We start from the raw sequence: 51885 nt of genomic DNA on the forward strand, positions 1-51885 counted from the left end.
TCGGTGATGCGGGTGATGAGCGTCCGGCCGATGCCGCGGTTCTGGTAGGCGGGGTGCACATGCAGCTCGGTGATGACGAAGGAGTCGTCGAGCCAGTGGTCGAGGCTTTCGCCGCGCAGGTAGGGCTCGACGACGGTGGACCACCAGTGGCCGCGGTCGTTGGGCATGCCGTAGACGAAGGCGATGAGTCGGCCGGCGGCGGTGGTGGCGCCGAGGGCGCGGGCGCCGCGGCAGCCGAGGTGGCGCAGCACGATGTGCCGTCGGACGGTGATCTCGTCGTCGGTCAGACCGAACGCCAGGGCCTGCACGGCGAGTGCGTCGTCCACCCGGGCAGCGAGATCGAGGGGGCCGACCGCGACGTCATCCATGGTCGGGAGCGTACAAGGCGGCGGGTCAGAACAGTACGCTCATGAACGCGCCGACTTCCTCGAAGCCCACCCTGCGGTAGGAGGCGCGGGCGGCGGCGTTGAAGTCGTTGACGTAGAGGCTGACGACGGGGGCGACGTCGCTGAGGGCGTAGCGCAGTACGGCGGCCATGCCGGTCTCGGAGAGTCCTTTGCCGCGGTGGGCGGGGTCGACCCAGACGCCTTGGATCTGGCATGCCTTGGGGGTCGCTGCGCCGATCTCGGCCTTGAAGACGACCTTGCCGTCCTCGATGCGCGCGAAGGACCGGCCGGCGGCGACGAGTTCGGCGACCCGGGCCTGGTAGAGGAGCCCGCCGTCGCCGGCCATCGGGGAGATGCCGACCTCTTCGGTGAACATGGCCACGCACGCGGGCATGATCACGTCCATCTCGTTCTTGTGGATGCGGCGAACGCCGGGGTCGGGTGTGACCTCGGTGGCGGGTGCGCTGGTGACCATGAGGGGCTGGTGGCGGCGTACCTCACGGGCGGCGCCCCAGTAGGGCTCCAGGAGGGACCACAGCTCGGCGGTGGGGCCTGCCGGGCCGACGATGGAGGAGCAGCGGCGGCCTTGGCGGCGGGCGCGTTCGGCGAAGCCGCGGACGGCTTCCGGGGTGGCGCAGACGGGGACGAGGTTGGCGCCGGCGTAGCAGAGGGACTCCAGCCGGCCGTCGACGTACCAGCCCCACATCTCTCCGCCGAGCCGCCAGGGGTCGAGCCCCGCGACCTGTACGCGAGCGGCGACGAAGGCGTTGGCGACCGGATCGCGGTCCAGGACCACGAGGGCGTCGTCGAGCTCCCCGGGCTCAAGCACCTTGATGGTGGTGGTCGTCAGCACGTGTCGGAATGCCTCACCGTTGCGGGCCTGGGAGGCCAGGCAGGAGCAGGTCCTGGCACTTTACCTCTCCGTGCGCGACAGCACCCGGGCTCGCGACGGTCCGGCGACGGGGCGCGGTATGCGTGAGCCCCGCGGCCCGGGAGGGCGGCGGGGCTCGGACGCGGTGGGGCGCAGGCGTGGGGCGTCAGCCGACGGCGCCGGCCGGCTCGCCGGCGGCGGTGACGACGGGGGCACCGGAGGCGACGCCGTCCTTCTCCATCTGCTCCGCGATCTTCATGGCCTCTTCGATGAGCGTCTCGACGATCTTCGACTCGGGGACGGTCTTGATGACCTCGCCCTTGACGAAGATCTGGCCCTTGCCGTTGCCGGAGGCGACGCCGAGGTCGGCCTCGCGGGCCTCGCCGGGGCCGTTGACGACGCAGCCCATGACGGCGACGCGCAGCGGCACCTCCATGCCCTCCAGGCCGGCCGTGACCTCGTCGGCGAGCTTGTAGACGTCGACCTGGGCGCGGCCGCAGGACGGGCAGGAGACGATCTCCAGGCGACGCTGCTTGAGGTTGAGGGACTCCAGGATCTGCAGGCCGACCTTGACCTCTTCGGCGGGCGGCGCGGAGAGCGAGACGCGGATGGTGTCGCCGATGCCCTCGGAGAGCAGTGCGCCGAAGGCGACCGCGGACTTGATGGTGCCCTGGAAGGCGGGGCCGGCCTCGGTGACGCCGAGGTGCAGCGGGTAGTCGCTCTGTGCGGCGAGCTGGCGGTAGGCGTTGACCATCACGACCGGGTCGTTGTGCTTGACCGAGATCTTGATGTCGCGGAAGCCGTGCTCCTCGAAGAGGGACGCCTCCCAGAGGGCGGACTCGACGAGCGCCTCGGGGGTGGCCTTGCCGTACTTCGCGAGCAGCCGGGCGTCCAGCGATCCGGCGTTGACGCCGATGCGGATGGGGGTGCCCGCGTCGGAGGCCGCCTTGGCGATCTCCTTGACCTTGTCGTCGAACTGCTTGATGTTGCCGGGGTTGACGCGGACCGCGGCGCAGCCGGCGTCGATGGCGGCGAAGACGTACTTGGGCTGGAAGTGGATGTCCGCGATGACCGGGATCTGGGACTTCCGGGCGATGACGGACAGTGCGTCGGCGTCGTCCTGCGTCGGGCAGGCGACGCGGACGATCTGGCAGCCGGAGGCCGTCAGCTCGGCGATCTGCTGCAGCGTGGCGCCGATGTCGGACGTCCGGGTGGTCGTCATCGACTGCACCGAGACCGGTGCGTCTCCGCCCACGGCGACCGTACCGACCTGGATCTTGCGGCTGACCCGGCGGTCGGCGAGCTTGGTCGGTACGTCCGGCATTCCGAGTGAAATGGCAGTCATCTGGCGAGCAACCCCAAGGTGTGGATCTAGGTCCCGAATTCGGCGGGCTCCGGTCATCGAGATTACGGCACCAGGGTTACGGGAGGCACATCCCTACCCCTGGGAAACGCTCGAAAGGGGGCCGCCGAGCACACCCATACGCCATGGGAGCACTGGGCCACCGTACCGCCCGCCGGTGGCCGGCCCGCCCCCGCCCGGCACCCCGCCCGCGTCTGGCGGGAGGTGCCGGGCCGGGGCCCCGGCTCAGGTCAGCTTCACCGGATTGACCACGTCGGCGACGAGCACCAGCAGGGTGAAGCAGACGAAGACACCTGCGACGACGTAGGCGACCGGCATCAGCTTGGCGACGTCGAACGGGCCGGGGTCGGGGCGCCGGAAGACCTTGGCGAGGGCCCGCCGGACGGACTCCCACAGGGCGCCGGCGATGTGCCCGCCGTCCAGCGGCAGCAGCGGCAGCATGTTGAACAGGAACAGCGAGAGGTTGAAGCCGGCGACCAGGAAGAGCATGGTCGCCACCCGCTGCTCCGGCGGGATGTCGAGGGAGAAGACCTCGCCGCCCACCCGGGCCGCGCCGACCACGCCCATCGGGGAGTCCTGCTTGCGCTCGCCTCCGTTGAAGGCGGCGTCCCACAGGTCCGGAACCTTGGTGGGCAGGTGGACCAGCGAGTCGACGCCCTGCTCGACCATGCTGCCCATGCGGTCCACGGACTGCCCGAAGGACTGCGGGACGACACCGCTGGCCGGGGTGAAGCCGAGGAATCCGGCGGTGACGAATTCGCCGGCGACGTAGCCGCCGTGGCCGTCGGTCTTGGCGACCTTGTTCTCGATCAGGTCGGCGTGCAGGGTCCGCTGCGCGCCGCCGCGCTCCACGACGAGCGTCGCGGGCCCGGTGGTGTCGCGGATCTGCTCCTGGAGGGCGCCCCAGTCGGGGACGGCCCGGCCGTTGAACGAGACGATCTTGTCGCCGGCCCGCAGGCCGGCGGCCTTGGCCGGGGAGTCCTTGGCCGCGGTGGGGCACTTGTCGGTCTTGGCCGAGGCCGAGATGACGCAGTCCGAGACGGAGCCGACCTGGGTGGTCTGGGTGTTGATGCCGAAGCCCATCAGGACGCTCATGAAGATCACGACCGCGAGGATCAGGTTCATGAACGGTCCGGCGAACATCACGATGACGCGCTTCCACGGCTTGCGGGTGTAGAACAGCCGCTTCTCGTCACCGGGCTGCAGCTCCTCGAAGGCCGCCGAGCGGGCGTCCTCGATCATGCCGCGCCACGGTGAGGTGGAGCGGGCCTGGAGCTTTCCGTCATCGCCGGGCGGGAACATGCCGATCATGCGGATGTAGCCGCCGAGCGGGATGGCCTTGACGCCGTACTCGGTGTCGCCCCTCCTGCGGGAGAAGAGCGTCGGGCCGAAGCCGACCATGTACTGCGGCACCCGGATGCCGAACAGCTTGGCCGTGGAGAGGTGGCCGAGTTCGTGCCAGGCGATGGAGAACAGCAGGCCGACGACGAAGACGACTATGCCGAGGATGGTCATCCAGGTCGTCATGCGCGAGCCTCCGAAGGTGTGCGTGCCGCGCGTGCGGCGAGTTCGCGGGCGCGGGCGCGCGCCCAGGTCTCCGCCTCCAGGACGTCCGCGACGGTCAGGGAAGTTCCCTGCGCGGGCGTGCCGTGCTCGGCGACCACTTCGGCGACCGTATCCACAATCCCTGTGAACGGCAGCCCGCCCCGGAGGAACGCGTCCACGCATTCCTCGTTCGCCGCGTTGAAGACGGCGGGTGCCGTGCCGCCGAGACCGCCGACGTGGCAGGCCAGCGGGACGGATGGGAAGGCGGCCTCGTCGAGCGGGAAGAACTCCCAGTTCTGCGCCTTCGTCCAGTCCACGCCGGGCGCGGCGTCCGGGACCCGCTGCGGCCAGCCCAGGCCCAGCGCGATCGGCATGCGCATGTCGGGCGGGCTGGCCTGGGCGAGGGTGGAGCCGTCCGTGAACTCCACCATCGAGTGGATGTAGGACTGCGGATGGACCACAACCTCGATGCGGTCGAAGGGGACGTCGAAGAGCAGATGCGCCTCGATGACCTCCAGGCCCTTGTTGACCAGGGTCGCGGAGTTGATCGTGACGACCGGGCCCATCGACCAGGTGGGGTGGGCGAGTGCCTGCTCGGGGGTGACGCCGGCCAGCTCCCGCTTGCTGCGTCCGCGGAACGGGCCGCCGGAAGCGGTGACGACGAGCTTGCGGACCTCTTCGCGGGCGCCGCCGGCCAGCGCCTGGAACAGCGCGGAGTGCTCGGAGTCGACGGGGATGATCTGGCCCGCCGCGGCGGCGGCCTTGACCAGCGGGCCGCCGACGATCAGCGACTCCTTGTTGGCCAGGGCGAGGGCCCGGCCGGCGGTGAGAGCGGCCAGGGTGGGGGCGAGACCGATGGAGCCGGTGATGCCGTTGAGGACGGTGTGGCACGGCGAGGCGGCAAGTTCGGTGGCCGCGTCGGGGCCCGCCAGCACCTCCGGCAGCGGCTCCCCGGCCCCGTACCGCGCCGCGAGCGCCTCCCGCAGGGCGGGTACCGCGTCCTCACGGGCGACCGCGACGGTGCCGGCCCGCAGCCGGTGCGCCTGCTCGGCGAGCAGCTCCACCCGGCCGCCGGCCGCGGAGAGCGCGGTGACCCGGAAGCGGTCGGGGTTGCGCAGCACGATGTCGATCGCCTGGGTGCCGATCGAACCGGTCGACCCGAGAATTACCAGGGAGCGGGGGTCCCGCGGTGCTCCCGGGTCGGTGGGAGCCGGCTCGAAACGCAGATGCGGGTGGGCGAGGGAGTCCGTCATGCGGTCCATTGTGGCCGGTCGGTGCGGCGTCGCGGGCACCGAGTCGGCAAGCTGGTGATCAAGGGGGGCCGGCGGGGGCCGCGCAGGCAGCCCCGGCCGGGCCCGGACGCCTCGTACGGGCGACCCGTGGGCCGCCCGTACGAGCCGTCGAGGCGCCCCTTCAGGGGCGCTGCGCCGGTGTCGTCCCGGTCAGCGGATCGGCCGGTGGACGTTGTCCTTGGTGCTCGGGCCGGGTGTGGCGTCGGCGATCCAGGGGCCGTCGCCGCTGGGGTCGATGACGCCTTCCTCCAGCCAGGTGTACCGGCCGTCGAGGACCCCGGAGACGACCTTGCGGTCGAGGTCGTCGGTGTTGTGCCAGAGCCTGGCGAAGAGCTCCTCGACGCGGATCCGGGACTGCCGGCAGAAGACGTCGGCCAGCTGGTGGGCCTCGCGGCCGCTGTCGCCGGTGACGCGCAGGTGCTCCGCCCGTACGCAGGCCGCGCTCATCGCGAAGAGCTCGGCGCCGATGTCGACGATCCGGCCGAGGAAGCCCTGCTTGGTCTCCATCCGGCCCTGCCAGCGGGACATCGCGTAGAAGGTGGCGCGGGCGAGCTTGCGGGCGGCTCGCTCGACGTACCGCAGATGGACCGCGAGCTCACCGAACTCCTGGTAGGTGCGCGGGAGTTGACCCGGTCCGGCGACGAGCTTGGGCAGCCAGCGGGCGTAGAAGCCGCCGGCCTTCGCGGCGGCCCGGCCCTTGTCGGCGAGGGACTTGTCGGGGTCGATGAGGTCGCCGGCGACCGAAAGGTGGGCGTCCACCGCCTCCCGGGCGATCAGCAGATGCATGATCTCCGTCGAGCCCTCGAAGATGCGGTTGATCCGCATGTCGCGGAGCATCTGCTCCGCGGGGACGGCCCGCTCGCCGCGGGCGGCGAGCGAGGCGGCGGTCTCGAAGCCGCGGCCGCCGCGGATCTGCACCAGTTCGTCGGCCATCAGCCAGCCCATCTCGGAGCCGTAGAGCTTGGCCAGGGCCGCCTCGATGCGGATGTCGTTGCGATTCTCGTCGGCCATCTGCGAGGAGAGGTCGACGACGGCTTCCAGGGCGAAGGTGGTGGCGGCGATGAAGGAGATCTTGGCGCCGACGGCTTCGTGCCGGGCGACCGGCTTGCCCCACTGCTCGCGGGCCGCCGACCACTCACGGGCGATCTTCAGACACCACTTGCCGGCGCCCACGCACATCGCGGGCAGCGAGAGCCGGCCGGTGTTGAGCGTGGTCAGCGCGATCTTCAGGCCGGCGCCCTCGGGTCCGATGCGGTGCTTGGCGGGGACCCGCACCTGGTGGAAACGGGTCACGCCGTTCTCCAGGCCGCGCAGGCCCATGAAGGCGTTGCGGTTCTCGACGGTGATGCCGGGCGAGTCCGCCTCGACGACGAAGGCGGTGATCCCGCCCTTGTGGCCGGTGGAGGCGGGCACCCGCGCCATCACCACGAGCAGGTCGGCGACCACGCCGTTGGTGGTCCACAGCTTCACGCCGTCCAGCACGTAGTCCTCGCCGTCCGGTACCGCGGTGGTCGCCAGACGGGCGGGGTCCGAGCCGACGTCCGGCTCGGTCAGCAGGAACGCCGAGATGTCCGTACGGGCGCAGCGCGGCAGGAAGGTGTCCTTCTGCTCCTGGGTGCCGAAGGTCTTCAGCGGCTGGGGAACGCCGATCGACTGGTGTGCGGAGAGCAGCGCGCCGATGGCCGGGCTCGCCGAGCCGATCAGGGAGAGGGCTCTGTTGTAGTAGACCTGGGTGAGGCCGAGGCCGCCGTACTTGGTGTCGATCTTCATGCCGAGCGCGCCGAGTTCCTTGAGCGCCTGGACCGTCTCGTCCGGGATCCGGCCCTCGCGCTCGATGCGGGCGCTGTCGATCTTCGTCTCGCAGAACTCGCGCAGGGTGGCGAGGAACTTCTCACCGCGCCGTACGTCGTCCGCGGCCGGGGTGGGGTGCGGATGGATGAGGTCGAGCCGGAAGCGCCCCAGGAACAGTTCCTTGGCGAAGCTGGGCTTACGCCAGTCCTGTTCACGGGCCGCCTCGGCGACCTGGCGTGCTTCGCGCTCGGAAACGTTACGGATGGACGGAGCGGTCATCAGGAACTCACCTCGCCGCGGATCGGGAGATTGCACCGGCGCGCCGGTCGGCTACCGGTCCGTGCTACTTGTGAGCGTTCCCGATTCGCGGGGGTTGCACCACTGCTGGCGCGGGTTGTACCGGACCGGCCGGGCGGAAATCCGTCATCGGTGGTATGCGGCGAGTGCCCGTCCCGACCGGTGCGGCGGCCCCCGGGAGCCTGCCGTCGGGACGGGCGCACGAGGCGTACCGGCGGATTCCGGGGGTGAAACGGGGCCGCGGCGCGCTCCGAACGTGATGTCGGAGCGCGCCGCGGAGGGGCCGGCGCCGGGGGGTGCGCCGGCCGGGCCTGGACGGCGGGTGGCCTCGGGGAAGGCCGCCGCTGTCCACCGGTCCAGGCCGGTCGGGTGCTTTTCTGTTACAGATCCAGTCCGGTGAGGACCATGACCCGCTCGTAGGTGTAGTCGTCCATGGCGAACCGCACGCCCTCACGGCCGACACCGGACTGCTTGACACCGCCGTAGGGCATCTGGTCGGCGCGGTAGGACGGCACATCGCCGACGATCACGCCGCCGACCTCCAACGCGCGGTGGGCGCGGAAGGCGGTCTGCACGTCGTGCGTGAACACGCCCGCCTGGAGGCCGTACTTGGAGTCGTTGACGGCGTCGAACGCCTCGGCCTCGCCGTCGACCTTCTTGAGGGTGAGGACCGGGCCGAAGACCTCTTCGCAGGAGAGCGTCGCGTCGGCGGGCACGTCCGCGAGCACGGTCGGCGCGTACGAGGCACCGTCCCGCTTGCCGCCGGCCAGCAGCTTCGCGCCGCGCTGCACCGCCTCGTCGACCCACGCCTCGACGCGCTTGGCGGCGTCCTCGCTCACCAGCGGGCCGACCTCGGTGGCGTCGTCCGACGGGTCGCCGGTGACCTGCGCCTCGACGGCCGCCACGATCTTGGGCACCAGGCGGTCGTAGACGGTGGCGTCGGCGATCACCCGCTGCACCGAGATGCAGGACTGGCCGCCCTGGTAGTTGGAGAAGGTGGCGATGCGCTGCGCCGCCCAGTCCAGGTCCGCCTCGGAGGAGAAGTCCGGCAGGACGACGGCCGCGCCGTTGCCGCCGAGCTCCAGGGTGCAGTGCTTGCGCGGGACCGAGTCCAGGATCGCGTAGCCGACCGTCTCCGAACCGGTGAAGGAGACGACGGGCAGCCGCTCGTCCTGGACCAGCGCCTCCATCCGCTCGTTGGGCACCGGCAGGATCGACCAGGAACCGGCCGGCAGCTCGGTCTCGGCCAGCAGGTCACCGAGGATCAGGCCGGAGAGCGGGGTGGCGGGGGCCGGCTTGAGGAGGATCGGGGCGCCGGCCGCGATGGCCGGGGCGATCTTGTGGGCGCAGAGGTTGAGCGGGAAGTTGAACGGCGCGATGCCCAGGACGGTGCCGCGCGGGAACCGGCGGGTCAGCGCGAGACGGCCGGCGCCGCCCGCGTCGGTGTCCAGGCGCTGCGCCTCGCCGCCGTTGAAGCGGCGGGCCTCCTCGGCCGCGAAGCGGAACACCGAGATGGCACGGCCGACCTCGCCGCGCGCCCACTTCATGGGCTTGCCGTTCTCGGCGGAGATCAGCTGAGCGATCTCCTCCGTACGCTCCACCAGGCGGCGCTGTACGTGGTCCAGGGCGGCGGCCCGCACATGCGCGGGGGTCGCGGCGAACTCGGCCTGGACGGCGACGGAGGCGGCGATGGCCTCCTCGACCTGGGCCTCGGTGGGGACGCTCACCGTACCGACGAGACGTCCGTCCCAGGGGGAGGTGACATCGAAGGTGGCCTCGCCGGTGGCCTGGCGGCCGGCGAGCCAAAAGGCGGTGGGGGCTGCATCAGTGTGGATCGGCACAGTGGTTCCCGGCCCTTCCGAAGTGGTGGGTGGTGCGCATGGCTCTGGGAGCGGCTCTGCGTATCGGCGTGTTCAGCTCTGCCCCCACCGTAGGGGCGCGGCGCCGCCGTGGCGTTTGTCCGAAGCGGCGTAATCCGTCCACGGGTCTCTCCGCGGTGGAAGAGGCGTAAAGACGGTTCACGGGTGGCGTCGCGGGGGCGCGGGAACCCGTCGCTCCGCGCGCCGGTCTCCCGTGGCGAATCCGCCCCGGCTCACTCCCCCGGGGGCGTCGACGTCGCCTTGAGGGCCAGCCACAGCTCCATCCGGACGTCCGCGTCGTCGAGGGAGCGGCCCAGGATCTCCTCCACCCGTCGCATGCGGTAGCGCAGGGTGTGCCGGTGGACGCCCAGGTCGGCGGCGGCGGCATCCCACTGGCCGTGCCGGGACAGCCAGGCGCGCAGCGATTCCACCAGGTCGCCCCGGCCGGTCGCGTCGTGGTCGCGCAGGGCGCGCAGCAGCCCGTCGGCGAAGGCGCGTACGGCGTCGTCGGCGAGCAGCGGCAACACGGATCCGGCGGCGACGTCCTCGTGCTCGACCAGCGCGCGGCCGCGGCGGCGGGCCACGGACAGCGCCTGCTGGGCCTGGCGGTGGGCGTGCGCGGCGGCCGCGGGGCCGGTGGGTGCGGACAGTCCGACGGCCAGACCCTCGACGCCGGCCGCGGCCTCGGTCCGCGCGGACCGGCCGCGGCCTCGCTGCTGCGCCCCCGAGCGGGCCTCGACGACCGCGGCGTACGCGGAGCAGGCGTCCTCGGCGGCGCCGCCGGCCGCGACCAGCACGGTCAGCCGGCCGATGTCGGGGACTGCGAGCACCGCCTCGCCGGTCCTGGCGGCGGCGGAGTCCATGGCGTCGGCGAGTGTGTCCAGCACGGCCGGAGCCTCCGCGGCCTTGCGCGGCGCGGGCGCGTCGTCGTCGGGGGCGACGGGCTCGGCGATGACCACCCGGAACGGGGCGTCCAGCAGCCCGCCGTAGAGCCGGCCGGCCACCGCGCGGGCGTGCTCGGGCTCGCCCGCCAGCAGCATCTTCAGCACCGCCGCGCCCAGCCGCTGCTCGGCGTCCTGCAGGGCACGGGAGCGTTCGGTGGTGAGGGTGAGCAGCGCGACGGCGGAGTGCACGGCGTAGCGCTCGGCGGTGCCGAGCGGGGCTCCGGTGCCGACCGCGAGGACGCCGCGGGCGCGGCGGCCGGTGCCCAGCGACTGCAGTTCGACGCGGTCGTCGCCGTCGGTGTCGCTGACGACGGAGCTGGCCGGGGCGGGCCGTTCGCGCAGCCGGCCGACGTCGTCGGAGAGCCGGGCGGCGCGGCGGGCTGCCCAGTCGGGGGCGGCGGCCACCACGGCGCCCGAGGCGTCGTAGAGGGCGGCCCAGCCGTCGAGGTGGGCGGCGAGCCGGGCGAGCAGTTCGGCCGGGCCGTCGGGGCCGAGGGCGGCGCGGGTCAGTTCCCGCTGGGCCTCGAAGCCGGCGGTCACCGCGCGGTACTGGTCGGCGGCGACGGCGGCCGAGACGGCCTTGCTGATCGCGATGAAGGGGGTCTTGCGGGGCACCCCGAGCAGCGGGAGGTTCTCCTGCCGGGCGGCTTCGACGAGCGCGTCGGGCACGCCTTCGTAGTTGACGCCGACCGCGAAGCCCAGGCCGACGACGCCGGCCTCGGCCACCCGCCGGACGTACGTGCGGGTCGCCTCCGCGTCCTCGGCGTCCAGCTTCAGGGCGGTGATGAGCAGCAGCTCACCGCCCTCCATGTAGGGCACCGGGTCGATCAGCTCGCTGGCGTGCGCCCAGCGCACCGGGGCGTTCAGCCGCTCCTCGCCCGCGAGCACGGTCAGCTTGAGCGCGGTGTGGTTGACCAGGGAAGCGAGGGTGTGCGGCATGGGACCTTCGATGACGGCGTGGATGCGAGGGGCGGGGAGTCGGCGGGGCGGATACCGAGCGAGGTTTTCGCCGTCCCGTACGAACGGCCTCTTCCGATTCTGCCTCAGTGTCGGAATCCGGGGGGACGTACCGGAAGGCGCGCGTCCCCCGGAGGGGCCCACCGCCCGCGGGCCGGGCCTGCCGGCCGCCACCGGGCGCGGCGGCCCCGTCCCACGGATGAGCCGGCCGGCTCACCCTCGTAGGTCCACCAGCACCGGTGGCGCGTGCTCCCCCTTGACCGACGTCACCGACAGGACCGCGTGCCCGGCCGGCACCGAGTTGGCGAGGTCGGAGGCGGACCAGCGTTCACGTTCGACGGTGCGGACGGTGACCGCCTTGGCCGTGGCGGCCTTGCCGGTGACGAGCTGGCGGAACATGTGGAACGCCTTGCCCGCGGCGCTCTCCGCGATGATCTGGCGGTCCGTCACATCCCGGGTCTCCACCCACTCCTTGCCCCACACCTCGGCGAACCGCGCCCCGTCCCAGGTCGTCACGCCCGCGAACGCCATCCGGCAGCCGACCGCGCCCAGCAGCGCGCTGCGCAGCGCGTCGGGGACGTCGTCCAGCGAGCGCAGTGTCAGCACCGCTCCGGCGTTGGCCGACCGCAGACGCTGCAGCCCGCGAAGTGCCTCGGCGGTGATCGTCTGAGCCGCCTCGTCGAGCACGAGGCACGCGAACAGCGAACGGTCGCTGCGCGCCACCGCGCAAGCGGTGAACTGGGCGAGTACCAGCCGCGCCAGGATCCGTGAGGCTTCCGCGTGGCCGCGCTCGGGCAGCTCGATACGGACCCGCAGCGGGTGGTCCAGGGCCCGCAGCGAGACCTGCCGGGTGCCCCCCACGGGGTCGAAGAAGCCGGCGAAGGCGGGGCGGTCGAGCAGAGCGATGCGGTCGGCGAGCAGGAGGCCGACATCACCGGCGCGCTCCGCCTGGCGTGCGCGGGCGTCCAGTTCACGCACCAGGGTGTGCGCGTCGGCGCCCTCCAGCGCGGTGCGCAGCGCAGCCACCGCCGACGGCGCGCCGTCCAGCAGCTCGCGCAGCTCCGGCACGGTGGGGAAGCGGTCGCGGGCCGCCCGGAAGGGGCCGAGCAGCTGGGCGAGTGCGGTCGCGGCGCGCCGGCTGTCGCCGCCCGGCAACTGCTCGCTGAGGTCGCCCACCAGCGCCTCGGCGAGGATCCCGGCCGCCTCGTCCGGGTCGGTGGTGCCGCCGTAGAGGTCGAGGTCACACTCCGCGTCCGGACGGCCGATCTTGACCACCACGTCGAACGCGTCGTCCGGTCCGAAGTCGGAGCCGGCCGGACCGACGGCGATGACCGCGCTGTGCCCGGCGAGCGCCTGCAGGCACATCGCTTCCACCACCGGCCTGACCAGGCGGGTGGTCTTGCCGCTCCCGGAGGGGCCGACTGCCAACAGCGAGGTCCCCAACACTCCCGGCTCCAGGGCACATCCGGCACCTCGGTGCTGGTACGGGTTGCGCGGGTGGTCGGCGGCTGTGCCGATCCTGACCTGGTGGGCGAGCAGATCGTGGTGGGCGGTCCTGCGAGGCAGGTCGCGCCCTCCGGAGGGGTGCGCACAGGCCGCGGCGCCATGCCGCAGCACGGTGTCGGTGAAGGAGGCGAGGGAGTTCTTGCCGGACCGCACCGAACGCCAGGCGCGTTCGATCCGGGCCGCGTCCACGTCGTTCATCCGGCCGGCGCGGGCTTCCGCGGCGAGCTTGTCGGCGGCGTCCGGGGCGCCCTGGGCACGCAGCTCGGGCCACTGGGCGCGGTCCTCGGCGGGCGCGGGGGCGGCGGTGGGAGCGCGGTGGCGGAAGCGCCGGAGGACGGGCGCCAGGCAGCGGCGGGCGAGTTCGGGCCAGCGGCCAAGGCGGCCGAAGACGACGGCCAGCAGAACGAGGAACAGCCCGTAGTAGAAGTAGGTCGCCCAGACGTAGACCATCTTGTCGCCGCCGGCCTCGCGCCAGGAGTCCGGCGTGAGCAGCAGCAGCGGCCACAGCCAGTAGCTGCCCAGGTAGCCGTTCCACAGCAGCGACCACAGCAGCCAGCCGCACAGGAACGAGATCACCGCGCCGCTGATCAGCTGGCGCAGCGGTACCCGGTCGGGTTCCTCGGCGGGCCGGGGCCGGTGTCCGTACGTCCAGATTCCCGGCGCCGCGGCCGGGCGCGGGGTGCGCAGCCAGCCGAGCACCGGCGGCTCCGCGGCGGCGGCCTTGGCGGCAGACGGGGCGGGCGGTCCCGCCGGCATCGCAGGTGGCGCGGCGGGCGGTGGCGGGGTGGCCGGTGTGGCGGGCGGTGCCGCGGGGCGCGGCACGGTGGGGTCGGGTCGGTACGTCCCGCCGGGTGGCGGAGTGGCGGTGTGCTGTGCGTCCTGCGTGCCCTCGGTGTCCATCCGGTGCCCTTGTCCCCCTTGAGCCGGGTCCTGCTGGTCCGTCGTCGTTCCGCCGGTGCGTCGGTGAACTGCGTGTTCGCCGTGGCGGTGGTGTGCCCGTGCCCGCAGCCGCCTGCGGCCACGCCGCCGCTCAATCTACTGGCCGTGGCCCATCGCTATGTCCGGCGCGGACAACGCAACACGCGCACTTCTCCCGAACGGAACATGCCAGACCCGGCCGCCCGCCCCTAGCCTGCGAGAACAACCTTCTGCACGTCCTCGTTCCACCCCAGGAGACTGCCATGACCGAACTGTCCGGAGGCCCTTCCCTCCCCCAGGAGCGTCGCGTCGTCACCGCGATCCCCGGCCCGAAGTCCCAGGAGCTGTGGGCGCGTAAGCAGGCCACGGTCGCCGCCGGTGTCGGGGCCGTGCTGCCGATCTTCGCCAAGCGGGCCGGCGGCGGTGTCCTGGAGGACGTGGACGGCAACTCCCTGATCGACTTCGGCTCCGGCATCGCGGTGACGTCGGTGGGCAACAGCGCCGAGGCAGTGGTGCGGCGCGCCACCGCGCAGCTCAACGACTTCACCCACACCTGTGCGATGGTCACGCCGTACGAGCCGTACATCGAGGTCTGTGAGCAGCTCGCCGACCTGACCCCGGGCGACCACGCCAAGAAGTCCGCGCTGTTCAACTCCGGCGCGGAGGCCGTGGAGAACGCCGTCAAGGTGGCCCGCGCCTACACCAAGCGCCAGGCGGTCGTCGTCTTCGACCACGGCTACCACGGCCGCACGAACCTGACGATGGCGCTCACCTCGAAGAACATGCCGTACAAGAACGGCTTCGGCCCGTTCGCGCCCGAGGTCTACCGCGTACCGGTCGCCTACCCCTACCGCTGGCTGACCGGCCCGGAGAACTGCGCGCAGGAGGCCGCCGACCAGGCCATCTCGCAGATCACCAAGCAGATCGGCGCGGACAACGTCGCGGCGATCATCATCGAGCCGGTGCTCGGTGAGGGCGGCTTCATCGAGCCGGCCAAGGGCTTCCTGCCCGCCATCGCGAACTTCGCGAAGGAGAACGGCATCGTCTTCGTCGCGGACGAGATCCAGTCCGGCTTCTGCCGCACCGGCCAGTGGTTCGCCTGCGAGGACGAGAACATCGTCCCGGACCTGATCACCACCGCCAAGGGCATCGCCGGCGGTCTGCCGCTGGCCGCCGTCACCGGCCGCGCCGAGATGATGGACGCCGCGCACGCGGGCGGCCTGGGCGGCACCTACGGCGGTAACCCCGTGGCCTGCGCCGCGGCACTGGGCTCGATCGAGACCATGCGCGAGCAGGACCTGAACGCCAAGGCCCGCCGGATCGGCGAGGTCATGAAGCCGCGCCTGGAGGCGATGGCGGAGAAGTTCGACATCGTCGGCGAGGTCCGCGGCCGCGGCGCGATGATCGCGATCGAGCTGGTCCGGTCCGGTTCCAAGGACCCGAACCCGGAGGCCACCGCCGCGCTCGCCAAGGCCTGCCACCAGGAGGGCCTGCTCGTGCTGACCACCGGCACGTACGGCAACGTGCTGCGCTTCCTGCCCCCGCTGGTCATCGGCGAGGACCTGCTCAACGAGGGCCTGGACATCATCGAGGCGGCGTTCGCCACGCTCTGAGCGGCGATCCGCAGACATCCCGGGCGCGGCCCGGGGCCCGGCGCGCGCCGTGCCCCGGGCCGCGGCCTTTCCGGCGGACCCCGCGACCGCGCGGTCGGACGGATCGCGAAAGTCCTTACGGGGTGGGCGAGTTCGGAACGCGCGTAGCTGGTGGCACGGAGTGAAGAAGATGTGGGGGGCCCATGGTGGCCAGGTGATCCCGCTGTCGGGTGCGCTCCGGGTGCCGTACGGTTTTCCCAGATGAGAGAAACACCCCGCCCGCAGGGGACTGCGGGCGACGCCCGGTCGGCGCTTCCCCGGCTTCGACCAGGCTGTGCCCTCGCGCACAACACCGGAACCCCTGGAAACACGGGCTCCGGGAATCCTCACCGATCGGATGTCCGCCCGCCCCATACCCCCCGGGGCGCGCGGAACACCGGTCAGCGCGGCCGCCTCGGAACCACCCCCCCCTGTTCCGAGGCGGCCGACTTCTCTTTCCGGCCGCGGCCCGCTCCAACCCGCCGCCCTGGCCAGTCTCCTCTGCGCACTGCTCTTCGCCCTGATCACCTGGCAGGTGGCCGGCCACGGCCCGTTGCGCGCTCTCGACGAACGGATCGGCCGCGGCGTCGCCGCGAGCGCGGTCCCCGCCCGGCTCGCCGAGTTCCTCGCCGATCTCGGCAACACCACTGTCGCGCTGCCGGTGTTGCTCGTGGCCGTCGTGGGGACGCTGTGGGCTTCCCGCCGGCGTCCGGCGGAGCGGGAGGACGCGCCCGGCGAGACAGCCCACGGCGGGCCCGAGCGCCGGTGGCTGCCGCCGCTCGGCGCGCTGGTCGTGTTGGCCGCGGTGCCCGCGCTGGTCGTCCCGTTCAAACTGTGGCTCGCGCGGCCGGGCCCGCCGCGGATGGCGGGCGGCGCGCACGACGGCTTCTACCCCTCGGGCCATGGCGCCACGGCTGCCGTCGCGTACGGCGTGGCCGCCCTTCTTCTGGCCCGCTGCCACCGGCGGGCCGGCCGCGGGGCCGGGGCCCGGTGGGGTCTCGCGGCGGGCGTCGTACTGCTCAACGCCGGCGTCGGCACCGGCTTGGTGCGTCAGGGCTACCACTGGCCGCTGGACGTGCTGGGCAGCTGGTGTCTGGCCGGGGTGCTGCTGGCGTCCTGGTCCGGGATGTGCGGCCGGTGGTCAGGCGGGCGGCCCGCGTAGCTCGCGCTCAGCTCTCCCCGGCCAGGGAGGCCGCCGCCTCGTGCATCGCCAGTTCCAGCACGCCGGGGTCGGTGAGCGTGCCCGTACCGTCCGGCGGGACCAGCCAGCGCACGCCGCCGGTGACCCGGCCCGGGTAGGGCACCACTATCCATGTGCCGCGCCCGGCGGCCCGGACGCCGGTGCCCAGCCAGCGGGTGGCCGTGCCGGGCGGCACGAAGAATCCCATCCGCGCCTCCCCGAAGTCGGACAGGACGGGGCCGGGGCGGCGGACGACGCGGGTGAGGACGTCGAGCGTCGGATAGCCGAGCATGCCGTCGAGGATCAGGACGTCCCAGAGCAGGCCGGCGGGCAGGAGCGCGACCCCGAGCGGGTTGCGCTCCCATTCCCACCGGCAGGCGTCCGGGTCCGGTGCCGCCGACACCAGCCAGTCCACTGCCTTCTTGGCTCCCGCGGCGCTCATCTCGCTCCTCGCTCTCCCGGCCCGGTCGGGCCGCGGTTCCCCAGGGAGAGGGCGCGCGGGCGGCATCCTTACACGGGTTGGCGAGGGTTTTTTGCGCGGGAGGCAGGGGCGGCGGCGCATCTCGCCGGCAGTCGGGATGCGGGGCCGCCCGCCCCGCTCAGCTGTCGAAGCCCAGGCCCGCCTTGTCCATGGCCTTCAGCCACAGATTGCGGCGCCCACCATGCCTGTCTGCGCGCGTCATCGACCACTGCGTGATGCCGATCCCCGCCCAGCGCAGCGGCTCCGGCGGGAACGGCAGCGGCTTGCTGCGCACCATCTCCAGCTCGGTGCGTTCGGTGCGCTCACCGCTGAGCAGGTCGAGCATCACGTCGGCGCCGAAGCGGGTCGCGCCCACGCCCAAGCCGGTGTAACCCGTGGCGTACGCGACCCGCCCGGCGTGCGCGGTGCCGAAGAACGCCGAGAAGCGTGCGCAGGTGTCGATGGCGCCGCCCCAGGTGTGGCTGAACCGCAGGCCCTCCAGCTGCGGGAAGCAGCGGAAGAAGTGCCGGGCGAGCTTCTCGTAGGTGGCCGGGTGCTGGTCGTATTCGGATCGGACCCCGCCGCCGTAGCGGTAGACGATGTCGTAGCCGCCCCACAGGATGCGGTGGTCGGCGGTGATGCGGAAGTAGTGGAAGTGGTTGTTGCTGTCGGACAGGCCCTGGCGGTTCTTCCAGCCGATGGCGGCGAGCTGTTCGTCGGAGAGCGGCTCGGTCATCAGGGCGTGGTCGTAGACCGGGACGACGTACGGACGCACCCGCTTGACGAGCGAGGGGAAGGCGTTGGTGCCGAGCGCGACATGGCGGGCGAAGACCCGGCCGTAGGGGGTGCGTACGGCCATGCCCATGCCTTCGGAGGCGAGGGCGGTGGCGCGGGTGCGTTCGTAAATGCGGACCCCGAGGTCGAGGCATGCCCTCTTCAGGCCCCAGGCGAGCCGTGCCGGGTTGAGCATGGCGACGCCGTCGCGGTCCCAGAGACCGGCCAGGAACGTCGGTGAGTCGACCTCGGCGCGCAGTGCGTCCTGGTCGAGGAAGCGGTGCCGGTCCAGGCCCAGCCGGGCGGCGTCCTCGGCCGCCTCCTCGAGTTCGGCGACCTGGTGGGGCTCGGTGGCGATGTCGATCTCGCCGGTGCGCTCGAAGTCGCAGTCGATGGCGTAGCGGGCGACGGCGTCCTCGATGGCGTCGAGGTTGCGGATGCCGAGCTCTTCGAGCCGGGCGAGTTCGTCCGGCCAGCGGGCCATGCCGTTGCCGAGGCCATGGGTGAGGGAGGCGGCGCAGAAGCCGCCGTTGCGCCCGGAGGCGGCCCAGCCGATCTCGGCGCCCTCGACGAGGACGACGTCGCGCTGCGGGTCGCGTTCCTTGGCCAGGAGCGCGGTCCACAGTCCGGAGTAGCCGCCGCCGACGACCAGCAGATCGCAGGTCTCGTCGCCGACGAGGGCGGGCAGGGCGTCCGGGCGTGCCGGGTCGTCAAGCCAGAAGGGGGTGGGGGCGGCGTCCGCGAGCGCCTGGACGGCGCTCGACAGGTGGGCCTTGGACGTCATGGCATCTCGTGCCATGTTTCTCAGCTCCTCTTGCTCCTCTTGCGACGGCTGCCGGCCAGTTGGCCGACGAGAACGCACACCACGGCGACCAGGAACATCGCCGTCCCGATGACGTTGATCTGCACGGGGGTACCCCGCTGTGCCGAGCCCCAGACGAACATGGGGAAGGTCACGGTGGAGCCCGCGTTGAAGTTGGTGATGATGAAGTCGTCGAAGGACAGCGCGAAGGAGAGCAGGGCGCCGGCCGCGATGCCGGGTGCGGCGATCGGCAGCGTCACCCGCAGGAAGGTCTGTACGGGCGAGGCGTAGAGGTCCTGGGCGGCCTGTTCCAGTCGCGGGTCCATGCTCATCACGCGTGCCTTGACGGCGGTGACGACGAAGCTCAGGCAGAACATGATGTGTGCGATGAGGATCGTCCAGAAGCCGAACTGGATGCCCATGTTGAGGAACAGGGTCGCCAGGGAGGCGGCCATGACGACCTCGGGCATCGCCATCGGCAGGAAGATCAGGGTGTTGACGGAGGACCGGGCGCGGAAGCGGTAGCGGGCCAGCGCGAACGCGATCATGGTGCCGAGGGCGGTCGCGCCGAGGGTCGCCCACAGGGCGATCTGCAGGCTCAGGCCCAGCGACCCGCACAGGTCCGCGACGCCGCACGGATCGGTCCAGCCATCCGTGGAGAAGCGCTGCCACTGGTAGTTGAAGCGGCCGTTGGGCTTGTTGAAGGAGAACAGCATCACGACGACGTTGGGCAGGATGAGGTAGCCCAGCGTGCACAGGCCCGCTATCGCGATGATGTTGCGGCGCAGCCAGCGCAGCCCCCGGTTCCGGGCGCGCTGGGGCGTGGGGCGTGCTGTGGTCTCGCGTACGGCCATCAGACCAGATCCTCCGTCCCGGACTTGCGGATATAGATCGTGACCATGGCGAGGATGGCCGCCATGAGGATGAAGGAGAGGGCGGCCGCGGTCGGGTAGTCCAGGACCCGCAGGAACTGCGACTGGATGACGTTGCCGATCATCTTCTGGTCGGTGGAGCCCAGCAGTTCGGCGTTGATGTAGTCGCCGGCGGCGGGGATGAAGGTGAGCAGGGTGCCGGCGACGACGCCCGGCATGGACAGCGGGAAGGTCACCCGGCGGAAGGTGGTGGACGGGCGGGCGTAGAGGTCACCCGCCGCCTCGTGCAGCCGGGGGTCGATGCGCTCCAGGGAGCTGTAGAGCGGCAGGACCATGAACGGCAGGAAGTTGTAGGTCAGACCGCAGACCACCGCGAGCGGCGTGGCCAGCACGCGTTGGCCTTCGGTGAGGCCAAGCCAGCTGGTGACGTCCAGGACGTGCAGCGAGTTGAGCAGGCCGACGACCGGTCCGCCGTCCGCGAGGATCGTCTTCCAGGCGAGGGTGCGGATCAGGAAGCTGGTGAAGAACGGGGCGATGACCAGGATCATCACGAGGTTGCGCCAGCGGCCGGCCTTGAAGGCGATGAGGTAGGCCAGGGGGTAGCCGAGGAGCAGGCAGAGCGCGGTGGCGGTGGCCGCGAACAGCACGGACCGCAGGAACTGCGGCCAGTACTCGCCCAGCGCGTCCCAGTAGGTCGCGATGTGCCAGGTGACCTTGAAGCCCTCTTCGAGGGAGCCGGTCTGGAGGGATGTCGACGCCTGGTAGACGAGCGGGGCGGCGAAGAAGACGACCAGCCACAGGATGCCGGGGAGCAGCAGCCAGTAGGGGACGAGCCGCTTGCGGGTGGGGGGCTTGCGTATCGGCAGCGGCGTTTCGGGGTCGGTCTGCGGCGCGGGCGCCTCGACGGTGCTCACGCGGCCTCCTCGGCGAGCTCCGCGCCGGGTGCGGCCGTGGTCCCGGCGAGCACCGACTGGGCCGCGTCGAGTCCGAAGGTGTGCGCGGGGCTCCAGTGCAGGACGACGTCGGCGCCGGGGACGAGGCGGCCGTCGCGTTCGATGTTCTGCTCGTAGACGGCGAGTTCACCGAAGCCGGGGACGTCGATGACGTACTGGGTGGAGACGCCGATGAAGCTGGCGTCCTTGATGCGGCCCGGGAGGCGGTTGCGGCTGTCGGTGAGGGTCCCGGCGTCGTCGGCGTGCGCCAGGGTCACCTTCTCCGGCCGTACGCCCGCGAGCACCTTCTCGCCCGTGGTGGCCGTCGCGCTGCACCGGGAGGCGGGCAGCCGCAGGGTGGCGTCACCGGCCTTGAGGAGCAGCTGCTCGCCGCCGGCTTCGACGACCTCGGCCTCGATGAGGTTGGAGGTGCCGAGGAAGTTGGCGACGAAGGTGGAGGCGGGGTTCTCGTAGAGGTCGGCGGGGGCGCCGAGCTGTTCGACCCGGCCGCCGCTCATCACGGCCACGGTGTCGGCCATCGTCATGGCCTCCTCCTGGTCGTGGGTGACGTGCACGAAGGTGATGCCGACCTCGGTCTGGATGCGCTTGAGTTCCAGCTGCATCTGCCGGCGGAGCTTGAGGTCGAGGGCACCCAGCGGCTCGTCGAGCAGCAGCACCTGGGGGTGGTTGATCAGCGCGCGGGCGACGGCGACGCGCTGCTGCTGGCCGCCGGAGAGCTGCTGCGGTTTGCGGTGCGCCATCGGGCCGAGCTGGACGAGGTCGAGCATCTCCTCGACCTGCTTCTTGACGGACTTGATGCCGCGGCGGCGCAGCCCGAAGGCGACGTTCTCGTAGATGTCGAGGTGGGGGAAGAGCGCGTAGTTCTGGAAGACGGTGTTGACCTGGCGCTTGTAGGGCGGCAGGGCGGTGACGTCCTCGCCGGAGAGTTCGACGGTCCCGGTGGTGGGGTCCTCCAGTCCGGCGATCATGCGCAGGGTGGTGGTCTTGCCGCAGCCGGAGGCGCCCAGGAGGGCGAAGAACGAGCCCGCGGGGATGGTGAGGTCGAGGGGCCGGACGGCGGTGAAGGTGCCGTAGGTCTTGCTGATCCCGGTGAGGCGGACGTCGCCGCCACTGCTGCTGTGGGCGTTCTTGGTCATGTCGGTCGTCCCGTGTGTCGGAGGTCGGAACAGCTCAGGCGGGCCTGGCAGGGGGTCAGGCACCGGTGAGGTCGGAGAACTTCTGCGCGAACTCCTTGCTCTCCTTGGCGCTCAGGGCGCGGAAGGAGTGGGACCTTGCGGCCATCTCCTCGTCCGGCAGGATCAGCGGGTTGTCCGCCGCCGCCTTGTCGATCTTGGCGAGCTCCTCGCGTACGCCGTCGACGGGGCAGACGTAGTTGATGTAGGCCGCGACGCGCGCCGCCACCTTCGGCTCGTAGAAGTAGTCGATGAGCCGCTCGGCGTTCTGCTTGTGGCGCGCCTTGTTCGGCACCATGAAGTTGTCCGTGGACGTCATGTAGCCGGCCTTGGGGACGGCGAAGGCGATGTCGGGGTTGTCGCTCTGGAGCTGGACGACGTCGCCGGCCCACGCGACACAGGCGGCCAGGTCGCCCTTGTCGAGGTCGGTGGTGTAGTCGTTGCCGGTGAAGCGGCGGATCTGCTTGGTGTCGACGCCCTTCTGGATCCGGGCGATGGCGGCGTCGAAGTCGTCCGCGGTGCACTTCTCGGGCTGCTTGCCCATGTCCAGGAGGGTCAGGCCGACGCTGTCGCGCATCTCGGAGAGGAAGCCGACCCGGCCCTTGAGCTCGGGGTCCTCCAGCAGCTGGCTGATGGAGTCGACCTTCCGGCCGCCGGTCGCCTTCTTGTTGTACGCGATGATCGCCGGGATGCCCTGCCAGGGGTAGGAGTGGGCGCGGCCCGGGTCCCAGGCGACGTCGCGGAACTCCGGCACGAGGTTGGTGTAGGCGTGCGGCAGTTTGGCCGGGTCCAGGGACTGGATCCAGCCGAGGGAGATCATCCGCGCGCACATCCAGTCGGTGAGCACGATCAGATCGCGGCCGGTGTCCTGGCCCGCCGCGAGCTGCGCCTGGATCTTGCCGAAGAACTCGTCGTTGTCGTTGATGTCCTCGGTGTACTTGACGGCGAGCCCGGTGCGCTTGGTGAAGGCCTCCAGCGTCGGCCGGTGCTTGCCGTCGTCGCTGACGTCCATGTACTCGGTCCAGTTGGAGAAGTTGATGCGCTTCTCCTTCGAGGAGTGGTCCTCGGAATTGCCGGCGTCGGTACGGCCGGCCGGCGGGATGCCGCAGCCGGCGAGGGCGCCCAGGCCCCCCATCGCGGCCGCCGCAGCACCGGAGGCACGCAGCAGTGAGCGCCTGGTCATGGCCAGCCGGCCATCGGTCATGCTGTGACGCATCGCGGATATCTCGGCCAGGGACAGGGGTTCGTGCTGCTCGTGATGCTCCATGCGCGGTGCCCTTTCAGGGGTGAGCCCGGCGCTCGGCCGGTGGTGACGATGCCGCGCGGCACTGGCCGCTGAGGGGCGTAGCACGCCGTTGTGGTGGAACTGCCGTGTCGTGGACGCCCCCAGGGATGGGCCGTCCCATGACCGTGGATCCCGATCCGGGCGGGCACCCTGCTCGGTGGGCGCCCGCCGCCGGCGGGTCCGCTGCCGGTGGGCCTCCCTTACGGGCGGTCCCCGAAGACCGTGCGGTGCCAGTCCTTCCTGGCGACCGCGGTGTTGTCGTACATCACGTGCTTGACCTGGGTGTACTCCTCGAAGGAGTAGGCCGACATGTCCTTGCCGAAGCCGGACGCCTTGGCGCCGCCGTGCGGCATCTCGCTGATGATCGGGATGTGGTCGTTGATCCACACGCAGCCCGCCTTGATCTCGCGGGTGGCGCGACCGGTCCGGTAGACGTCCCGGCTCCAGGCGGAGGCGGCCAGCCCGTAGGGGGTGTCGTTGGCGAGGGCGATGCCCTCGTCGTCGGTGTCGAAGGGCAGCACGACCAGGACCGGCCCGAAGATCTCGGCCTGCACGATCTCACTGTCCTGGGCGGCGCCGGCGATCAGCGTGGGCCGGTAGTACGCGCCCTTGGCCAGCGACCCCTGGGGCGCCTCGCCGCCGGTGACGACGGTGGCGTAGCCCCGCGCCCGGTCGACGAACCCGGCCACCCGGTCGCGCTGGGCGTGCGAGATCAGCGGACCGAGGTCGGTGGACGGGTCGAAGGGGTCGCCGAGCCGTACGGTCGCCATCAGGTCGGCGACGCCGCTGACGAAGGCATCGTAGAGCGGGCGCTGGACGTAGGCGCGGGTGGCGGCGGTGCAGTCCTGGCCGGTGTTGATCAGCGAGCCGGCCACCGCTCCGTGCACGGCGGCCTCCAGGTCCGCGTCGTCGAAGACGACGAACGGGGCCTTGCCGCCGAGTTCGAGGTGCAGCCGCTTGACGGTGCCGGTGGCGATCTCGGCGACCCGCTTGCCGACACCGGTCGAGCCGGTGAAGGAGGTCATCGCGACGCCGGGGTGGCCGACAAGGCGCTCGCCCGCGTCCCGGCCCGCCCCGGAGACGATGTTGATCACACCGTCCGGGAGGCCCGCGCGCTGTGCGGCCTGCGCGAAGAGCAGCGAGGTGAGCGGGGTGATCTCGGCGGGCTTGAGGACGATGGTGTTGCCCGCGGCGATGGCCGGCAGCACCTTCCACGCGGCCATCTGCAACGGGTAGTTCCAGGGCGCGATGGAGCCGACGACACCGATCGGCTCGCGCCGGATGTGGGAGGTGTGATCGGGGCTGTATTCACCGGTCGCCTTGCCCTCCAGGTGACGGGCGGCGCCGGCGAAGAAGGCGGCGTTGTCTACGGAGCCCGGCACATCGAACTCGTTGCTGAGCTTGATCGGCTTTCCGCAGTTCAGGGACTCCGCGTAGGCGAGGTCGTCGGCGTCCTCGGCGAGCGCGGCGGCGAAGCGGTGCATGGCATCGGAGCGCTCACCGGGCGTCGCGCCGCCCCATTCGGTGAACGCCCGCTCCGCGGCCTCGACGGCGGCGTCCACATCCGCCGTACCGGCGAGTTCGTAGGAGTACACCTCCTGGCCGGTCGCCGGGTCCACGACGCTCTGGCTGCGGCCGGAGGTGCCGCTGCGGAGGCCGCCCGCGATGAATTGGGCGCCCTCGGCAAATCGCTCGGTGACATCGAATCGCTGGTCCATGGTGCTCTCCTCCGCCGGGCGCCGGGGCCGCTCAGCGGCGCTGCCAGGCGTAGCTATTTCCGGAATCGATGGCTGATCTTGACAGAGTAGGAGGTGTGCAACAAGGGATTCCGTTGTTGCCTTTTGGTTACGCGACGGATTCTGCGCTTTCCGCAGTCAAATCCCCCGACACGTTGTCAGTGCCCGCTGACAGAATCCCGGCATGCTGCACGACACCACGGGGATGATCACAGGAAGCACCTCCCGGCGCGCCACCGGCGAGCCGCGGACGGTCGAGGAACTGCGCAGGGCCACCGCGGGCCGCAAACGCGTCAAATATCTCCACTTCTGGGGCCATCGTCCCCAGCGGGACGGCTCGCTCGGCGCCGGCTGCCTCAGCCAGTGGTGGCCCGCGCCCTTCACCGTCGACGGCGTCCGCTACGCCACCGCCGAGCACTGGATGATGGCCGGCAAAGCCCGGCTGTTCGGGGACGCGGAGGCGGAGCGGCGCGCAATAGCGGCGCGGCACCCCAAGCAGGCAAAGGACGTCGGGCGCACGGTCCGCGGTTTCGACGAGGAGGTCTGGCGGCAGCACCGCTTCGAGCTGGTGGTGGAGGGCAGTGTGCACAAATTCGGCCAGGACGCCGGACTGCGGGAATTCTTGCTGGGGACGAATTCCCGGGTGCTGGTGGAGGCAAGCCCGGTGGACCGCGTCTGGGGCATAGGTCTGGCCGTCGACGACGAGCGTGCCGAGGACCCCGCGCGCTGGCGGGGGCTGAATCTGCTGGGCTTCGCGCTGATGGAGGCCCGCGGGCGCCTGACCGAGGAACCGTCCGGCACCGAGTAGTCGTCCGGTACCGCGTAGTCGTCCAGCGCCGCGTAACCGTCCGACACCCTCGCCGAGGGGCGTCTCCGGGCTAGACGGCGGACGCCTCCGGGGCCCGCGGGGCGGCCTCGTAGGTGTCCGAGTAGCCGCCGTCCTGACCTCCGCTGCCGCCCCGGCGCTCGTCCTGCGGATGGCTTGCGCCGATCATGGCGAGGGTGATCACCACGGCACTGATCAGCAGGGCGATCCCTCCGAGAATCAGCCCGGCGAGCGCCATCCCGCCGTTGGTCGCCTCACCACGGGTCGCCTTGGCCCGGCCCAGGGCTCCGAAGACGATCGCCAGTACCCCGAGGACGATGCCGAAGATGATGCTGATCCCGAGGAGCACTCCGACGATCCCGACGACGAGCGCGGCGGTGCCGAACCCGTTGCTCGGCCGGGCGGGCTGCCAGGTCGAGTAACCCATCACCGAGGGGTAGGCGGCGTAAGAGGGGTGAGCGGCGTAACCGGAGGGGCCCACGGCACCGCCCTGCCCCCACTGACCGCCGTACACGTCCTGACCACCGTGCCCGGCAGCGGGCGCCCCGTACGCGGGCCCGCCGTATGCCGACGTCCCGTAGTCAGGCGCACCGTACGCAGGGGCTCCGTCAGCAGGTGCCGCGTGTGCGGGCACTCCGTAGGCAGGCGCCCCCTGCGTCCGCTCTCCGTAACCCCCCATGGACGACGGGAACGCCGGGGCGGACGCGGCCTGCACAGTCTGCGCGGCCTGCGGGGCCGCCCAATCCACCGACGGCTCGGCCTCGTTGGCGAGCGGGCCGCGGTCCGTCGGCGGCGCCCACGGGTCCCCCGGCTCGGACTGCCTGCTGTCGGCCATCGCACTCCCCTTTGGTTGTCCGGCTCATGCTAAGACCTCCCCCGGACTCGTACCCCCGGCCCCGCATACGATGACCATCCGTTCCGCATCGTCGCGCGCACCCTTGACCAGGAGGACCCGTTGTCCGATATCGATGCATTCACCGCGGGCCTGCCCAAGGCGGAGCTGCATGTCCACCACGTCGGCTCGGCATCACCGCGGATCGTCTCCGAACTCGCCGGCCGGCACCCGGACTCGGCCGTCCCCACCGACCCCGAAGCGCTCGCCGACTACTTCACCTTCCGCGACTTCGGGCACTTCATCGACGTCTATCTCTCCGTCGTCGACCTGATCCGCGACGCCGAGGACGTCCGGCTGCTGACCTACGAGGTCGCCCGGGACATGGCGCGCCAGAACATCCGCTACGCCGAGCTGACCATGACTCCCTTCAGCTCCACCCGCCGCGGCATCCCCGACGCCGCGTTCGTCGAAGCCATCGAGGACGCCCGCAAGTCCGCCGAGTCCGAACTGGGAGTTGTGCTGCGCTGGTGCTTCGACATCCCCGGTGAAGCGGGTCTTGAGGCCGCGGAGGAGACCGCCAGGATCGCCTGCGACCTGCAGCCCGAGGGCCTGGTCTCGTTCGGTCTCGGCGGACCGGAGGTCGGTGTGCCCCGCCCGCAGTTCGCACCGTACTTCGAGCGGGCGATCGCCGCCGGCCTGCATTCCGTGCCGCACGCCGGGGAGACCACCGGCCCCGGCACCATCTGGGACGCGCTCACCTCGCTCCGCGCCGAACGCATCGGCCACGGCACCAGCGCCACCCAGGACCGCGAGCTGCTGGCCCACCTCGCCGAGCACCGCATCCCCCTGGAGGTCTGCCCCACCTCCAACATCGCGACCCGGGCCGTGCGGACGCTGGAGGAGCACCCGGTCAAGGAGATGGTCGACGCGGGCGTGCTGGTCACGATCAACAGCGACGACCCGCCGATGTTCGGTACCGACCTCAACACCGAATACGGCGTCGCCGCACGCCTGTTGGGCCTGGACACCGACGGACTGGCTGCCCTCGCCAAGAACGCTGTCACGGCCTCCTTCATGGACGCGCCCGCCAAGGCGAAGCTGGCCGCCGAGATCGACGCGTACGCGAAGTCCTGGACCGTGTGACATCCACGGCCGGGGGCGGCGGGGCGGCGGGCCCGCCCCGCCGCCCGCCGCCCGTGCGGTCCCGGCGAGCGACGCGGAGCGCGAGGATCAACTCCTCCGCTCCGCGGGCCGCGCGCCCCTACTCCACCCGCCAGGGCGCTCCGAGCCCTCCGGGAAACCCCGCGGCGAACTGCCGGACCGCCCATCGCGCGGCCGCTGCGTCGACAAGCTCCTCCGGCGGGAAGTACGCGCCCTGGCCGCCGCAGACGAGCCAGATCGCCTCTTCCTCGGGGAGCCGGGGGTCCTCCTCCAGGCGGCGGGCGGCGCCTCTGCCGAGGTACGCCCGGCCCCACTCCCGGTCCGTGGTGGTCCGCTCCTGCGTCGCCCGGCACAGCTGAAGCAGCGTGCCGTCGTCACACTCACCGGTGACCAGGAAGACCGTCGGGCCGCCGCTGACCGTCAGACATCCCCCGCCTTCTTCCCAGCGGTCGAGCGAGAGTTCCGTGCAGACCTCTCCGTCCAGCTCCGCCAGGGCCGCCTCCAGCGCGGCCCGGTCCGGCTGCCTCAGCATCCGCGACCGGCAGACTCCCGCCTCCCAGCGGCTGACGGCGGCCTTCATCCCGTGCACCGAGGTTCGTGGCCGCGCGCACCGCGGGAATCGGCGGATCGGCTGCCGTGGACGGTATGGCGGGCGGTCCGGCCGGGCGCCGTACTGATCGGGGGGCGGCTCATGGGGGGAGCATACGGTCGCCCCGCCCTGACCTGCTCCCTTCCAGCCACCCGGCCACTTTTGATCGGACGAGGCACCCACCTCGGAACGCCCGCCCGACACCTCACCGTGCCGACCGCCCACCGCTCAGGCCGGCCCCGTCACCGTCGTCACGCGCCGGGCCACCGCGTGCGAGACCACCGTGGCCGCCCCGGCGACCGCGAGCCCGCCCAGCGTTCGCCGCACGGTCACGGGGTTGCGGATGCCGGCCCGCCGCAGCCGTCCGCGTGCCCACAGGGCGAACGGGATCACGATGACCGGGGAGGTCGCGGACCCCGGGGTGTAGCCGCGGGCGGCCGCCGCCTGCGCGAGGTGCACAAGGCCGTGCAACCCGAAGCCGTCCAGGGCGCCCTGGAAGAACGCGGACCGGCCGCCGGTGCGGTGGCCCTCGGCCGACGCGGCCGCGACGATCACCCCCATCACGCCCACCGCGACGGCGAACTCCCGCTCGTCGACACTCTCCATGGCCTGCCAGACCCGCTCCGGGACCCGCGGGAAGCGGGTCCGCAGGACGGGGACGTTCTCCCGGACCCAGCGTGGCCCGAAGGCCACCTCCTCGGCGTCGTGCAACGCCCAGGCGGCGAACAACCCGAGGGTGACCAGAGGCGATATCTCATGCGACGGCTTCGACATGAACAGCGATTCTGGCACGGCCGCTTGACGCCCCTTCAGGGGCGTCCTACAGCCCCACGAGCGCGTTCCACTCCTTCGCGAAGGTGATCCGCTCCTCCGAGGTGATGTCACGGGCGATGGCCAGCCGCTTGCGCATCGCGTCGTCGGGAAAGATCAGCGGGTCCTCGGCGAGGGCAGCGCGTTCCTTGTCCTTGGCGGAGGCGAGGATCTCGCGCGCGGCCGGGACGGGACAGACGTAGTTGACCCAGGCCGCGAGGTCCGCGGCGACCTCCGGCCGGTAGTAGTGGTCGATCAGCTGCTCGGCGTTGCGCTTGTGGTCGGCGAGGTCGGGAATCATCAGGCTCTCCGACCACAGCTCGGCGCCCTCCTGGGGCACCACGAACTCGATGTCCGGGTTGTCCGCCTGGAGTTGGATGACATCGCCCGAGTATGCCTGGGCGGCGAGCACATCGCCGGAGTCCAGGTCCTTGATGTAGTCGTTGCCGGTGAAGCGACGTATGTGGCCCTTGTCGACTAGGCGGCGCACGCGGTCGGTCATCCGGTGGAAGTCGTCGGCCGTCCAGCGGGTGATGTCCACGCCGTCGCCCTGCATGAGCATCGCGAAGGCCTCGTCGAGCCCGGAGAGCAGGGTGACCCGGCCGCGCAGGTCGTCCTTCCACAGGTCGGCGGTGTGCCGGATCTCCCGGCCGAGCTTCCTGCGGTCGTAGGCGATGCCGGTGATCCCGGACTGCCAGGGCACCGAGTGCGTCCGGCCGGGGTCGAAGTGCGGGGACCGCAGGAGCGGGTCGAGGTGCGCGGCGACGTTCGGCTGGGCGGCCCGGTCCATTTCCTGGACCCATCCCAGGCGGACGAACCGGGCGCACATCCAGTCGCTGATGACGATCAGATCGCGCCCGGTGCGCTGGTGGTTCATCAGCGCCGGGCTGATCTTCCCGAAGAACTCGTCGTTGTCGTTGATCTCCTCGGTGTACGTGACGGAGATCCCGGTGCGCCGGCGGAAGGTCTCCAGGGTCGGCCGGAGCTGTGTGTCGTGGTCGTCGACATCGATGTACAGCGGCCAGTTGGCGAAGACGACCTGCCGGTCCCGGGCCGAGCGGTCCCGGCCCGCGCGCTCCCCCGCCTCGATGTACGCGGCCGGCACCCCGCATCCGGCCACGGCGCCCAGCGCCCCGATCGCGCCGATGGTGCCCATGCCTCTTAGCAGCGAACGCCGCGAAAGATCAGCCATGGTGAGCACTCTCACGCGACGCGGGCGGAGGCGGCAAGAGACAGATCGTCAACTGCCGGGCCTCCGCCCGCGACGGTGTGTCGAGCGGTCCGTGCCGCTCGACGGTGTGGATCCCCCTGGATCCTGCCGGATCAGCCGTCCAGCGAGGTCATCACGTGCTTGATGCGGGTGTAGTCGTCGAAGCCGTAGGCCGAAAGGTCCTTGCCGTAACCGGACTTCTTGAATCCGCCGTGCGGCATCTCGGCGACCAGCGGGATGTGGGTGTTGATCCACACACAGCCGAAGTCGAGGCTCTTGGACATCCGCATCGCGCGCGCGTGGTCCTTGGTCCACACCGAGGAGGCCAGGGCGTACTCGATGTCGTTGGCCCAGGTCAGCGCCTGCGCCTCGTCCGAGAACGACTGGACGGTGATGACCGGGCCGAAGACCTCGTGCTGGATGATCTCGTCGTCCTGCTTGAGGCCCGAGACCACGGTCGGGGCGAAGAAGTAGCCCTTGTCGCCGACCTGATGGCCACCGGCCTCGATCTTGGCGTGCGCGGGCAGCCGGTCGATGAAGCCCTTGACCTGCTTCAGCTGGTTGGCGTTGTTGAGCGGGCCGAAGAGCACGTCCTCGTCGTCGACCGCGCCGGTCTTGGTCTCCGCGGCGGCCTTGGCAAGCGCGGCGACGAACTCGTCGTGGATGGAAGCCTGGACGAGCACGCGGGTCGCGGCCGTACAGTCCTGGCCGGCGTTGAAGTAGCCGGCGACGGAGATGTCCTCGACGGCCTTGGCGATGTCGGTGTCCTCGAAGACCACGACCGGCGCCTTGCCGCCCAGCTCCAGGTGGACCCGCTTGAGGTCCTTGGACGCCGACTCGGCGACCTGCATACCGGCGCGCACCGAGCCGGTGATCGAGGCCATGGCCGGGACGTGGTGCTCGACCATCAGGCGGCCGGTCTCACGGTCGCCGCAGACGACGTTGAACACACCGCGGGAGTGGCCCAGTTCGTCCAGCACGCTGCCGATGATCTCGCCGATCAGCACCGTCGAGGCCGGGGTGGTGTCGGACGGCTTGATGACGACGGTGTTGCCCGCCGCCAGCGCCGGCGCGAACTTCCACACGGCCATCATCATCGGGTAGTTCCACGGCGCGACCTGTGCGCAGACGCCGATCGGCTCGCGCCGGATGATGGACGTGAAGCCGTCCATGTACTCGCCGGACGAGCGGCCCTCCAGCATCCGGGCGGCACCCGCGAAGAAGCGGATCTGGTCCACCATCGGCGGGATTTCCTCGGAGCGTACGAGCGCGACCGGCTTGCCGCAGTTCTCGGACTCGGCGGCGATGAGCTCCTCCGCCCGCTCCTCGAAGCGGTCGGCGATCTTCAGCAGCACCTTCTGGCGGTCGGCCGGGATCAGGTCGCGCCAGGCGGGGAAGGCGGCCTCGGCGGCGGCCATGGCGGCGTCGACGTCCACGGCTGCCGAGAGAGGCGCGGTGGCGTACGCGTCACCCGTCGCCGGGTTGACCACCTCGGTGGTCCGCCCGTCGGCGGCGTCCCGGAACTCCCCGTCGATGTAGTTGCGCAGACGACGCAGTGAGGTGGTCACTGTGCGCCCCCTTCAGTCAGATGTCCGGTGGTTGAGACACCCACCCTAGCCATGGATCCGACGTTTTCAACACACCCGCCACCCCCGAACAACGGAATCAGTGCAATTTCAATCGCTGGACAACTGATTTCATCGGTTTGGGGTTGCCATACAGACGAGGCTCGTGCACAGTGAGGGCCGTGGCCACTCGTGACAGAAACGGCACCCCGTCGATCGACTCCGTCTCCCTGGCGATCATCGAGCAGCTCCAGGAGGACGGGCGCCGTCCGTACGCCGCAATCGGCAAGGCCGTCGGCCTCTCCGAGGCGGCGGTACGCCAACGCGTACAGAAACTGCTCGACCAAGGCGTGATGCAGATCGTCGCCGTCACCGACCCCCTCACGGTCGGATTCCGACGGCAGGCAATGGTCGGCATCAACGTCGAGGGCGACCTCGATCCCGTGGCCGACGCCCTGACGACCATGGAGGAGGTGGAATACGTCGTCATGACCGCAGGCTCCTTCGATCTCCTCATCGAGATCGTCTGCGAGGACGACGACCACCTCCTGGAAATGATCAACAAGCGAATCCGCACGCTGCCCGGCGTCCGGACCACCGAGAGCTTCGTTTACCTCAAGCTCCGGAAGCAGACCTACACCTGGGGAACGAGATAGACATGAGCGGCGACCTCTCCAAGACGGCATACGACCACCTGTGGATGCACTTCACCCGCATGTCGTCGTACGAGAATGCCCCCGTGCCCACCATCGTGCGTGGTGAGGGCACCAACATCTACGACGACAAGGGCAAGCGCTACATCGACGGCCTCGCGGGCCTCTTCGTGGTCAACGCCGGCCACGGACGGGTGGAGCTCGCCGAGACCGCCTACAAGCAGGCGCAGGAACTGGCCTTCTTCCCCATCTGGTCCTACGCGCACCCCAAGGCCGTGGAGCTCGCCGAGCGCCTGGCGGGCGAGGCCCCCGGCGACCTGAACAAGGTCTTCTTCACCACCGGTGGCGGCGAGGCCGTGGAGACCGCCTGGAAGCTGGCCAAGCAGTACTTCAAGCTCACCGGCAAGCCGATGAAGCACAAGGTGATTTCCCGCGCGGTGGCCTACCACGGCACCCCGCAGGGCGCCCTGTCCATCACCGGGCTGCCGGCCCTGAAGGCACCCTTCGAGCCGCTGGTCCCCGGCGCGCACAAGGTGCCGAACACCAACATCTACCGCGCCCCGATCCACGGCGACGACCCCGAGGCCTTCGGCCGCTGGGCCGCCGACCAGATCGAGCAGCAGATCCTCTTCGAGGGCCCCGAGACCGTGGCCGCGGTCTTCCTGGAGCCGGTGCAGAACGCCGGTGGCTGCTTCCCGCCGCCGCCCGGCTACTTCCAGCGGGTCCGCGAGATCTGCGACCAGTACGACGTGCTCCTCGTCTCCGACGAGACGATCTGCGCCTTCGGCCGTCTCGGCACGACGTTCGCCTGTGACAAGTTCGGCTACGTGCCCGACATGATCACCTGCGCCAAGGGCATGACCTCGGGCTACTCCCCGATCGGTGCCTGCATCGTCTCCGACCGCCTGGCCGAGCCGTTCTACAAGGGTGACAACACCTTCCTGCACGGCTACACCTTCGGCGGCCACCCGGTCTCCGCGGCGGTCGGTGTCGCCAACCTCGACATCTTCGAGCGCGAGGGCCTCAACAAGCACGTCCTCGACAACGAAGGCGCCTTCAAGAGCACCCTGGAGAAGCTGCACGATCTCCCGATCGTCGGCGACGTCCGCGGCAACGGCTTCTTCTACGGCATCGAGCTCGTCAAGGACAAGGTCACCAAGGAGTCCTTCAGCGACGAGGAGACCGAGCGCGTCCTGTACGGCTTCCTCTCCAAGGCGCTGTACGACAACGGTCTGTACTGCCGCGCCGACGACCGTGGCGACCCGGTCATCCAGCTCGCCCCGCCGCTGATCGCCGACCAGACGGTCTTCGACGAGATCGAGCAGATCCTGCGTTCCGTCCTCACCGAGGCGTGGACCAAGCTCTGACCGTCGCACCGGCTCCCAGTTCGATAGCGCACAACTGAATAAGCACGGCTCGGATTCACTCAATTGAAGCCATACGAGTGAATTCGAGCCGTTCTGCGTGCCCAGGGGCGATTGCGAGGGGTCACCACTACTTACCGTGCCAGTGACCGATACCCTCCATGGTCGTTCACCCGGACAGGGGAACGAGTCGACGCGAACAAGCAAGAGGTGCGCAGATGGTGGCCCCGCCTGACAACGACGTTCTCTGGGCCCGCGGCCTGCACCACGCCTACCGCGGCACCACCGCTCTCGCCGGAGTCTCCCTCGGCGTCCAGGAGGGCGAGATCCTCGCCGTGACCGGTCCGCGGGGGTGCGGCAAGACCACGCTCCTGAAGTGCCTCTCCGGCCAACTCCGCCCGACCGAGGGCGAGGTGTGGTTCAACGGCTCCCCCGTCCACTCGCTCTCCTCGCTCAGCCGCGAACGGCTCCGCCTGGACCGGTTCGGCTGGATCGACACCGAACCGCATCTCGTCCCCGAGCTCACCGCCTGGGAGAACGCCGCCCTGCCGCTGCTGCTCCGCGGAGCGGGCCACCGCAGCGCCAAGCACGCCGCCGTCGAATGGCTGGACCGCCTCGACGTCGGCATGTGCGCCCGCCGCCGCCCCTCCCAGCTCGACCAGTCACAGCGCCAGCGCGTCGCCATCGCCCGTGCCCTGACCACCACGCCCCAGGTGCTGTTCGCCGACGAGCCGACCGCCCCGTTGCACCACTCGGACGGCACCCAGGTCCTGCGCACCCTCACCACCGCCGCCCGCTCGCACCAGATCACCGTGCTGCTGGCCACGCACGACCCCGACACCGCCACGCTCGCCGACCGGTCCATCGCCCTCCTCGACGGCTGCCGGTCGGACGCCTCGCCCGCCACCGCTGGCTCCTCCGACGAGGAAAGCAGGGCAGCGTGCTCGCTCTCCGTCTAGCTCGCGGCTCCCGCCCGCTCGTCCAGCTGCGCCGTCTCTTCGTGGCCGCCGCGGCGGCCGGTACGGGTTTCCTGCTGCTGGCCACCGTCGGCCACGCCGCCGGCCACCCGACGACCGCCGGCGATTCTCTGGTGCGGCTGCTGTGGTGCGCGGCCCCGCTCGCCGCCACCGCGCAGCTCGCCATGTCGGTGGCCCGCTCGGACCCCGCCGCCCGGCTCCAGCGCGGCATGGCCGCCGCCGGGCTGGGACCGATCCGGCTCGCCCTGATCGCCGCGTCCTCCACCGCGCTCACCGGCCTGCTCGGCGTCCTGGTCTCCCTGGCCGTCTTCTTCCGGCTCCGCGGCGACCTCGGCGGCCCGCCCACCACCGCCCTCGACGCCGACCTGCTGGGCGCCGGACACTCGGTGCCACTCGTCGGCGCGCTGATGCTGCTGGCGGTCGTACCGCTGACCGCGGCCGGCGCGACCGCCTTCTCGCTGCGCCCCCGCGCCGGGGGCGACTCCCGCCACGGCGACCACCGCACCCGGGTGGACACCCCGACCGCGCTGCCGTGGGGCATCGCGCTGACGGCGGCAGGCCTGGCGATCGAGGCGTATGCCAGCCGCGGCACCGTCTCGTCCGGCGGGCTGCTGCCGCTCCCCGGCCGGCTGATCGGCAGCCCCCCGGGCGTGCTGGCCGGCTGGGCGCTGTCGGCCTGTGGCCTGGTGCTGTCGGGCCCCGGCCTGGTGCATGTCTGCGGCCGGCTGCTGTGCGCGGGCCGGCCCGGAAGCCTGCGTCTGCTGTCCGGCCGGGTGCTCCAGCAGGAGTCGCAGCGCATCGGTCGCCCCCTCGGCGTGGTGTGCGCCGTCGGCTCCGGCACGTACGCGGCGGCGAAGGTGTACGACGCCTCCCCGACCTCGCCCTTCGGGCCGCTGACCGCCATCGGGGCGGTCGTCGTCCTCGCCTGTGTCGCGGCCAGCGCGCTCACCGCGGCGGTGGAATCCCGCGCGGCCCGCGCGCACACCACGGCCGCCCTGCGCCGGCTCGGCGCCCCGGCCTCCGTGCTCTACCGTGCCGCGGCGCTGCGCACCTCGGCTCTGGTGATCGTGCTCGGCCCGCTGACCTGGGTCGTCGCCGAGACCGCCACGCTTCCGCTGGTGCACTGAGCCGGGCCTCGCCCGGGGCCCGGCCGCGGGCCGCCGGCGGGGTGCGATCCGCTCTCGGCCCGTGAGAGGGGTCTCGGCCCGCCGCCACGGGGCGCCCCGGGGCCCTCTCCGCCGACGCGATCACCGCCCGCCTACGATGACGGGCGTGCCGTCGAATGCAGAGTCCCCAGCGCCCCGCAGTGCCCACGACCACGACACCGAGATCGAGTCCCTCGCGGAGTTCGACCGGGTCGTCGCCTCGGGAAGTCTCGCGGGATACCGCCTCCAGTCACTGGATCTGACGGACCGTGGCTTCGCGCTGCTCAGCACGGACACCACCGACGCGGTGTTCCTCGGCTGCGTCATGGAGCCGGACGCCGCCGCGAAGGTGCGCGCCGGCGGAGCCCTGGTCTTCCCGCCCATACCGGGCCTGCCGTTCGATCCGTACCGCGGCACGCTGTACGGCGCGGACGAGCTCTTCGAGGGCCTGGCGAACGAGGGCTACGAAGCCACTCCCGACGCCCGCGCCTACGACTGGTACCGGCGGACCAGGTCGGACGGCGACGTCTTCGCCTCGATGCTGCGCAGCGTCCACGACGACGCCATTTCCGACGCCCTGCACGAACAGCTCGCCGGTGCCCGCGTGGTGGGCATCATGGGCGGCCACGCGCTGGAGCGGGACTCCGCCGCCTACGCCGGCGCGGCCCGCCTCGCCCGCGAACTCTCCCGCGGCGGCCTGACGGTGGCGACGGGCGGCGGCCCCGGCGCGATGGAGGCCGCGAACCTCGGTGCGTACGCCGCTCCCTTCGAGGACGGCATGCTCGACTCGGCGCTGGAACTGCTGAGCGCGGTCCCACACTTCACGCCTTCGGTCACCGACTGGGCGCGGGCCGCCTTCGCGGTGCGCCGGAGCCGGCCGGGCGGCGGCACCTCGATCGGCATCCCCACCTGGTTCTACGGCCACGAGCCGCCGAACGCCTTCGCCTCGCACATCGCGAAGTACTTCGTCAACGCGGTGCGCGAGGACGGGCTGTTGGCGCATTCCAACGCGGGTGTGGTGTTCCTGCCGGGAGCCGCCGGCACCGTGCAGGAGATCTTCGACAACGCCACCCCCAACTTCTACGGTTCGCGGGGCGAGCCGACCCCCATGGTGCTGGTCAACCGCGAGCACTGGACCGAGAGGCTGCCGACCTGGCCGTTGCTCCAGGCGCTCGCGGAGGGCCGCCCGATGGCCTCCCGGATCGCCCTGGTGGACTCCGTGGACGAGGCTCCGGAGGCGCTGGCCAGGCTGACGGCGGCGGAGGCCTGAGCGCCCGGCCGGGACCGGCGACGCCCCACCGGCTTTCGTCACCCGTCCGGCGGATCTTTGCCCGCTGAGGCAACGCACGTCCCGGAATGCGCGTCTGCCTGACCAGGTGCGGAAAAGGTCGTGCAGGCAGCGGCCCTGCGGGCAGCGCGCGAACGGAGTTCTTGGTGATCATCGGCCTTCTGACGGCCGTGGCGGCGTCTGCCTGCTACGGCACGGGTTCGGTCCTGCAGGCGGTGGGTTCGCGGCGGTCCGCCCGCCAGGAGGCCGCTGCCGCGTCCGGCAGCGGCGTCACGCAGCACGGCGGCCCCAGCCTGTCGTCCACCGCAAAAGCTGCTGTGACCTGGGAATTCATGGTGGGCACGGTGCTGGACTTCCTCGGCTTCGCGCTGGGGGCGCTGGCCGCCCGGCTGCTGCCGTTGTTCCTGTCCCAGACCGTGATCAGCGCCAACCTGGTGATCACGGCGGTGCTCGGCATCAAGCTCCTCGGTATCCGGCTCAGCCGGGCCGAGTGGACCTCCATCGCCGTGGTCTGCTCCGCTCTGGTGCTGCTGGCTACCGCCGCGGGCTCCGAAGGCGGCGGCGACGCCTCGCTCGCCACCCACTGGTGGCTGCTGGTCGCCTCCGTCGTGCTCATCGGCGGCGGCACGCTGCTGGTGCGCCTGCTCGGCAGCCGGGCCGCGATCCTCGCCGGCCTCCTCTCCGGCCTGGGCTTCGGCGCCCTCGGCGTCGGCGTCCGGGTGCTGAACGGCGTGGATCCCTTCGAGCTGTCCTCGCTCCTCGCGGATCCGGCCCTCTACACGATCCTCGTCGCGGGCATCGGCGGGATGTATCTGCACACCGTCGCCCTGCAGATCGGTTCGGTCAACGGCGCCACCGCCGCGCTGGTGGTCGGCGAAACCGTGGTGCCGGGCATCCTGGGTGTGCTGTGGCTGGGGGACTCCTCCCGCCCGGGCTTCGCCTGGGTCGCCGTCCTCGGCTTCCTGGTGGCGGTGGCCGGTGCCGTCGCGGTCGCCTGGTTCGGGGAGCCGGAGGCCGATCCCGGTGCGGTGAGCGGGGACGAATCGGCGGGGCAGGCCGCGGGGACAGCTGGGAGCGATTCGTCGCAGGACGACGGGCCGGCACCGGCAGCGGTGGCCGGCGACGGCGCGGAGGCGAGGTCCGGGCAGGAGGGTCGCCCCGCCCCCTCATTGGCCGGCGACCGGACCGGCTCCGCGTAAGGAACGCACCGAGGAGGAGCCGGGCCCGAGCCGGCGCGAACCGGCTCCCTCCCGCTCCGCTCCCCTACTCCGCCGAGGCGTCCAGCACCACGACATCCTCCGCGGCGAAGGCGACGCCCACCCGCTCCCCGCTCTCCGGCGCGTCCCGGAGCGCGCACGCCGCCTCCAGCGAGGGCGCGCCGGCCGGCTGGAGCAGCAGGGCGACATGGGTGCCGCGGAATGTACGGGCCGTGACCGTGCAGGTCAGGCCCTCCTCGGCGGGAGTCAGCCGCACCCCGGCCGGGCGGACGAGAAGGCGGCACGGGCCGTCCGGGGTACCGTCCGGGACCGGCACCTTGCCCCAGGGTGTGGCGGCGGCCTCGCCCTGCACCGTCGCATCGACCACGTTGTCGAAGCCGAGGAAGCGGGCGACGAAGGCGGTTGCGGGCCGCTGCCAGACCTCCAGCGGGGTGCCGGTCTGCGCGATGCGCCCGTCCTGCATCACCACGACCCGGTCGGCGAGCGCGAACGCCTCGCCCTGGTCGTGCGTGACGGCGAGCACGGTCGTCCCCAACTCCTTGAAGAGCCGCCGCAGTTCGACGACCAGGCGCTCACGCAGCCCGCGGTCGAGCTGCCCGAGCGGCTCGTCGAGCATCAGCAGCCGGGGGCGCGGGGCGAGCGCGCGGGCCAAAGCGACGCGCTGCTGTTCACCGCCGGACAGCGAGGCCACGGCGCGCCGCTGGGCGCCCGGCAGCCCGACGAGGTCGAGCAGTTCGGCGACCGTACGCTCCTGGTCGGCCCGCGAGGCACGCCGCATCCGCAGCCCGAAGGCGACATTGCCGGCGACGTCACGCTGCGGGAAGAGCTGGTGGTCCTGGAACATCATGCCGACCCCGCGCCGGTGCGTGGGCACTCCCGCCTGGTCCCGCCCCTCCAGCAACACCCGCCCCGCGTCGGCCTGTTGCAGTCCCGCGACGACCCGCAGCAGAGTGGACTTCCCGCTGCCGCTCGGCCCCAGGACACACACGATCTCGTGGGCGGAGACGTCCAGATCCACCGCGTTCAGCGCGGGCCGCTCACCGGAGGTGTCGAACCGGACGGTCACCCCGCCCAGTTGCAGCAACTCCCGACCTGCGGCCAGGTCCTGTGCGGTCATCTAGAACTCCCCGGTGTGGTCGATGGGGGTTCCCCCGGCCGGGCCCGTGCGGGGCCGGGGGCGGAGGCGGAGGCGCTCCAGGGCCAGCAGGGCGCAGGCGCACACCACCATCAAGATGGTCGACAGGGCCATCGCCTGCCCGTAGTTCTGCTCGCCGGCCCGCCCCAGCAGCCGGGCGACGGCCACCGGCAGGGTCGGCTGGTCCGGCCGCGCGATGAAGACCGTGGCCCCGAACTCGCCGAGCGATACGGCGAAGGCGAAGCCGGCGGCGATCAGCAGCGCCCGCCGCACCATCGGCAGGTCCACCTCGCGCCACACCCGCCAGGGTGAGGCGCCGAGCACCGCGGCCGCCTCCCGCAGCCGGCCGTCCACCGCCCGCAGTACGGGCAGCATCGTCCGGACCACGAACGGCACCCCGACCAGCGCCTGGGCGAGCGGCACCAGCCACCACGAGGAGCGCAGGTCGAGCGGCGGCCTGTCGAGCGTGATCAGGAATCCGAAGCCGACGGTCACCGCCGAGACCCCTAGCGGCAGCATCAGCAGCGCGTCGAACCCGCGGACGAGCCGGCCGGCCGTGGGGACCTTGCCCGCCGCACGGCCGCGCGATGCGGGGAGGGTGAGTGCGGCCGCCGCCAGACCGCCGACCACCAGCGCGATCAACGTCGCGACGGCCGCGTAGGCGAGGGAGTTCCAGAGCGCTTCGAGGGGGGGGACAGCGAAGGTGCTGTCGGCGGTCGCGGCCGATCCCAGCGTCTCGTAGAAGACCGCGCTGTAGCCGTCCGGCCCGGCGAACGAGCGCTCCGCGAGGACCAGCAGCGGAGCGATGAGCAGGACGGCGATGACGGCGAGCGTGCTCCACAGCAGCGCCCACTGGCCGGCGCCGCGCGGCCGGCGCGCGGTCTGCGACGCGTCGACGAGCCGCAGGGCGGACTCCCGGCGGCGCACCGTCCAGGCGTGCAGCGACAGCAGGCCCAGGACCGCGGTGAACTGGATCATGGTGAGGACCGCGGCGGTCGGCAGGTCCAGGAAGTCGGCGGTCTGCCGGTAGATCTCCACCTCCAGCGTGGAGAAGGTGGGCCCGCCCAGGATCTGCACCACCCCGAAGGAGGTGAAGGTGAAGAGGAAGACCATCAGCGCGGCGGCCGCGACGGCCGGCCCCAGCGCGGGCAGCGTCACCCGCCGCCAGGCCGCGAACCGTCCGGCGCCCAGCACCCGGGCGGCCTCTTCCTGACGGGGGTCGAGCTGCCCCCACAGGCCGCCGACGGTCCGTACGACCACCGCGTAGTTGAAGAAGACGTGCGCCAGCAGGATCGCCCACACCGAGGTGTCCAGCCGTACGCCCCACAGGTCGTCCAGCAGGCCGCCGCGCCCGACCAGGGCGAGGAAGGCCGAGCCGACGACCACGGTCGGCAGCACGAACGGCACCATCACGACGGCCCGCAGCAGCTGTTTGCCGGGGAAGTCGAAGCGCGCGAAGACATACGCGCCGGGCAGCGCGATCAGCAGCGTCAGCGCGGTGGAGGCGGCCGCCTGCCAGACGGTGAACCACAGGACGTGCAGCAGGTCCGGATCGCCGAGCACCTCACCGATCCGGGAGAGCTGCCACTGCCCGCCGTCCTTCAGCCCCCGTCCGACGATCGAGACGACGGGGTAGGCGAAGAACAGCGCGAAGAAGGCGAGCGGCAGGGCCATCAGGCCGAGCCGCACCGCCGTTCCCCGCGCGGTGTTCCCGCGCCGGCCACGGGCTACTTCAGTACGAGCGAGGACCACTGCTTGATCCACTGTTCGCGGTTCTCGGTGATCTTCTCCGGGGCGAGCGTCGCCGGCTTGTCGATCGTCGCGCCGTACTTGGTGAACAGCTCCGGCAGCTCGGCGTCCTTGCGGGCCGGGTTGACGAACATCTGCAGCGGCACGTCCTCCTGGAACTGCTTGCTCAGCAGGAAGTCCAGCAGCGCCTTGCCGCCCTTCTCGTTCTTCGCACCCTTGAGCAGGCCGCCGAATTCGACCTGGCGGAAGCAGGTGCCGGTCGCGACGCCGGTCGGCGCCTGCTCGGGCTGCGGCTTCTTGCCGAGGACCTCGGCCGGCGGGCTGGACGCGTAGGAGACCACCAGCGGCTTGTCGCCCTTGCCCTTGGCGGCGGCCGAGCCCGTGAACCGCTCGTAGTACGCCTGCTCCCAGCCGTCGACGACCTCGACGCCGTTGGCCTTGAGCTTCTTCCAGTAGTCCTGCCAGCCGTCGGCGCCGTACTTCGCGATGGTGCCGAGCTGGAAGGCGAGGCCCGGCGAGGACGTCGCGGCGTTCTCCGTCAGGAGCAGCCCCTTGTACTCGGGCTTGATCAGATCGTCGAAGCTCTTCGGCGGCGCGATCTTGTGCTTCTCGAAGTAGGCGCGGTCGTAGTTGACGCAGATGTCGCCGTAGTCGAGGGGGGTGACGCGGTGCTCGGCCTTGTCGAGCTGGAGCTCGCCCGGGACGCTGTCCAGGCCCTTGGCCTTGTACGGGCTGAAGATGCCCTCGTCCAGGCCACGCGAGAGCAGGGTGTTGTCGATGCCGAAGAACACATCGCCCTGCGGGTTGTCCTTGGACAGGATCGCCTGGTTGACGGCCTTCCCGGCATCGCCGCCCTTGAGCATCTTGACCTTGTAGCCGCTCTCCTTCTCGAACGCGGCGAGCACCGACTTCGACACGTTGAAGGAGTCGTGGCTGACGAGCGTCACGGTCTTGGCGTCCGCGGCGCTCCCGCTGCCGCCGTCCGAGCCGCCGCATCCGGCGAGGACGGTCATACCGACCGCGGCGGCGAGCGCGGTCGCGATGACCTTGCTGGTGGTGCTCACTGATTTCCTCCTGGCTGGCCAGGAAGAGACGCGGCCCCGCCCGGAGCCCACCGCAGAAGACGTCGCAGGACGTACGGCGGACGGACCGGGGCGGGGCGCAACAGCATGAGTGACGACCGAACTTCCTACCCGGAATGACCCGGGCGAGGTTCAAGGGTCTGCGGGCACCGTATGACTACGACGCGACCGCACTCTCAGCGCTGTGGCGCTCCCCTGTCGGAATGTGCATTTGTTCGATCACACGGTACCAGCGAGCGGTCAGCGTTCCGAGGCCGCGAGCTGTCCGCAGGCCCCGTCGATCTCCTGACCACGGGTGTCCCGCACGGTCACCGGGACGCCGTGCGCCTCGATGGCCTGGACGAACGCCCGCTCGTCCTCGGGCCGCGAGGCGGTCCACTTCGAGCCGGGCGTCGGGTTCAGCGGGATCAGGTTGACATGGACGCGCTTGCCCTTGAGCAGCCGTCCCAGCAGGTCACCGCGCCACGCCTGGTCATTGATGTCCCGGATCAGCGCGTACTCGATGGAGATACGACGCCCGGACTTCTCCGCGTACTCCCAGGCCGCGTCCAGCACCTCGCGGACCTTCCAGCGGGTGTTGACGGGCACCAGCTCGTCCCGCAGCTCGTCGTCCGGGGCGTGCAGCGACACCGCGAGCCGGCACTTGAACCCCTCGTCGGCGAACCGCAGCATCGCCGGCACCAGGCCGACGGTGGAAACGGTGATACCCCGCTGGGACAGGCCCAGCCCGTCCGGCTCGGGGTCCGTCAGCCGCCGGACGGCGCCGACCACCCGCTTGTAGTTGGCCAGCGGCTCGCCCATCCCCATGAAGACGATGTTCGACAGCCGCGCCGGCCCGCCCGGCACCTCGCCGTCCCGCAGCGCCCGCATCCCGTCGACGATCTGGTGCACGATCTCGGCGGTCGAGAGGTTGCGGTCCAGCCCCGCCTGGCCGGTGGCGCAGAACGGGCAGTTCATGCCGCAGCCGGCCTGCGAGGAGATGCACATGGTGACCCGGTCCGGGTAGCGCATCAGCACGGACTCGACGAGCGTGCCGTCGTGCAGCTTCCACAGCGTCTTGCGGGTGGTGTCGTCGTCGCACGAGATGTGCCGCACCACGTTCATCAGGTCGGGCAGCAGCTCGGCCGCCAGCTTCTCGCGCGCCGCCGCCGGAATGTCGGTCCACTGCGCCGGGTCGTGCGCATAACGGGCGAAGTAGTGCTGCGACAGCTGCTTGGCGCGAAACGGCTTCTCACCGATCGCGGCAACCGCCTCACGGCGCTCGACAGGTTCAAGATCGGCAAGGTGCCGCGGCGGCTTCTTGGCCCCGCGCGGCGCGACAAAGGTGAGTTCTCCGGGTGCAGGCATGGTCCGTCCAGTGTGGCAGATCGTCTCGCTCCGGCCCGGGCCGGAGCGAGGTGGGTCCGGTCACCCCGTGAGGCCCTCTGCCGCCGGTGGCCGACCTCGCACGGCCCAGGGACGGCCCGGGACGCCATCCGTCGCCGTGAGGTGCTGCTGCCGCCCCCAGGGCCTCGGCCGCCGCGGATCACCTCTCGTGAGGCAGTGGGACGACGGGGGAAGTCGCCCTAGCCTCTCGATCATGCGCATCAATGAGATCGAACCGTGGCTCCGCAAGCATGGTGCGGAGGTACAGCCCACGTTTCTGCCCACTCAGTTCCATGCGTACCTCAGCACGCTGCCATGGGCAGGTAGTGGCATCGACTGGCGAGACCTGCCACACCGCTCACTGGGACTGGACGACGTCTCGGACGAAGCCGTAGTGGACTGGGCTCGCCGGACACCCATCGCTCTGCACAGCCACTCGCTGATCATCGACTCCGCCTCCGAGCCCGGCGTGCTGTGCCGCTTCGAGGACGCCATGCGGGATTTCGAGCTGCTGTCGAACCGCCCCGAGCTCTACATCTGCGGCGTCGATCGGGTGGACGGCGAGGTACAGCCGGCCTTCGACCACTTCATCGAGCGGCGTTCCTTCATGACCCTCATTGCTCGAATCTGAGACCAGCCGCAGCAGCGATGGGATGTACTGCTGCCTTGCGACAGGCAGGAACCCGAAGACACCTACCGGTTGGGCTAGCCCGCCCTCTTGGCCTGAACGTCTGCGGCTGTCAGGGCCTGGCCACCGACTGCCCATTCGCCGCTGGGTGTTTCGGTGATCGCGACATGCGTCACCGGTCGCATTGCCTCGCCTTCGATGGCGATCAACGCCTCGGAGACATCTTTGACCATCTTCTGCTTCTCTTCGGGCGTGAACACTCCCGCGATCACCTTGATGTCGATGAATGGCATCGCATGCCTCCCACGTGATGGTGAGATCGAGCCGTCGTGTCGCTTTGGGTACCAGGGCCGAATGCAGTGTGGGCTCGTGTCCCCTCTTCGGGGAGCAGGGCGCCACGAGCCGCACAGCTTTCTCGTGGCCTGCCGCAACAGCACTCGTGGACGGCGCCCGACCCTCGTCCGGCGGGGCCGGTTAACCGTGATCAGCGAGGCTGATGCCTACCGCTGCTATCAGCGCTGCGGCGCTTGCATTCCTCTACAAGTGTCGCAGATTGACGCCCGTGACGGGCAGCAGCTCAGTTCCGCTGGGGCCCTTGTTGGGCGGCCATTGGTCAGCCTCGGACAATCCGAAGACGACCTACACACAACCGGTTGAGCCACCGCTCCAGAAGCCGAACTTCTCTGGCAGATGCACCCGCTGCTTTCCCCACCAACGCCCCCGCCGAATCACTTGAAAAATCAACTTGACTTCCCAAACCGGGAACTCGATAAGTCAACCATTCATGTTCGCTGGCAGGCCCTCAGCGAAGGGGAATTCTGTGCGTGTGATCCGTGTCGGGATCTCGTCCGCCTCGATCCTGATGACCTCGCGGTGGGGCCGGACTCGTTTCGTGGTTCAAGCGGAGTGGGTCGGGGAGACGGTTCGGGCCGGTTGAGTGGACCACGTGCCGGGAGTTGAGCCCGGCCAGGAGTGTGGTCGCGTTCGGGGTCGAGCACCGTGGAGCGCTGTTTCCTGCGGAGATGTTCGCCGACATGCATCCGCCCCGCGAACGAGCGTCCGTCCGTGCCTCCACAGGTCGTCCGACCTACAGGCAGCTATCCCGCCCCCGCCCGAAGCAGGGCCCGGCGCGGAAGACACACCCCGCCCGCAACCACGAGAAACCGCCCGGCGGAATCGCTCGGGCGGTCTCTTCCTGCTCTGTCCTGCTGTTTCCAGCTGCTTTCCGGTTGTCTGCCCGTCCCGTCAGCCGGAGCCCACGAAGATGACGAACAGGAGCCAGACGACCGGGGCGGTCGGCAGCAGGGAGTCGAGGCGGTCCATGATGCCGCCGTGGCCGGGCAGCAGGGTGCCCATGTCCTTGATCCCCAGGTCGCGCTTGATCATGGATTCACCGAGATCGCCGAGGGTGGCGCTGGCCGCGACCGCGAGGCCGAGCAGCAGGCCCTGCCACCAGGCACCGTCGTTGATCAGGAACTCCATGCACAGCGCGCCGGCGACCATCGCGAACGCCACCGCGCCCAGGAGTCCCTCGCGGGTCTTGCCGGGGCTGATGCGCGGCGCGAGCTTGTTCTTGCCGAAGCGCCAGCCGACCGCGTACGCGCCGGTGTCGCTGACGACCGTCAGCAGCAGGAACGTCAGCACCCGCTGCGGGCCGTCGTCCTCGGCGGCGAGCATCAGGGCCACGAACGTCGCGAGGAACGGCACGTAGAACGCCGCGAAGATTCCGGCGGTGACGTCCCGCAGGTAGTTCTCGGGCGCGTCCGTCATCCGCCAGACGAGGACGGCCAGCGCGGTGAGCGCCATCGCCACCCACGCACCCTCGGCACCCCGCACATACCCGGCGATGATCATGGCGGTGCCGCCGACCGCGAGCGGCACCAGCGGTACGCGGATGTCCTTGCGCTCGGCCAGCCGCGAGGTCAGCTCCCACAGGCCCACGACAACGGCGATCGCTATCACGCCGATGAACAGGGGCTTGTAGAAGAAGAGGGAGGCAGCGATGACCACACCGAGGCCGACGCCGACCCCTATCGCGGCCCGCAGATTACGGCCCGCGCTCTTCTTCTGCGGCTTCTCTCGGTTCTGCGGGCTCTCGGGCCCGGAAGGACCGGGGAAAGAGGTGGGCATGGGCTCCTGCGGCTTTTCGTCGCGGAACAGGGGGCCGCTCAGCCGAGCAGCCCCCCGGTCGTCCCGGTGCTCCCGGTCGTCCCGGATGTCCCGGGGGTCCCGGTCGTCGTCCTGGTGTCCGCCTGCGTCGGGCACGATGGGCATGGGCCGAGTCTGCGCCGCGTCGCCCGCGTCGTGCACGGGACCCGCCGGGGCGGGGGGCGCCGCCCCGCGCAGTGCGGCGGCCGGGCCCTGATCGGGTGGTCCCCAGCGACCGGCGCCGGGCGGGGTCCCCCAGGATGACTCGTTCATCAGACCTCGAGGAGCTCGGATTCCTTGTGCTTGAGCAGCTCGTCCACCTGCGCGACGTACTTCGCGGTGGTGTCGTCGAGCTCCTTCTCCGCGCGGCGCACCTCGTCCTCGCCGGACTCCTTGTCCTTGACGAGCTTGTCGAGGGTTTCCTTGGCCTTGCGGCGCACGCTGCGGATCGAGATCTTCGCGTCCTCGCCCTTGGTCTTGGCGACCTTGATGTACTCCCGGCGACGCTCCTCGGTGAGTTCGGGGAACGTCACACGGATGATGTTGCCGTCGTTGCTCGGGTTGACGCCGAGGTCGGAGTCGCGGATGGCCTGCTCGATGTTGCGCATCGCGCTCTTGTCGAACGGGGTCACCACGGCCATCCGCGGTTCGGGAACCGAGAACGACGCCAACTGGTTGATCGGCGTCAAGGCGCCGTAGTAGTCCGCCACGATCTTGTTGAACATCGCCGGGTGCGCACGCCCGGTGCGGATCGCGGCGAAGTCCTCCTTGGCGACCACGACGGCCTTCTCCATCTTCTCCTCGGCCTCGAGGAGGATCTCTTCGATCACCACTTGCTCCTGGTCTTGTCGGTAAGAAGCAGAGCCTCGCCCCTGCCGCGCGTCTTCTCCTGCACGGTGTCCGACCGGCAGGCGGTTGTCCATCCCCGAACCGGGGTCTTCCCCCGGCCGGGAGTTGCCGCCCGTACAGGCCGATGCCCGTACGGAATCACGGCAGTTGGGGCCGTCAGGCCCGGGTGCCCTGATCGCTGACGAGCGTGCCGATCTTCTCACCCTTCACCGCGCGCGCGATGTTGCCCTCGGCGAGCAGTTCGAAGACGAGGATCGGGAGCTTGTTGTCGCGGCACAGGGTGATGGCGGTGGCATCGGCGATCTTCAGGTCGCGGGTGATGACCTCGCCGTATTCGAGGGCGTCGAACTTGACCGCGTCCGGGTTCTTCTTGGGGTCGGAGTCGTAGACCCCGTCCACACCGTTCTTGCCCATCAGCATGGCCTCGGCGTCGATCTCCAGGGCGCGCTGGGCGGCGGTGGTGTCGGTGGAGAAGTACGGCATGCCCATGCCGGCGCCGAAGATGACGACCCGGCCCTTCTCCAGGTGGCGCACCGCACGCAGCGGGATGTACGGCTCCGCGACCTGGCCCATGGTGATGGCGGTCTGGACGCGGGAGTCGATGCCCTCCTTCTCCAGGAAGTCCTGGAGGGCCAGGCAATTCATGACCGTGCCGAGCATGCCCATGTAGTCGGAGCGTGCCCGGTCCATGCCGCGCTGCTGGAGTTCGGCGCCGCGGAAGAAGTTGCCGCCGCCGATCACGATGGCGATCTCGTATCCCTCACGCACCACGGCGGCGATCTCGCGGGCCATGGCGTGCACGACGTCGGGGTCGACGCCCAGTCCGCCGCCGCCGGCGAATGCCTCGCCCGACAGCTTCAGCAGGAACCGTTGCCTGCCGCCGTGAACGGCTTTGTCTGTGTCCGCGCCATCGGCACCGTGATTCATTGAGCTCTCCTCGTGCACATACGAAGAAGGCCATTGCCGTGGGTCTGGGTCAGATCCCTGTGCGGCAATGGCCTCCTCGTCACATCTGCGGCCGGCCGGTGAGCGGCCGACTGCGTACGACCCTAGCGGGGTCGCAGGTCATTCGCTGCCTTCGCGGCAGGCTCAGGCGCCGACGCGGATGCGCGCGAAGCGCTTCAGCGTGACACCGGCCTCGTCCAGAACCTTCTGGACGGTCTTCTTGTTGTCCTTGGCGAACGGCTGCGCGAGCAGCGTGTTCTCCTTGAAGAAGCCGTTGACGCGACCCTCGACGATCTTCGGAAGGGCGGCCTCGGGCTTGCCCTCCTCCTTCGCGGTGGCCTCGGCGACGCGGCGCTCGTTCTCGACGACGTCGGCCGGGATGTCGTCCTTGGACAGGAACTTCGGCGCGAAGGCCGCGATGTGCTGCGCGACGTCCTTGGCGACCTCGGCGTTCTCCTTGTCCAGCTCGACCAGGACGCCGACCTGCGGCGGGAGGTCGGGCATGGTGCGGTGCATGTACGCGGCCACGAAGCCGTCGGTGAACTGCGCGAAGCGGTCCAGGACGATCTTCTCGCCGAGGGTGGCGTTGGCCTCGTCCACGTACGCCTGGACGGTCTTGCCGGCCTCGATCTCGGAGGCGAGCAGCGCCTCCAGGTCGGCGGGCTTCGTCTTGGCGACGTGCGCGGCGAGCGTGTTGGCGACGGCCTGGAACTTGTCACCCTTGGCGACGAAGTCCGTCTCGCACTTCAGCTCGAGCAGAACGCCGGCGGACTTGTCCTCGGCGATCAGGGAGACGACGGCACCGTTCTCGGCCGAGCGGCTCTCGCGCTTGGCGACGCCCTTCTGGCCCTTGACGCGCAGGATCTCCACGGCCTTGTCGACGTTGCCGTCGGCCTCGTCCAGGGCCTTCTTGCAGTCCATCATGCCGGCGCCGGTGAGCTCGCGGAGCTTCTTGACGTCAGCGGCGGTGTAGTTCGCCATGGTCTGTGAATCTCTTCTCGAAATCTCGACAGTCGAAAGATCTACGGGTGGACGGCGGGGGCGGCGCTCGTGGCGCCGGCCCCCGCCGTCCTCAACCGGTACTGAGGTCAGGCCTGCTCGGCGTCCGCCGCCGGCTTCTCGGCCTCGACGGCCTCGGCGGCCGGGGCAGCCTCGGCAGCCGGCGCCTCGGCGGCAGCGGCCTCGGCGGGCTTCTCAGCCGCGTCCTCGGAGTCGGCCTTCTTCTCGCCCTCGAGCAGGTCGCGCTCCCACTCGGCCAGCGGCTCGGCGGCAGCCTTGTCGCCGGGCTTCTGGTCGCCGGTCGCGGCACCGGAACGGGCGATGAGGCCCTCGGCGACAGCGTCGGCGATCACGCGGGTGAGCAGGGTGACGGAGCGGATCGCGTCGTCGTTGCCCGGGATCTTGTAGTCGACCTCGTCGGGGTCACAGTTGGTGTCGAGGATCGCGACGACCGGGATGTTGAGCTTGCGCGCCTCGCCGACGGCGATGTGCTCCTTCTTGGTGTCCACGATCCAGACGGCGCTGGGCACCTTCTGCATCTCGCGGATACCGCCGAGGGTCTTCTCCAGCTTGGCCTTCTCGCGGGAGAGGACGAGGAGCTCCTTCTTGGTGAGGCCGGAGGCGGCCACATCCTCGAAGTCGATCTGCTCGAGCTCCTTCAGGCGCTGCAGGCGCTTGTAGACGGTCGAGAAGTTGGTCAGCATGCCGCCGAGCCAGCGCTGGTTCACGTAGGGCATGCCCACGCGGGTCGCCTGCTCGGCAATGGCCTCCTGGGCCTGCTTCTTCGTGCCGACGAACATGACCGAGCCGCCGTGGGCGACGGTCTCCTTGACGAACTCGTAGGCGCGGTCGATGTACGACAGCGACTGGAGCAGGTCGATGATGTAGATGCCGTTGCGCTCGGTGAAGATGAAGCGCTTCATCTTCGGGTTCCAGCGCCGGGTCTGGTGCCCGAAGTGGACGCCGCTCTCCAGCAGCTCCCGCATCGTGACGACGGCCATGGCCGTACTCCTTGTTGTACTCGGTTCCACTGCGGCCGGTCGGCCGCGGTGCCTGACGTCCCTACGCGCCTGCCGAGGAAGGAACCTTGCGGAACCTTCCGAGGACCGAGGAGCGCGGCCACCGTGCTGCCCGAGAGGGACTGGTGCACTGATGGCGGGGCGTGCGAAGTCGACCCGGTGACCCGGATCGCCACAAGAAGTGTACGGGACAGCGGATGCACTGGGCGACACGCACCTTTTCGTGCCCCGGGCGGGTGACACCGTTGTCCACAGTCGGCAGGTTTTCCACAGCAAGAGACCAAGATCCCCACGCCGCGGCGGAGTACGCCACCGTCAAGACATGCAACAACATTCCAGCTCAACCACAGTCTTCCAAGGATCCGGAGCGTCCGGAGCAGGCGGCTCGGGGATCAGTTCGAAGAGAGCCAGGAGCGGCGCGGCTGGCGTCCACTTCCGCCATTTCCGCCCTTTACCCGGCGCCTGGCCGCGTCCGGCGGCCGCCGTCCCGCCGGCTCCCGCCGGTACAACCACGCGGGCGAAAGGGTGCGCGCTTACGCCTGAACCCATCCGGTACGGATCCAGCTGCTTCTTTCCGTCGCGCGCGGCGAGTGCCTGGGCGGTCGTAGCGGTGGGTGCAGCGCTCATAGCGGCTGGGCCGGGGCCGGGGCGCGCATCAGCCACCCCCACCGATCGCTCCGCTCCGCCACCGACGTCAACCACGGTCCTTGCCACGACCACGGCCTCGGCTACTGCCACTGCCACTGCCACTGCCAGGGTTGCCGCCACGGGTAGACCTGCAGAGCGTGTACGGGAGGACGACGCCCCCTCGACGCCGGAGGCGAGGGCGGCGAGGGCGGGGGACCGAGCGTGGCCGGTCGACGGACCGGCAGGCTTGCGGCCCACGGTCGTCCGGGGATGGGAGCCGCCTCCGTCGCCGTGGGCGGCAGGGCACCGCGGAGTGGATCTCTCGGCATCCGCCGGGGTGCCGGTCCGCGCAGCGGCGCCTGGCAACGTGACCTTCGCCGGGACGGTCGCCGGCCGGGGAGTCCTCACCATCGAACTGCCCCGCTCAGGCCATCCCCCCTTGCGCACCACCTATGAACCGGTGCGCGCGACCGTACGGAAAGGCACCCGCGTCAGGGCGGGCCAAGCAGTTGCCGTCCTCCAGCGCGGCCCCTTTCACTGCCGCGGACCGTGCCTCCACTGGGGCCTACGCCGCGGAAAGGATTACTTGAACCCGCTCTCACTCCTCCCCCCGTCAATGCTCCACGGCGGCCACTCGCGCTTGCTCCCGATCTTCGGCGTCCCCCACCCGCCGAGCCGCGCGGATCCCACCCGATCCGAGGAGGCGGCCCACACGGCGGAAACCGCAGGGACGCCGACGAAAGCTGCCCTGCTGGCGGCGGTCGCCCTCACGGCTGCGGCTCTCTGGGCCATCGGCCGTTTGTCGCCTTATCGGTTCGCGGGGCGCAACCGTGACCGAGGGAAGAGTGGAGGCCGCAGCTCGGGGACCATACGACGGGCTGCCGCCCCTGCCCCTTCGGCCGGGGTATAGGACCTGACCAGAGTTACGGGCTGCCGTCGCTCAGAGGCCGCCGAAGGCGCGGACAAGCAGGGCCTCAGGCCGGCGACCGTACGCCGACGACGTGCGGGCTGCGGGCTGCGGGCTGCGGGCTGCGGGCTGCGGGCTGCGGGCTGCGGGCTGCGGGCTGCGGGCTGCGGGCTGCGGGCTGCGGGCTGCGGGCTGCGG

Annotated in this window: 43 protein-coding genes and 1 riboswitch (1 of these 44 cut by a window edge); of the genes, 12 read left to right on the forward strand and 31 right to left on the reverse strand. The window is 71.0% G+C overall.

The features are described 5' to 3' along the window. From ACH4FH_RS19750 to ACH4FH_RS19790, 9 genes are all read right to left on the reverse strand, one after another. Nucleotides 1-368, reverse strand: the 5' portion of a protein-coding gene (locus ACH4FH_RS19750; RefSeq protein WP_398557162.1) for a GNAT family N-acetyltransferase. 169 nt of this gene lie to the left of the window's left edge; only the first 368 of its 537 coding nucleotides appear in the window; the start codon lies at nt 366-368; its stop codon lies off the left edge, out of view. A 25-nt stretch (nt 369-393) separates the two neighbouring features. After that, nucleotides 394-1239: a GNAT family N-acetyltransferase gene (locus ACH4FH_RS19755; protein WP_398557163.1), complete on the reverse strand. Its 846-nt coding sequence runs from the start codon at nt 1237-1239 to the stop codon at nt 394-396. Nucleotides 1240-1423: 184 nt separating this feature from the next. Next, nucleotides 1424-2602: a flavodoxin-dependent (E)-4-hydroxy-3-methylbut-2-enyl-diphosphate synthase gene (ispG, locus tag ACH4FH_RS19760; protein ID WP_398557164.1), complete on the reverse strand. Its 1179-nt coding sequence runs from the start codon at nt 2600-2602 to the stop codon at nt 1424-1426. Nucleotides 2603-2845: 243 nt separating this feature from the next. Then, nucleotides 2846-4147 (reverse strand): M50 family metallopeptidase, encoded by a 1302-nt coding sequence (locus ACH4FH_RS19765; protein ID WP_398557165.1) that lies wholly within the window; start codon nt 4145-4147, stop codon nt 2846-2848. After that, nucleotides 4144-5418, reverse strand: a complete 1275-nt coding sequence (gene dxr / locus ACH4FH_RS19770) for a 1-deoxy-D-xylulose-5-phosphate reductoisomerase (RefSeq protein WP_398557166.1) — start codon at nt 5416-5418, stop codon at nt 4144-4146. The genes ACH4FH_RS19765 and dxr overlap by 4 nt, the downstream gene beginning before the upstream one ends. Before the next feature lie 189 nt (nt 5419-5607). After that, nucleotides 5608-7527 (reverse strand): acyl-CoA dehydrogenase family protein, encoded by a 1920-nt coding sequence (locus ACH4FH_RS19775; protein ID WP_398557167.1) that lies wholly within the window; start codon nt 7525-7527, stop codon nt 5608-5610. A gap of 398 nt (nt 7528-7925) precedes the next feature. Next, complete coding sequence (locus ACH4FH_RS19780; protein WP_398557168.1) at nt 7926-9386, reverse strand: aldehyde dehydrogenase family protein; 1461 nt, start codon at nt 9384-9386, stop codon at nt 7926-7928. A gap of 251 nt (nt 9387-9637) precedes the next feature. Then, nucleotides 9638-11287 carry a PucR family transcriptional regulator gene (locus tag ACH4FH_RS19785; RefSeq protein ID WP_398557169.1) on the reverse strand — a complete coding sequence of 550 codons (1650 nt, stop codon included), beginning with the start codon at nt 11285-11287 and terminating at the stop codon, nt 9638-9640. A 231-nt stretch (nt 11288-11518) separates the two neighbouring features. Next, complete coding sequence (locus tag ACH4FH_RS19790; protein WP_398557170.1) at nt 11519-13711, reverse strand: ATP-binding protein; 2193 nt, start codon at nt 13709-13711, stop codon at nt 11519-11521. Nucleotides 13712-13992: 281 nt separating this feature from the next. On the opposite strand from ACH4FH_RS19790, the gene gabT reads away from it, so the two are divergent. Together gabT and ACH4FH_RS19800 are read left to right on the forward strand one after the other, a co-directional pair. Beyond that, nucleotides 13993-15342, forward strand: a complete 1350-nt coding sequence (gene gabT / locus ACH4FH_RS19795) for a 4-aminobutyrate--2-oxoglutarate transaminase (protein ID WP_398557171.1) — start codon at nt 13993-13995, stop codon at nt 15340-15342. Nucleotides 15343-15895: 553 nt separating this feature from the next. Beyond that, nucleotides 15896-16522, forward strand: coding sequence for a phosphatase PAP2 family protein (locus tag ACH4FH_RS19800; RefSeq protein ID WP_398557172.1), 627 nt, complete (start codon nt 15896-15898; stop codon nt 16520-16522). 7 nt (nt 16523-16529) lie between these two features. Here the strand turns inward: ACH4FH_RS19800 and ACH4FH_RS19805 are convergent, their stop codons facing one another. From ACH4FH_RS19805 to ACH4FH_RS19835, 7 genes are all read right to left on the reverse strand, one after another. Then, nucleotides 16530-16982 carry a hypothetical protein gene (locus ACH4FH_RS19805; protein WP_398557173.1) on the reverse strand — a complete coding sequence of 151 codons (453 nt, stop codon included), beginning with the start codon at nt 16980-16982 and terminating at the stop codon, nt 16530-16532. 157 nt (nt 16983-17139) lie between these two features. Then, the gene (locus ACH4FH_RS19810) at nt 17140-18573 is read right to left on the reverse strand and encodes an NAD(P)/FAD-dependent oxidoreductase (RefSeq protein WP_398557174.1); all 1434 of its coding nucleotides are present in this window, start codon (nt 18571-18573) and stop codon (nt 17140-17142) included. Nucleotides 18574-18578: 5 nt separating this feature from the next. Next, nucleotides 18579-19430, reverse strand: a complete 852-nt coding sequence (locus ACH4FH_RS19815) for an ABC transporter permease (protein WP_398557175.1) — start codon at nt 19428-19430, stop codon at nt 18579-18581. Continuing rightward, nucleotides 19430-20362 carry an ABC transporter permease gene (locus tag ACH4FH_RS19820; protein ID WP_398557176.1) on the reverse strand — a complete coding sequence of 311 codons (933 nt, stop codon included), beginning with the start codon at nt 20360-20362 and terminating at the stop codon, nt 19430-19432. Before ACH4FH_RS19820 ends, ACH4FH_RS19815 begins: the two co-directional genes overlap by 1 nt. Continuing rightward, complete coding sequence (locus ACH4FH_RS19825) at nt 20359-21537, reverse strand: ABC transporter ATP-binding protein (protein WP_398557177.1); 1179 nt, start codon at nt 21535-21537, stop codon at nt 20359-20361. The genes ACH4FH_RS19820 and ACH4FH_RS19825 overlap by 4 nt, the downstream gene beginning before the upstream one ends. Before the next feature lie 55 nt (nt 21538-21592). After that, nucleotides 21593-22840 (reverse strand): spermidine/putrescine ABC transporter substrate-binding protein, encoded by a 1248-nt coding sequence (locus ACH4FH_RS19830; RefSeq protein ID WP_398557178.1) that lies wholly within the window; start codon nt 22838-22840, stop codon nt 21593-21595. Between the two features lie 218 nt (nt 22841-23058). Beyond that, the gene (locus tag ACH4FH_RS19835) at nt 23059-24576 is read right to left on the reverse strand and encodes a gamma-aminobutyraldehyde dehydrogenase (RefSeq protein ID WP_398557179.1); all 1518 of its coding nucleotides are present in this window, start codon (nt 24574-24576) and stop codon (nt 23059-23061) included. Between the two features lie 202 nt (nt 24577-24778). Between ACH4FH_RS19835 and ACH4FH_RS19840 the strand changes: the two genes are divergently transcribed. Then, the gene (locus tag ACH4FH_RS19840) at nt 24779-25402 is read left to right on the forward strand and encodes an NADAR family protein (RefSeq protein WP_398557180.1); all 624 of its coding nucleotides are present in this window, start codon (nt 24779-24781) and stop codon (nt 25400-25402) included. Nucleotides 25403-25472: 70 nt separating this feature from the next. Here the strand turns inward: ACH4FH_RS19840 and ACH4FH_RS19845 are convergent, their stop codons facing one another. Next, nucleotides 25473-26255: a DUF4190 domain-containing protein gene (locus ACH4FH_RS19845; protein WP_398557181.1), complete on the reverse strand. Its 783-nt coding sequence runs from the start codon at nt 26253-26255 to the stop codon at nt 25473-25475. 87 nt (nt 26256-26342) lie between these two features. Here ACH4FH_RS19845 and ACH4FH_RS19850 point away from each other — a divergent pair, with 87 nt between their 5' ends. Then, on the forward strand, nt 26343-27398 hold the full coding sequence (locus tag ACH4FH_RS19850; protein WP_398557365.1) for an adenosine deaminase: 1056 nt from the start codon (nt 26343-26345) through the stop codon (nt 27396-27398). A gap of 118 nt (nt 27399-27516) precedes the next feature. On the opposite strand, the gene ACH4FH_RS19855 is transcribed toward ACH4FH_RS19850, so the two are convergent. The 4 genes from ACH4FH_RS19855 to ACH4FH_RS19870 form a co-directional block, all read right to left on the reverse strand. Then, nucleotides 27517-27996: a hypothetical protein gene (locus ACH4FH_RS19855; RefSeq protein WP_398557182.1), complete on the reverse strand. Its 480-nt coding sequence runs from the start codon at nt 27994-27996 to the stop codon at nt 27517-27519. Nucleotides 27997-28233: 237 nt separating this feature from the next. Further along, complete coding sequence (locus tag ACH4FH_RS19860) at nt 28234-28779, reverse strand: HXXEE domain-containing protein (protein WP_398557183.1); 546 nt, start codon at nt 28777-28779, stop codon at nt 28234-28236. A gap of 46 nt (nt 28780-28825) precedes the next feature. Next, nucleotides 28826-30007: a PotD/PotF family extracellular solute-binding protein gene (locus ACH4FH_RS19865; RefSeq protein ID WP_398557184.1), complete on the reverse strand. Its 1182-nt coding sequence runs from the start codon at nt 30005-30007 to the stop codon at nt 28826-28828. Nucleotides 30008-30138: 131 nt separating this feature from the next. Then, nucleotides 30139-31593 carry a gamma-aminobutyraldehyde dehydrogenase gene (locus ACH4FH_RS19870; protein ID WP_398557185.1) on the reverse strand — a complete coding sequence of 485 codons (1455 nt, stop codon included), beginning with the start codon at nt 31591-31593 and terminating at the stop codon, nt 30139-30141. Nucleotides 31594-31772: 179 nt separating this feature from the next. Between ACH4FH_RS19870 and ACH4FH_RS19875 the strand changes: the two genes are divergently transcribed. The 6 genes from ACH4FH_RS19875 to ACH4FH_RS19900 all read left to right on the forward strand — a co-directional run bounded on the left by ACH4FH_RS19875 (nt 31773) and on the right by ACH4FH_RS19900 (nt 38216). Continuing rightward, the gene (locus ACH4FH_RS19875; RefSeq protein WP_052860613.1) at nt 31773-32246 is read left to right on the forward strand and encodes an Lrp/AsnC family transcriptional regulator; all 474 of its coding nucleotides are present in this window, start codon (nt 31773-31775) and stop codon (nt 32244-32246) included. A gap of 2 nt (nt 32247-32248) precedes the next feature. Beyond that, entirely contained in the window at nt 32249-33610 is a 1362-nt protein-coding gene (locus ACH4FH_RS19880; RefSeq protein WP_398557186.1) for an aspartate aminotransferase family protein, read from the forward strand. A gap of 215 nt (nt 33611-33825) precedes the next feature. Beyond that, nucleotides 33826-34566 carry an ABC transporter ATP-binding protein gene (locus tag ACH4FH_RS19885; protein ID WP_398557187.1) on the forward strand — a complete coding sequence of 247 codons (741 nt, stop codon included), beginning with the start codon at nt 33826-33828 and terminating at the stop codon, nt 34564-34566. Then, nucleotides 34548-35711 (forward strand): hypothetical protein, encoded by a 1164-nt coding sequence (locus ACH4FH_RS19890; protein WP_398557188.1) that lies wholly within the window; start codon nt 34548-34550, stop codon nt 35709-35711. The genes ACH4FH_RS19885 and ACH4FH_RS19890 overlap by 19 nt, the downstream gene beginning before the upstream one ends. Before the next feature lie 136 nt (nt 35712-35847). Beyond that, a complete protein-coding gene (locus ACH4FH_RS19895; RefSeq protein WP_398557189.1) occupies nt 35848-36999 on the forward strand; it encodes an LOG family protein in 1152 nt (383 codons plus the stop codon). Between the two features lie 164 nt (nt 37000-37163). Further along, a complete protein-coding gene (locus ACH4FH_RS19900; RefSeq protein WP_398557190.1) occupies nt 37164-38216 on the forward strand; it encodes a hypothetical protein in 1053 nt (350 codons plus the stop codon). Between the two features lie 64 nt (nt 38217-38280). Here ACH4FH_RS19900 and ACH4FH_RS19905 read toward each other — a convergent pair whose 3' ends face one another. From ACH4FH_RS19905 to rlmN, 4 genes are all read right to left on the reverse strand, one after another. Further along, nucleotides 38281-39351, reverse strand: coding sequence for an ABC transporter ATP-binding protein (locus tag ACH4FH_RS19905; RefSeq protein ID WP_398557191.1), 1071 nt, complete (start codon nt 39349-39351; stop codon nt 38281-38283). Further along, nucleotides 39352-41058: an ABC transporter permease gene (locus ACH4FH_RS19910; protein WP_398557192.1), complete on the reverse strand. Its 1707-nt coding sequence runs from the start codon at nt 41056-41058 to the stop codon at nt 39352-39354. It lies immediately after the preceding gene. A gap of 38 nt (nt 41059-41096) precedes the next feature. Then, a complete protein-coding gene (locus ACH4FH_RS19915) occupies nt 41097-42182 on the reverse strand; it encodes a thiamine ABC transporter substrate binding subunit (protein WP_398557193.1) in 1086 nt (361 codons plus the stop codon). A gap of 104 nt (nt 42183-42286) precedes the next feature. Beyond that, nucleotides 42287-42407, reverse strand: a riboswitch (TPP riboswitch). A 33-nt stretch (nt 42408-42440) separates the two neighbouring features. After that, the gene (gene rlmN / locus ACH4FH_RS19920; protein ID WP_398557194.1) at nt 42441-43547 is read right to left on the reverse strand and encodes a 23S rRNA (adenine(2503)-C(2))-methyltransferase RlmN; all 1107 of its coding nucleotides are present in this window, start codon (nt 43545-43547) and stop codon (nt 42441-42443) included. Between the two features lie 232 nt (nt 43548-43779). Between rlmN and ACH4FH_RS19925 the strand changes: the two genes are divergently transcribed. After that, on the forward strand, nt 43780-44196 hold the full coding sequence (locus tag ACH4FH_RS19925; RefSeq protein WP_398557195.1) for a hypothetical protein: 417 nt from the start codon (nt 43780-43782) through the stop codon (nt 44194-44196). A 74-nt stretch (nt 44197-44270) separates the two neighbouring features. On the opposite strand, the gene ACH4FH_RS19930 is transcribed toward ACH4FH_RS19925, so the two are convergent. The 6 genes from ACH4FH_RS19930 to rpsB all read right to left on the reverse strand — a co-directional run bounded on the left by ACH4FH_RS19930 (nt 44271) and on the right by rpsB (nt 50135). Further along, nucleotides 44271-44486 (reverse strand): 4-oxalocrotonate tautomerase family protein, encoded by a 216-nt coding sequence (locus ACH4FH_RS19930; protein ID WP_393895631.1) that lies wholly within the window; start codon nt 44484-44486, stop codon nt 44271-44273. A 952-nt stretch (nt 44487-45438) separates the two neighbouring features. Continuing rightward, complete coding sequence (locus tag ACH4FH_RS19935) at nt 45439-46614, reverse strand: phosphatidate cytidylyltransferase (protein ID WP_398557196.1); 1176 nt, start codon at nt 46612-46614, stop codon at nt 45439-45441. Beyond that, nucleotides 46614-47171 (reverse strand): ribosome recycling factor, encoded by a 558-nt coding sequence (gene frr / locus ACH4FH_RS19940; protein ID WP_398557197.1) that lies wholly within the window; start codon nt 47169-47171, stop codon nt 46614-46616. Before frr ends, ACH4FH_RS19935 begins: the two co-directional genes overlap by 1 nt. Before the next feature lie 175 nt (nt 47172-47346). Beyond that, nucleotides 47347-48117: a UMP kinase gene (gene pyrH, locus ACH4FH_RS19945; RefSeq protein ID WP_393895634.1), complete on the reverse strand. Its 771-nt coding sequence runs from the start codon at nt 48115-48117 to the stop codon at nt 47347-47349. A 162-nt stretch (nt 48118-48279) separates the two neighbouring features. After that, on the reverse strand, nt 48280-49116 hold the full coding sequence (gene tsf, locus ACH4FH_RS19950) for a translation elongation factor Ts (RefSeq protein WP_398557198.1): 837 nt from the start codon (nt 49114-49116) through the stop codon (nt 48280-48282). Between the two features lie 107 nt (nt 49117-49223). Beyond that, entirely contained in the window at nt 49224-50135 is a 912-nt protein-coding gene (gene rpsB, locus ACH4FH_RS19955) for a 30S ribosomal protein S2 (RefSeq protein WP_398557199.1), read from the reverse strand. Between the two features lie 340 nt (nt 50136-50475). Here rpsB and ACH4FH_RS19960 point away from each other — a divergent pair, with 340 nt between their 5' ends. After that, a complete protein-coding gene (locus ACH4FH_RS19960; protein ID WP_398557200.1) occupies nt 50476-51690 on the forward strand; it encodes a M23 family metallopeptidase in 1215 nt (404 codons plus the stop codon). Nucleotides 51691-51885 lie beyond the last annotated feature (195 nt).

The organism is Streptomyces sp. NPDC017993 (assembly GCF_044328065.1).
Lineage (GTDB): Bacteria > Actinomycetota > Actinomycetes > Streptomycetales > Streptomycetaceae > Streptomyces.

What these genes read in the sequence shown, in the direction of transcription:
- gabT (WP_398557171.1), top strand. Translation starts at nt 13,993, where the DNA reads ATGACCGAACTGTCCGGAGGCCCTTCCCTCCCCCAGGAGCGTCGCGTC.
- ACH4FH_RS19860 (WP_398557183.1), bottom strand. Translation starts at nt 28,779, where the DNA reads ATGTCGAAGCCGTCGCATGAGATATCGCCTCTGGTCACCCTCGGGTTG.
- ACH4FH_RS19880 (WP_398557186.1), top strand. Translation starts at nt 32,249, where the DNA reads ATGAGCGGCGACCTCTCCAAGACGGCATACGACCACCTGTGGATGCAC.
- ACH4FH_RS19790 (WP_398557170.1), bottom strand. Translation starts at nt 13,711, where the DNA reads ATGGACACCGAGGGCACGCAGGACGCACAGCACACCGCCACTCCGCCA.
- ACH4FH_RS19785 (WP_398557169.1), bottom strand. Translation starts at nt 11,287, where the DNA reads ATGCCGCACACCCTCGCTTCCCTGGTCAACCACACCGCGCTCAAGCTG.
- ACH4FH_RS19810 (WP_398557174.1), bottom strand. Translation starts at nt 18,573, where the DNA reads ATGGCACGAGATGCCATGACGTCCAAGGCCCACCTGTCGAGCGCCGTC.
- ACH4FH_RS19905 (WP_398557191.1), bottom strand. Translation starts at nt 39,351, where the DNA reads ATGACCGCACAGGACCTGGCCGCAGGTCGGGAGTTGCTGCAACTGGGC.
- ACH4FH_RS19825 (WP_398557177.1), bottom strand. Translation starts at nt 21,537, where the DNA reads ATGACCAAGAACGCCCACAGCAGCAGTGGCGGCGACGTCCGCCTCACC.
- ACH4FH_RS19815 (WP_398557175.1), bottom strand. Translation starts at nt 19,430, where the DNA reads ATGGCCGTACGCGAGACCACAGCACGCCCCACGCCCCAGCGCGCCCGG.
- ACH4FH_RS19865 (WP_398557184.1), bottom strand. Translation starts at nt 30,007, where the DNA reads ATGGCTGATCTTTCGCGGCGTTCGCTGCTAAGAGGCATGGGCACCATC.
- ACH4FH_RS19775 (WP_398557167.1), bottom strand. Translation starts at nt 7,527, where the DNA reads ATGACCGCTCCGTCCATCCGTAACGTTTCCGAGCGCGAAGCACGCCAG.
- ACH4FH_RS19830 (WP_398557178.1), bottom strand. Translation starts at nt 22,840, where the DNA reads ATGGAGCATCACGAGCAGCACGAACCCCTGTCCCTGGCCGAGATATCC.
- ACH4FH_RS19835 (WP_398557179.1), bottom strand. Translation starts at nt 24,576, where the DNA reads ATGGACCAGCGATTCGATGTCACCGAGCGATTTGCCGAGGGCGCCCAA.
- rpsB (WP_398557199.1), bottom strand. Translation starts at nt 50,135, where the DNA reads ATGGCCGTCGTCACGATGCGGGAGCTGCTGGAGAGCGGCGTCCACTTC.
- ACH4FH_RS19960 (WP_398557200.1), top strand. Translation starts at nt 50,476, where the DNA reads ATGCAACAACATTCCAGCTCAACCACAGTCTTCCAAGGATCCGGAGCG.
- ACH4FH_RS19765 (WP_398557165.1), bottom strand. Translation starts at nt 4,147, where the DNA reads ATGACGACCTGGATGACCATCCTCGGCATAGTCGTCTTCGTCGTCGGC.
- ACH4FH_RS19885 (WP_398557187.1), top strand. Translation starts at nt 33,826, where the DNA reads ATGGTGGCCCCGCCTGACAACGACGTTCTCTGGGCCCGCGGCCTGCAC.
- ACH4FH_RS19895 (WP_398557189.1), top strand. Translation starts at nt 35,848, where the DNA reads ATGACGGGCGTGCCGTCGAATGCAGAGTCCCCAGCGCCCCGCAGTGCC.
- ACH4FH_RS19855 (WP_398557182.1), bottom strand. Translation starts at nt 27,996, where the DNA reads ATGAAGGCCGCCGTCAGCCGCTGGGAGGCGGGAGTCTGCCGGTCGCGG.
- ACH4FH_RS19805 (WP_398557173.1), bottom strand. Translation starts at nt 16,982, where the DNA reads ATGAGCGCCGCGGGAGCCAAGAAGGCAGTGGACTGGCTGGTGTCGGCG.
- ACH4FH_RS19925 (WP_398557195.1), top strand. Translation starts at nt 43,780, where the DNA reads ATGCGCATCAATGAGATCGAACCGTGGCTCCGCAAGCATGGTGCGGAG.
- ispG (WP_398557164.1), bottom strand. Translation starts at nt 2,602, where the DNA reads ATGACTGCCATTTCACTCGGAATGCCGGACGTACCGACCAAGCTCGCC.
- ACH4FH_RS19840 (WP_398557180.1), top strand. Translation starts at nt 24,779, where the DNA reads ATGCTGCACGACACCACGGGGATGATCACAGGAAGCACCTCCCGGCGC.
- pyrH (WP_393895634.1), bottom strand. Translation starts at nt 48,117, where the DNA reads ATGAATCACGGTGCCGATGGCGCGGACACAGACAAAGCCGTTCACGGC.
- rlmN (WP_398557194.1), bottom strand. Translation starts at nt 43,547, where the DNA reads ATGCCTGCACCCGGAGAACTCACCTTTGTCGCGCCGCGCGGGGCCAAG.
- tsf (WP_398557198.1), bottom strand. Translation starts at nt 49,116, where the DNA reads ATGGCGAACTACACCGCCGCTGACGTCAAGAAGCTCCGCGAGCTCACC.
- ACH4FH_RS19845 (WP_398557181.1), bottom strand. Translation starts at nt 26,255, where the DNA reads ATGGCCGACAGCAGGCAGTCCGAGCCGGGGGACCCGTGGGCGCCGCCG.
- ACH4FH_RS19935 (WP_398557196.1), bottom strand. Translation starts at nt 46,614, where the DNA reads ATGAACGAGTCATCCTGGGGGACCCCGCCCGGCGCCGGTCGCTGGGGA.
- dxr (WP_398557166.1), bottom strand. Translation starts at nt 5,418, where the DNA reads ATGACGGACTCCCTCGCCCACCCGCATCTGCGTTTCGAGCCGGCTCCC.
- ACH4FH_RS19930 (WP_393895631.1), bottom strand. Translation starts at nt 44,486, where the DNA reads ATGCCATTCATCGACATCAAGGTGATCGCGGGAGTGTTCACGCCCGAA.